Consider the following 56,873-nt stretch of genomic DNA (forward strand, 5'->3'; position numbering starts at 1 on the left):
ATCCAGCCGACTTCGGGTGATGCGGCCGGTCGTCTGCTCGGTGCGCCACTGCGACTGATCGAAGGGGGCCCAGTACGTCAGATAGAGCCGTTCGACATCGGCGCCGGCATGTTCGGCTTCACGGAAGAGCAGGTTCTTCACCAGGTCCGCGTGCTCCAGCGGAGTACCACGGCTGTTGAGCGTTTCGAACACGACCTGAGCATCGTCGTGCTCCTCCAGATCGATGATGACCAGCCGCAACTGCTCCCTGAGCGTCTGCACCAACGCGTCGAGACGGTCCTCTGGGACGGGCACCTCCGCCAGCCAGCCGTCGAGCTCCTGCCGGAAGTACGCGACCGCTTCGCCGAGTCGGCCTGTACCCTCCTGGCCGAGCATCACGGACCGGAACTCCTCACGGTCGGCGTTGGTCGGCCACACTTTGTAGAGATGGTCGGGAGACTTGTCCGCATCGAACAGGTCCCTGTCGTTCTCCAGGAACTTGCTGAGCAGTCGCACCGATTTCTTGTGGTTCAGCGCGGTCGCCGACAGCCGTGCGGCGTACAGGAACAGCTGCAGTGTCGTCAGCCGCTGCTGCCCGTCGATGACCTGCCGTGTCTCCAGGTTCGATGACAAATACGGTGTCTGGTCGAAGACCACCGCGCCGAGGAAGTGCGGGGGCACTGTCTCGTCGTTTTCCTGTGCACGCTCGAAGTGTTCGACCGTCCGTCGGATGTCCTCCCACAGTGCGGCCCAGTTCTCGCCCATCGTCCATACGTAGGGTCGCTGGAACAGAGGCACTGTGTACCGGACGTCTTTTCCGAAGATCCGTCGCAGGTCGACGGTGTCCGCTCTCATCCCGACCCCTCCCTCGTGTCTTAACCCCGTCACCGTAGCGATCACGGGGCAGCCGCTCAGGACGAACGTGGGAATCGCTCGGGAAGGAGGGGCATGTACAAGCCGACTCGACAGGGGACGCCCCCCGCCGGTACCGCCAGGAGCAGCAGTCCGACCCCGGCCGCCACCACCGGCCGCCACGATCCCCCGACAGCGCTACGCCGCCCGATCCACGCCCCGTGCACGGCGGCCGCCACCACCACGAGCACATACGCGACGACCAGCCCCCCGGCCACGCCGTCGGGGTCGGCGGGCAGCGCGACCAGCAGCAGCACACCGGTGGCCGGCCAGCACAGAACGGCCCAGCCCCAGCGCCCCACCAGGGCATAACCGATCCCGAGACCCGAGAGATTGAGCAGCCCCACCGCCGTGGCGCGCAGCGCGGCACCGGGAGGCGGCGGTCCCACGGTCGGCGGACGGGACGGCGGCGGCGGTACCGGGGGAGAGCCTTCCGGCCCGAAAGATGGATCGCCCCAACTCATACCGGCCCCCCGACCGTTGGGCGCGGCACCCCTGACCGCGCCCGGCGTTACCACCATCCTCGCCGCCATGAAGGGTGTCAATCGGGCGGAACATCCACGAACGGCCCATCGAACAGCTCCCCGGGCCGCCCCCATCAGTAGACTGAGAGGCGCCGCGACTGGCGCGCATCCCGGCAGGGGTGCTCCGTGGAACCGACCACGAGGAAGCGGCACACTCCGGGCCTGCCCGGAGGCGTCACCGCCGGAGAGCCGTCCGCCTGGGCATCCGGGTCCACGCCGCAGCCATGCGCCAGACCCGGGAGGATCCCGTGACGACACCCGAGAACCGCCGCCCCGCGCTCACCGCCACCGACCCGGAGCTCGCCGCCCTGGTCACCGCGGAGGAGCAGCTCCAGGCCGACACCCTGCGCCTGATCCCCAGTGAGAACTACGTCTCCGCAGCCGTGCTGGAGGCCTCCGGCACGGTGCTCCAGAACAAGTACTCCGAGGGCTACCCCGGCAAGCGGTACTACGAGGGCCAGCAGATCATCGACCAGGTGGAGACGGTGGCCGTCGAACGGGCCACATCCCTCTTCGGCATGGACCACGCCAACGTGCAGCCGTACTCCGGCTCGCCCGCCAACCTCGCGGTGTACCTGGCCTTCCTGCAGCCCGGCGACACCGTGCTCGGCATGTCGCTGCCGATGGGCGGCCACCTCACACACGGCTGGGGCGTCTCCGCGACCGGCACCTGGTTCCGCGGTGTGCAGTACGGCGTCCGCCGCGACACCGGCCGTATCGACCTGGACGAGGTCCGCGACCTGGCCCTCGCCGAGCGCCCCGGGGTGATCTTCTGCGGCGGTACGGCAGTGCCCCGGGAGATCGACTTCGCCGGTTTCGCCGAGATCGCCAAGGAGGCCGGCGCGGTCCTGGTCGCTGATATCGCCCACATCGCGGGCCTGATCGCGGGCGGCGCCCACCCCTCGCCGGCCCCGTACGCCGACGTGGTCTCCACCACCACCCACAAGACACTGCGCGGTCCGCGCGGCGCGATGCTGCTGAGCCGGGCGGAGCACGCCCGCGCCATCGACCGCGCCGTCTTCCCCGGCCTCCAGGGCGGCCCGCACAACCAGACGACGGCAGCGATCGCGGTGGCCCTCAAGGAAGCCGCGACCCCCGACTTCAGCGCTTACGCCCACCAGGTCGTGACCAACGCCCGTGCCCTGGGGGAGGCGTTGGCTTCCCGCGGTTTCGACCTGGTCTCCGGCGGCACGGACAACCACCTCCTGCTGATCGACCTCACCGGCAAGGACGTACCCGGCAAGATCGCGGCGAAGGCCCTGGACCGGGCCGGCATCGTCGTCAACTACAACACCGTCCCGTACGACACCCGCAAGCCGTTCGACCCGTCCGGCATCCGCATCGGCACCCCGGCCCTGACCTCCCGCGGGATCCCCGCATCCGCGATGGGCACGGTCGCGGAGTGGATCGACCGGGTGGTCGAGGCGGCGCGCACCGGCGACGAGTCCGCCGTCGAGAAGGTACGCGGCGAGGTGAAGAGCCTGATGGACGCGTACCCGGCGCCGGGGCTGCCGGTGGGCTGATCCCGCTCGGCCGACGCGGGCCGGGTGGCTGTGCGGGGTGACCGCGCACCTGCCCGGCCTGTCAGGGCGGCGGAGCAGGGACGCTTGGCGCATCTGGACGGGACGCCCTTCGCCTTGGCTCGGCCGGAGGGACGAGGCCGAATGAGCCGGACGGGGCCATGCCTGGTGAGGCGCGAACCTGACGGGTTCGCGAAGCGCTGCTGCCGCAGCGTCGAGGTCCGCCGGGCGGGCAGCGAGGATCGTCTCGGCCGGCGCGAGGGAAGAGCCGCGCTGAACTCGAGTCCGTTGAGTGCGCGGGGATCCGCGGCCGGCAGACCGACAGCGCCGGTCGTACAGGCGGGCGGTGTCACCGAACGCCGCCCCACGCCTCCAGCAGCTCCGCAGGTCCGTATGCCGCGTCCAGTGCTCCGCAGTCGATCCCACCGCGCGAGACCGCGACCACCGGCACCGGATCGGGTGTCAGTGCGGCCCGGTGGCGGTGCAGCGCGGCCAGGTCGTGGCGGTCGAAGGGGGAGTTCTCCAGCCACTTCACCGAGCCGACGAACAGCAGCTCCTTGGCGATCGGGGCCCTGTCCGCGCCCACGACGTCGATCTCCACGTCGTTCGTACGCGTCCAGTAGCCACCGATGGCCGGGGCCGCCGGAAGGTTCCCGTCGGGCAGCAGGCGTGCCAGGGCCTCCCGGACCAGGGGCTCGACGGCCCGGCCGCGCCAGCTCGTCCAGTTCTCCCTGATGCGGGACAGTGTCAGATCGCCCCGGCCGCGCTCGATCTCCGGGAGGGCCGGGCCGAGCAGTTTGAGCCAGAAACGCAGGTACGGGTCGGCGACCCGGTAGCGGCGGTCCTTCGACGGTCGGGTGGACAGGGGCAGTTCGGCGGCGACCATCCGTTTGTCCGTGAGGGCGGTGAGGGATCGTTGCAGGGATGCGCCGGACAGGCCGCCGGCCGCGCGGGCGATGTTGGAGAACGTCCGCTCGCCGCTCCCGATTGCGGACAGCACGGTACGGGCCTGCAACTCCTTGGGGAACTCCGCCGCCAGTGATCGCTCGGCCGAGACCAGCAGGGCGGAGACCGGGTCGCTGAGGGCCTCCGCGAGGAAGTCCCACAGACCCGCTCCGTGCCTCCACTCCGTGCAGATGAGCGGCAGGCCGCCCGTGACCAGCGTGGCGTCGAAGGCCGACGCGGCGTCCAAGCCGAGCATCCGGCCCACCTCCGCGGGGTTGAGCGGTCCGAGCACCATCTCGCGGCCGCGCTGGTGGAACGGGCGCCCATAGCTGTTCAGCGCCTCCATCATCGACAGGTCGGACCCGATGAGGACGAGGAGTACCGGCTTGGTCTCCAGCACTCGGTCCCAGGCGCGCTGCAGCACACCCTCGAAGGCGCCGTCCGGGTCCATCAGATACGGCAGTTCGTCCAGGACGACCACGCTCGCCCGATCGTGGGGCAGGGCCGCCGCCAGCACGTCGAACGCGGCGTCCCAGCTCGCAGGCCGGGCTCCGGCCAGGAGGCCCGCCAGCGGCAGGGTCGACGCGTCGGCGTCCCGGGCCAGCCTCTGGAGGTCGGCCTCGGGTGATGCCCCGGTGGCGGCGTAGAAGAGGAACGGTGCCCCGGAACGCTCGGCGAAGCGCTCGACCAGCCTGGACTTGCCCACGCGGCGGCGCCCCCGCAGCATCACGCACCTGCCGGGCCGCTCCCCGCCGGCACCGGCCACGACCTTGCCCAGGTCGCGCTCAAGCGTGGCCAGCTCGGCCTGCCGCCCCACGAAATCCGCCATGCGCAGCCTCCAGTGACACCAGACACGAACATTCAGGTTACTAACATCAATGATAGTAACTCCTTGGCTCTCTTCTCAGGGCTCAGGTTGATCCGGGGCCTTCTGTCCTTGTGGGGCTTCCGGATCCGTGACCACGCGTCCGTGCCGCAGATCCGGCTCGACCTGACGAATGCCGGACTGAGCACAGTGCCGGACTTCGCGGTCGGTTCGCTGGACGACGAGGTCGCGGTCGTCCCGATCGCCCACGAGCGCGACGCGGGCGTCGGCGGGCCGACAACGGCGAGGGCGGTACCGAGCAGGAGCCGACCGACGCCCCTGAGGAAGCCGTCGGCATGTTCTCGCAGACGGCGATGCGGGTGCACGACCGGCCGTGCGCCCACAGGGTCACATCGATCACACCTGATGAGCTTCTGTCCGTCGCGATGGGCAGGATGGAAGTTTGAGCCATTTCGGCGTACTGAATGGCTGTCGCCCAACTGTCGTCGCAGTGGAATGGACGGAAGCGTTTGAGGCTCCGGCCCCGGCGTAGCTGAGGCGGAGCGACGAGGATCTGGTCAGACCTTGATCACGGTGACGCGTCCGCCGCACAGGGCGGTGAGGTCCTCGGGGTCCGAGGTCAGGATCGTGACCGGGCCCGGAGCGGCCAGGGCGGTGGCGACGAGCATGGCGTCGATGGCGTACGTGTGGCCGTGCAGGCCGGCTTCGGCGAGGAGAACGGCGGCGTGACGGGCGATCGGCTTGGTCATCGGTTCGATGACCAGACGGGCGAGCGTCCACTCCAGGGCCGGGCGATTGATTCGGGGGTGGACCACTTCGACGAGGGTGGCCGCGGAGGTGATCACGCGTAGGTCGTCGGCGCGGGCCAGGGCGAGCCAGCCCGTGACGGTGCGGTCGCGCAGGACGGCTTTGGCCAGCCCTTCGCTGTCGAGGACGAGGGTGCCGCCCGGGACTGCGGGGGTGCGGGTCGACTCGTAGCGCTCCGCTAGAAGAAGCCTCGCCGACGCGGTGACCGCTCGGTCGGTCAGGCCGCCTCGGACCATCGGCTCGCATGCGCGGAATGCCAAGCGTCAAGGCGGAAAGGGATGTTGCTCGCGTCGGCGTGTGTCCCACAGTGCAGGGTGACGCGGGACGGCCGGCCGGCGGCGCTCCGTTTCGCCTCGGGAAAACCGCAGAGCAGGGATGGTCGCGCGGTTCCGGAGCGTCAAGCGCAACGGCCACCGGTCCGGCAGCGTCCAACGGCATGAAAAAGACCCTCTGCTCAGCGTTTCCGCTGATCAGAGGGTCTATCCGGAAGTGCCCCCGGCGGGGCGCTCGGAGCATGGGGGCGGGCGGAACCGCTGGTCGGCGCCGGACAGTTGGTGATCGAGGCGGTTGTCCGGCTGAATCGGTAGGTCGGCGGCGATTGACCGCAGGTTCGGGTCTCGGCAGGAGCCGCAAGACGTGGCTGGCCGTGCGCACAGGGCTGACCTGTACATGCCGGGTGATCACGGGTGGTGTGGGGTCGCTCTGGAACTCAGCCGCGCGGTGGTCTCGGGGCGGAAGCCTGCAGACGGGGGAGTGGCGTTGTTACCGGAGGCCGTGGTGGTCGAGGCGGTGGATGAGGCCGGGGCGGCGCTGGTAGCCCTCGCGCAGGTTGGTGAGGCGCTCTCGGAAGTCCGTGCTCCGTCCAGTGTGCACGCACGCGTCCCGTAGTTCCGCGAGGAGGGTGACGGCCTGGTCGTAGGCGTTGGTCTTCTTGGTGGCGATGTGTGCTTCGACCTGCTGCCAGATGTGGTCGGCCTCGCCTGCGAGGGCGGTCAGGTGCTGGTTGCGGGCTGCGGCTCGTTCGCGTTCGGCGCGCTGTCCATGTTCGGTGCGCCGTGTGTGGGCGGCGTCCAGGAGGTCGGCCGCTGATCGGTCTCCGGGGACCGTGGTCGGGGCTGTGGTGCCGCGCAGGCGGTGCAGGAGTTCGGTGCGCAACCCGGTTTCCGGGCCGATGGCGAGCCGCAGCAGCAGAGCGTCTTTTTCCTTCTGCGGGAGGGCGGCGATCAGCGGGGCGAGTTCCTTCTTCGTGGGTTCGACCGGCTCCTTGGGCCCGGTGGGACTGGCCTGGGCCGCTACTGCCAGCAGGTCGTCATTCACGCGCAGGAAGTCCGCGAGCGCGCGCTGCGGGGCGGTCAGTTCGCCGAGCCCGGGCGGGACGGGCGGTTCGGGGCAGGTCTGGTACTCCTCTTCCTCGTCGTCTTCGAGTTCCCAGGCGGTAAGCGCGGAGAGCCAGGCGAGGTAGAGGGGGCGCAGGTCGCCATTGGCGAGTTCGTCGCGTACGCCGATGAGGGCGGCCAGGGAGTCGTCGGCGTCCTCGACCCAGTCGCCGCCCTCGTCCTCGCTGGTGAGATCGAGCAGGAGGTGGGTGCGGGTGGTCCAGGCGTCGACATGGTGGTCGAGGCAGTACGGCTTCACTGTGGGCAGGTCCAGGGCTTTCGTGGGCAGGCGGAGCATCAGCCGGTGGGTGCCCCAGTTGGTGACGTACAGGTGGGCGTCGAAGTAGTGCTCGACCATGCGGCGTGGACTGCCGCTCAAGTCGCCCCAGTTGTAGGTGTTGGTGAAGCTGGTGGCTGTGATCCGGGCACGCGTGGAGATGGCCCGCAGCTGCTCCTGCTCCTCGCGGCTCAGCGGTCGATCGAGGGTCTGGAACTCGTAGTACTGGTACTCGCTCACAGGGCGGACCCTATCGACGCCGCGGGTGGGTGCGGACGCGAAGCCAGCCGGATGCCATACCCAGACGCTGCAGGGTGAGCGAGGCGAGCGGTTCTGGAGGAGGTGCTGTGGCGGCGGTGTGCACCGAGCGGGGATGGAAAAGCCGCAGCAGAGGTTGCGTACGCCGCCAACGACGGGGCACGCAGCGGGTACCGAGGCTTGGAGAGGTGCGTCCAGATCCGGTCGGTCACCGATGTACAGCCCCGCGGTCACCTGCGCGAGCTCGGGATAACTGCTCCAGAGCGCGCCTGGAGTCGTCGGTGAGGGTGTACGTCGTCGTAGATTCTGCGAGAGACTGCCTCGCAGTTGCGCGGCGGCCAGAGTGCGTTTCGCGACGTTCCCCTCGTCGATGGGTCCCCCGAGACGCCCGCGCGCGGGTGTCGGTTCGAGTGATGCGGATCAACCGCATGGCGCAGGTCAGCATGCGAGGAGCCACGCACCGCGGCGCATCCGGACACCGGCGTGCCGGGCCCTGACACCACCTCCCCCATTCTGACGTATACACGCCACAGTGGCCGATCGGCCCTCTTTCCGGACGCAGCTCCTTATTTCACTCTGAGGGCGGGCGACACGGACCGTGCTGAGGGGGGCCGCCATGTCCGGAGCGCTGTACGTTCCTGTCCTGTCAGCCAGTAAGCACGCGGCGGATGCCTATCGTGCCCTGGAACCACAGATACGTACTCGGGTGACACCGCTGTGGACGCTGCACCCGCATCCCGGCATGCAGCCCAAGCATCTGGCCGATCGGCTGGACCGTGAGACGAAACACGTCACCGCGGCGCAGGGGTACGGCTCGGCTTGGCTGGACGCGCCCCACGCCGACGCCGACGAAGCCGCGGTCCTGACCGAGGTCCTGGCTCCTGAGTGGTGGGACCACCGCAACCTGCGCCCGGTCACGGGCCCAGGAAGGCCCGGGGCTCAGCAGGCGCTCGCCCTCGCCGTGGCCCGTCGGCTCAACTCAGGCATGGGTGTGCGGGTGCCGCTCCCCGGCGAGTGGCACGACCGGATGGCCCTGGATGTCCGGGCACTGCTGGACCACCTCCCCGCCGGGACGTTTGCCGACCTGTTGCTGGACCTCGGCACCGTCCTGCCCTTCCGCCCGGATGCGGCGAAGGAGGCGCTGCGTGCCCTGGATTCACTCATCCCGCTCACCCGGTGGCGCGCCCTCGTGGTCCTCGCAGGGGGCTTCCCGGAGCCGCCCGACGACCTCTGGCAAGGAAGTGTCCACGAGGAGCTTCGGTCGGACTGGGAAGCCTGGCACGAGATCCACCACAGCGGACGCTCATACCTTCCGCACCTGCGCTACGGCGACTACGGCATACATCCCGCCTCCTACCTGTCCCAGCCCGTGGGCGTGGGCGGCGGCCGGTGGGGACTGCTGCGGTACACGACGGCCCGCTCGTTCCACCTGGTCAAGATTCCCTTCGGCAAGAGGTACGACATGCCCAACCGGGCTGCGGCCCGACTGCTCACCAGCCTTTCGGACTTCCGGGGACGGACAGCGAGCGTCGGCGAGCAGTGGCTCTGGCGCAGGGCCGAGGGGGATGAGACTGTCGGCAACCATGCCATCTGGGCCGAGAAGGGGAATGTGCAGCACATGGCGTTCGTCGTCAGCTGCCTCGGGCCCGGGTGCTGAACGAGTCGGGCGGGTCAGGGGGCCGCCGGCCGACAGTCCACCGCTCGGTCCATCCCCGTTTGCCTGGTGCAGCATGGGCCTTGCATAGACTGATTCCGGTCCGGGGCGGCTCATGTCCAGGGCGGCGCGCACAGGCCACAAGGGGGAGGCGTAGCACCGCGGAGCCACTGAGGGACGAGGACCCGAAGGAGATCGGGGGCTTGCCCTTGTCTGCCGGATCGAGGCCGGTGGCATGGGGCAGGTGTTTCTCGGCGAGTCCGCGGCCGGTCATCAGGCTGCCGTGAAGGTCATCAAGCCCTCCGTCCTCGACGAGGACACCCGCGCGCTTCCTGTCCGAAGTGGACAGCCTGCGCACTGTTTACGGGCCGTTCGTCGCGGCCTTCGTGGGGGCCGACGCAGACGCTGATCAGCCTTGGCTCGCGGCGGAGTAGGAGATGCGCGCAGCACACGCACACTTTTCCGCGCGGCTTCAGGAGGCCGTTGCCAAGGGCAAGTGGACGCCGCCTGCCCGATGAACGGTGAAATGGCAACGCCCCGCGCCGGAAGCGTCCAGCGCGGGGGGTGCGGGGGTCAGCCCTGGGCGGCGTAGCTGACGAAGTCGTTCCACGCGGTGGGGGAGAGGGCGAGTTCGGGGCTCTGCCGGTCCTTGGAATCCCGCACGTGGATCGCTTGCGTGCCCTGTGCCACCTCGATGCAGGCGTCACCCTGCGAGCCGCTGTAGCTGCTCTTGAACCAGGTCTTTCGGGCTGGAGATCAGCCGTCCGTTCTGCTGCCCCTCCGAGTAGCCGAACCACCGATTCTCAGGTGTCTCGGCCAGCATGATCGGCCCGTCCACCCCCGCATGCGACGGCTGCCGCAGCGGCATTACCTGAAACTCCACGTTCCAGTTCCGCTCGATCAACTCCAGTAAGTGGTCGAAGAGTTCCCGCGTCACCTCCTCCCCGCCCGTCCCCCGCTCCAGCACCGCCTGCTCGACGATGAAGCTGAACGCAGTCGGCGGTTTCCGTGTCACCGCCAACAGTTCCTGCCGTGCCAGTCGCGCAGTGATCCGCTGCTCCAGTTCCTCCGGGCCGGGCAGCGGCGGCACAGCCAACGACACCGCCCGCGTGTACGCCTCCGTCTGCAACAGACCAGGCACCACCCGGCATTCGTACGTGTACAGGCTGATCGCCGTCGCCTCCAGTCGAGCCCACTGCCGGAACCAACTCGCCAGCCCCGCCTGCCGCGACAGGTGCGGCGCAGCCCTCCTCAGCGCGCCGGTGTTTCCGGTCGCCTCCTCCGCACGCTCCAGGAAGTCCCGGTCCGGCATGCGGCGGCCCTGCTCGACCGAGGCGACTGTGTGCTTCGAGAAGCGGACCAGGTCGGCGAACTCCTCGCGGCTGAGGCCCGCGTGTTCCCGTAAGGCCTGGACGACCGCGCCGAAGGTGCGCAGGCTTTCCGAGGCCCCGGGCTCGCCACAACTCCCCGCCCCCGCCCCGCCATCCGTGTTCTCGTAGGCCACCATCGGCCACCTCCCGCGCACCCGCCACGCCCTACCGCTTCCGACCGGGCTCCATCGTCACGCTTAGTGACACGCACTGTCTACCGAAAGTGCGCGTACGCCGACCCAGCGTACGTAGTAGCCCGCTGGCGATGTCTCTGAATCCCCGCGACATTGGGCATATGGCACCACCGCCCACCCTGCGGCCCGTCAAGAGTCCGTCACCGTACGTGCGTTCACCTGGCGTGCGGGAAAGGCGTGTCGCCGAGGCAGGGCAGCCAAAGGCCGTCGGCTCAGATGCTTTCCCACAGGCCGGCGAGCCACCGGGCCACCCCGGGCGCGCCCGCCAGCAGAACCGGCGAGTCGAAGGAGAACCGTGCCGTCGGCACCGAGGACCGCCCGCCCTCGTTCGCGGCACAACGCCACCCCGGCCGCGACATCCCACGGCTTGGGGGCGATGCACACGCAGGCGTCCAGCCAGCCCTCCGCCACGCCCACCAGGTCCAGCGCCATCGAGCCCTGCATGCGGAATCGGTAGGCCTCGTCCTGGACGCGGTCGAGGACGCGTCGTGCGCCGCTGCGCCCCGATCCGGTGCCGGAGACACCCACGACCGCGCGGCGCACGTCCTCGGCCACAGGACGTGCACTCTCCGGGCGGCCCGGCGTCGTCCACCGCCGACCGAGAACAGGTGCGTCCACCACGCCCACCAGCGGGACGTCGTCCCGCACGTAGGCGAGCGACACGGCATACATCGGCGCGCCCCGGGCGAAGTACATCGTCCCGTCGATCGGGTCGAGCACCCAGCAGAGCGCGGGCAGCGGAGCTCCGGGCGGTCAGCGCGAGGATGCGTTGCATGACGCGGGCTATGACACCTCCGGGTGTGCGCCCTCGGTGCCGTTCGAGGTCAAGCTGTCCCTTGAAGGTCTCGTTGATCGATTCGATGACCTGCCGCAGCGGCTTGAACAGGGCTGCGCCAGGCCGTTCCCGTTCACCTTTACGGGCAGGCCGCAGCAACTGGACTCCATGCTCGGACAGTTCGCGTTCGAAACTACGGCCGAAGTAGTTCTTGTCGCCGATGAGAGTCTGTCGGGGGCGCTCTCGCAGAAGCTCGCATTCGGCTGCCAGGAGGTCGAGGAGGGTCTCGCGTTCGTCGGCCTTGGCCCCGGTCAGGGCGAAGGCGATGGGCAGGCCCTGAAGGGTGCAGACCAGGTGCAGGCGCAGGCCCCAGAAGAAGCGGCTGTGGCTGGCGCAGTAGCCGTATTCGGCCCAACCTGCCAGGTCGGAGCGTTTGACGGTCTCGCGGGAGCGGCCGCATTCCACCGGGGTGGAGTCCACGACCCATACGTCGTCGCTCCACACCGAGGTGGTGGTGGCCAGGATCCGGTTGACGCTTCGCATCAGACCGGCGGCCTTGCGCAGCCGCTTGTTGTAGCCGGGCTGCTGGGGCAGGTAGGGGAAGAGATGGCGCAGGTGGGCACGGGCATGGCGGAGCCATTTGGCCTCGGAGGTGTAGCCGAGTATGGCCTGCATCGTGGCGAGGGTGACCAGTTCGGCATCGCTCAGGCGGGGCGTAATGCCGACCGGCGGGCGCCACGGCGCCAGGTCGGGATGCTCCTTCAGCATGTCGTCGGTCGTCGCATAGAGTGCTGTCGCGAGGGTGTCCACGTCGTTCGTCACAAAACGATCTTGGACACCCTCGTTCTCGTCTCCGCAGGCACCCCTTGGACCACACCACCAGGAGGAACCAGTGTCATACCCGCAACTGCTCACCCCCGAGGAGAAGCTCGCCGACGCGAAGAAGCTGTTGAGCCTCCCGCGTATCGTCGTGATCTGCGGCTCCACCCGCTTCATGACCGAGATGACCGAGGCCGATCTGCGGGAGACCAAAGCCGGAAAGATTGTTGTCAAACCGGGCTGTGACATGAAGTCGCCGCACGAACTTTGGTCCGATCCTGTCGAGGCCGAGGCGCTGAAGGTTCGACTCGACGATCTGCACCGGGCGAAGATCCGGCTCGCTGATGAGGTCCTCGTAGTCGGCGACTACATCGGAGACAGCACCCGAGCCGAAATCGCCTACGCCCGGTCGCTGGGCAAGCCCGTGCGGTTCACGCACCCCGAAGTCGACCCTGAAGCCTGACCGCCCGCTGCCACTTCGACAACCAGGGCCGGCAGCCCGCCGCCTGACCGTCTCGCGGTGGCTTCGGCCGCCGCCCACCCCACACCCTCCGCAGGCATTTCTTGGAATTGAGTCGGTGCCCGACCTGCGGCCCGGGTACGTCTGCTTCGACCGTGACAACGTCCGGACGGCGCTGCACCGGGGCAACGGCGTGGAGATCTGCGACCTGCTGAGCCCGGAAGACGTCCTGGTCATGGTGAAGCGGGCCAAGGGGTCCGACGCGCTGAGCCATCTGTTCGGTCAGGCCGTGGTCGCCGTGCAGACCCTGCTGCACTCGCCGGAGGCCGCGGACGGGTTTGCCCGGAAGGTGGCCGCGGCCCGGCCCGGCCGAGCCCTGCCGGAGGGTTTCCGGCCGTCGAAGGTCGTCTTCGCGATCCTTCTGAAGAGCGGAACCGACCTCACCGCCGACACGCTGTTCCCGTTCTCCCAGGTCACCCTCGTGCAGACGACCAAGATGCTTGAGGCGTGGGGTATCGCCGTCGAGGTCGTCGGGATTCAGGCCACAGTGGTGCCTCCGAGCCGGGCGGGAATCCGCCATCTGGCCGCGTAGCGGGGGCCTCAACACACATCTAATCCGCCCATGGATACAGCTTCGCCACAAGGATCTTCGGCCCCGATCGGCGCAGCCACCTCACAGCCGCAATCGAAGCCGCTCGGTCCGCGGATGATGCCGGCGACCGCATTGCCAAGGAGCGGGCTGCGCTGGAGCGCGCCATCAGTGCCATCGGCCAGCGCCAGGCCCGCCTCATCCGCACCCTCGCCGACGGCTTCGGCGGCGACGAGGCTGACGATCTCGGTCCGGATCAGCAGAAGCGGTTCCGTGATGCGATCCGCCGGGAGCACGCCACGCTGGGCGCACAGCGCGAACAGCTCGCCGAGCAGCTGGCTCACCTGCGATCGCCGAATCAGGCGGCAGATCCCGCCGACACCACGGCTCTGCTGGATGCGCTCCCGCACCTCGATGTGGACCTTGCATTGGTCCCGGAAGAGATCCAGCGGCGGCTCTACAACGCCTTCGGGCTGGAGGTCATCTACAGCCGGCCCCGCGAAGAACTGACCCTGCGGGTGACGGTCCCGGGCTGCCTGGTTGACGGACTGGTGTCCGTCACTCGTGAGCTGGAGCCATGGAACAAAAAATCGGGCGCCCGCACCGAAGTGCTGGCGCCCGATCATGGCACTCGGGGTAGACAAGCCTGTCAAAACTGACGTGTCCGTTCCCATTCCTCAAGTGCCCCCGGCAGGATTCGAACCTGCGCACCCGGCTCCGGAGGCCGATGCTCTATCCCCTGAGCTACGGGGGCGTGTCGCCGTACTGCTTGGTGACGGGTGAAACACTACCAGCTTCAGGCGGGTGCCCGTGAACAGGTATTTCCGTGCGGTCACCGTCGCGCGTCGCCCCCGTTCCCCGGCGCCCCCGCGGCGCCGTGCCCCCGTGGCGCCGTGCCCCCGTGGCGCCGTGCCCCCGTGGCGCCGTGCCCCCGTGGCGCCGTGCCCCGCGCCGTCGGCCCGGTCGCGCGACCGTCCGCCGGGCCGCCGTGTCGGCCATGTGCCGTCCGCCCGCCACCCGTCAGGGGCCGGAAATGGGCAAATCCCGGACGCAGCCCCTGCGCCCGACCTACCCTCGGAGTGTGTCAGGGGCGTGTGGCCGCGTACTTGTTGTCGACGACAACAAGGTCATCCGGCAGTTGATCAGGGTCAATCTTGAGCTTGAGGGCTTCGAGGTCGTGACCGCGGCCGACGGTGTCGAGTGTCTGGATCTGGTGCATCAGGTCTGCCCGGATGTGATCACCCTTGATGTGGTCATGCCCCGGCTCGACGGTCTGCAGACCGCCACCCGGCTCCGTTCCGACCCCCGGACCAGTCACCTGCCTGTCGCGATCATCAGTGCCTGCACGCAGTACGACGTGGACAACGGCGCCGCCGCCCGGGTCGACGCGTTCCTGGCGAAGCCCTTCGAGCCGAGCGAGCTGGTGCGGCTCGTACGGCAGTTGGCGAACAGGGAGGCCCCGCCGTCGATCGACGGCAGACATAGTGCCGGGAGGGCGGAGAGCGCAGCGGGCTGACCGCATGGCGAAACCGGTTCGCGAAACGCCCCCCTCCCTCCCCTACGCTTGTCCCGTGACCCCCGCCGATCTCTCCCGAACCGTGCTGCACGCCGTGCGCCGCGCGGTCGACGAGGACGTCCTGCACGCGCCCGTGCCCGCGCGCGTGCGGGTGGAGAGGACCAGGCCCGGCGGGACCGGGGACTACGCGTGCGCCGTGGCGCTGCAGCTGGCCGGGCCTGCCGCGCGTCCGGCCAGGGAAGTGGCCGAGATCCTGCGGGACCGGGTCGCCGGTGTGTCCGGGATCGGGCGGGTCGACGTCACCGGGCCCGGGTTCCTGAGCTTCACCCTCGACGCGTCGGCCGACGCCCGGGCGCGCGAGGCACTCGTACGCGATGTGCTGGCGCGAGGGGCCCGGTACGGGCACGGGGACGCGCTCGCCGGAGACATCCTGCAGTTCAGTCACGCCCGCGAGGTCCGGGCGGCAGTCACCACCGACACGCTGCGCGCGATCGCGGGGACGCAGGGCGCGCTGGTGCGTACCAGCTGCGACGAGACGCCCGACCCGGACTGGGCACGGCTGGGTGTCCACGTCGACGCACAGGGGAAGCCGCCGACTCCGCTCACCGCCGTCCGGCCCGTTCCCGCCGGTGCCGGCGCGGGGGAACTGCTGCGGCGGCTCGGTCCCGACGCGACCCGGTGGGGACTGCTGCGGCCGGCCGGGCACGACCACGCCCCGCTCGGCGCGGAGCTGCTCGTCCAGGACGCCGGCAACCCGCTCTTCCTGGTCCGTTACGCCCACTCCCGGGTCTGCGCACTCACCCGTGGTGCCGCCCTCCTCGGATTCACCGGTGCGTACGACGAAGACGTCGACGCCCCCGCACTGCTGCGTACGCTGGCCGACTACCCCCAGGCTCTCGCCGCCGCCGCCCGTCATCGCGCGCCCGACCGGCTCGCCCGGCAGCTCGAAGAGGTCGCGCGCGCCTTCTTCGACTTCCACGACGCCTGCCCGCCGCTGCCCAAGGGCGACGAGAAACCCTCGGCCGCCCACCGCTCCCGGCTGGCCGTTGCCGAAGCTGCCGGGACGGTGCTCGCGGGCGGCCTGTCCCTGCTCGGCATCAGCGCACCCGAAGTCCTCTGAGAGACCTGAGAGAGCAGAGCAACACGATGAGCCGATCCGCACACCCCGCCGGTCCCCGTCACGCCGACGTCCTGACCGAGGGCCACTACGCAGCCCCGCCCGCCGACCTCAACGTCCTCGACGAGAAGGTCTGGGCCCGCACCGTCTCCCGCAACGACGACGGTGTCGTCGCCGTCGGCGGGATCGAAGTGTCCCGGCTGGCCGAGGAATTCGGCACGCCCGCCTACTTCCTCGACGAGAGCGACTTCCGCGCCCGCTGCCGCGCCTGGGCCGACGCCTTCGGGCGGGACGCCGATGTCTTCTACGCCGGAAAGGCGTTCCTGTCACGTGCCGTCGTGCGCTGGATCCGGGAGGAGGGGCTCAACCTCGACGTCTGTTCCGGTGGCGAGCTGACCGTCGCGCTCGACGCAGGGATGCCCGCCGAGCGCATCGCCTTCCACGGCAACAACAAGACCACCGCCGAGATCGAGCGCGCCATAGAGGTCGGCGTCGGGCGGATCGTGCTCGACTCGTTCCAGGAGATCGTCCGGGTCTCGCACATCGCGCAGCGGCTCGGCAAGCGGCAGCGCGTACAGATCCGGGTGACCGTCGGCGTCGAGGCGCACACCCACGAGTTCATCGCCACCGCGCACGAGGACCAGAAGTTCGGCATCGCGCTGGCCGGGGGAGAGGCTGCCGAGGCGGTCCGCCGGGCGCTCACCCTCGACGGGCTCGAACTCGTCGGCATCCACTCGCACATCGGCTCGCAGATCTTCGACATGGCCGGCTTCGAGGTCTCCGCCCGACGTGTGGTCCAGCTCCTCGCCCAGGTGCGTGACGAGCACGGTGTCGAGCTGCCGGAGATCGACCTCGGCGGTGGTCTCGGCATCGCGTACACCTCCGACGACGACCCGCGCGAGCCGCACGAGATCGCCAAGGCGCTCGGCGACATCGTGACCCGCGAGTGCGAGGCGGCCGGGCTCGCCACCCCGCGGATCTCCGTCGAGCCGGGACGTGCCATCGTCGGACCCACCGCGTTCACGCTGTACGAGGTCGGCACCGTCAAGCACCTCGAAGGGCTCCGTACGTACATCAGTGTCGACGGCGGCATGTCGGACAACATCCGCACCGCGCTGTACGACGCCGAGTACTCCGTCGCGCTGGTCTCCCGCCGCTCCGACGCCGAGCCGATGCTCGTCCGCGTCGTCGGCAAGCACTGCGAGAGCGGCGACATCGTGGTCAAGGACGCGTTCCTGCCGTCCGACCTCGCGCCCGGCGACCTGATCGCCGTGCCCGCCACCGGCGCCTACTGCCGCTCCATGGCGAGCAACTACAACCACGCGCTGCGCCCGCCCGTCGTCGCCGTGCGCGACGGAGAGGCGCGCGTGATCGTCCGGCGCGAGACGGAGGAAGATCTCCTGCGTCTCGATGTCGGCTGATGAAATAGATGTCTCAGGATCCGGACGGGTGGCAGAAACGCCCGTCCGGTGAGTGAGACTGGTCCACACATGAGCATGTATGAGAAACGAGGTCGGATGATGCGTACGCGTCCGCTGAAGGTGGCGCTGCTGGGCTGTGGAGTGGTCGGCTCAGAGGTGGCTCGCATCATGACGACGCACGCCGACGACCTCGCCGCGCGCATCGGCGCGCCCGTGGAGCTCGCCGGCGTCGCCGTCCGCCGTCCTGCCAAGGTGCGCGAGGGCATCGACCCCGCACTCATCACCATCGATGCGACCGCCCTGGTCAAACGGGGCGACATCGACGTCGTCATCGAGGTCATCGGCGGCGTCGAGCCCGCCCGCACGCTCATCACCACCGCCTTCGAGCACGGCGCGAGCGTCGTCTCCGCCAACAAGGCGCTGCTCGCCGAGGACGGCGCCGCGCTGCACGCCGTCGCCGAGCAGTACGGCCGGGACCTCTACTACGAGGCGGCCGTCGCCGGTGCCATTCCGCTCGTCCGGCCGCTGCGCGAGTCCCTCGCCGGCGACAAGGTCAACCGGGTGCTCGGCATCGTCAACGGCACGACCAACTTCATCCTCGACAAGATGGACACCAGCGGCGCCGGCTATTCCGAGGCGCTCGACGAGGCCACCGCCCTCGGGTACGCCGAGGCCGACCCGACCGCCGACGTCGAAGGCTTCGACGCCGCCGCCAAGGCCGCGATCCTCGCCGGGATCGCCTTCCACACCCGGGTGAGGATCGGTGAGGTGCACCGCGAGGGCATCACCGAGGTCACCGCCGCCGACATCGCCTCGGCCCGCCGCATGGGCTGCACCGTCAAGCTCCTCGCCATCTGCGAGCGGGCCGCCGACGGGCAGTCCGTCACCGCGCGCGTGCACCCCGCGATGATCCCGCTCAGCCACCCGCTGGCCTCCGTCCGCGAGGCGTACAACGCGGTCTTCGTCGAGGCGGAGGCCGCCGGGCAGCTGATGTTCTACGGGCCTGGCGCCGGTGGCTCGCCGACCGCCTCCGCGGTCCTCGGCGACCTGGTCGCGGTCTGCCGCAACAAGCTCGGCGAGGCCACCGGCCCCGGTGAGTCCGCGTACACGCGTCTGCCCGTCAGCCCCATGGGCGAGGTCGTCACGCGGTACCACATCAGCCTCGACGTGGCCGACAAGCCTGGCGTACTCGCCCAGGTCGCGACGGTCTTCGCCGAACAGGGCGTATCCATCGATACGGTCCGCCAGCAAGGCCGAAATTCAGGCAGCGGTGACGAAGTCGCCATCGAGCAGGGTGGCGGCGGGCGACGGACGGGCGGAGGCGGCGAGGCATCCCTCGTCGTCGTCACCCACCGGGCGCCCGACGCCGCCCTCTCGGCGACCGTCGAGGCGCTGCGCAAGCTCGACACCGTGCACGGTGTCGCCAGCATCATGCGTGTTGAAGGGGAGTAGGACCCATGACCACCAAGGGCACCCATCAGTGGCGCGGCATCATCGAGGAGTACCGGGACCGTCTTCCGGTCACGAGCACGACGCCGGTCGTCACGCTTCGTGAGGGTGGTACGCCGCTCGTTCCCGCTCAGGTCCTCTCCGAGCGCACGGGCTGCGAGGTGCACCTCAAGGTGGAGGGCGCCAACCCCACCGGGTCCTTCAAGGACCGCGGGATGACGATGGCGATCACCCGGGCCAAGGAGGAGGGCGCGCAGGCCGTCATCTGCGCCTCCACCGGCAACACCTCCGCCTCCGCCGCCGCGTACGCGGTGCGGGCCGGCATGGTCTGCGCCGTCCTCGTGCCGCAGGGCAAGATCGCGCTCGGCAAGATGGGCCAGGCGCTCGTCCACGGCGCCAAGATCCTGCAGGTCGACGGCAACTTCGACGACTGCCTGACGCTGGCCCGCTCGCTCTCGGACAACTACCCGGTGGCGCTGGTCAATTCGGTCAACCCGGTCCGTATCGAGGGCCAGAAGACCGCGGCGTTCGAGATTGTCGACGCGCTCGGCGACGCCCCGGACATCCACGTCCTGCCGGTCGGCAACGCGGGTAACATCACCGCGTACTGGAAGGGTTACACGGAGTACGCGACGGACGCGATGTCCACGCACAGGCCGCGCATGTGGGGCTTCCAGGCCTCCGGCTCCGCGCCCATCGTCCGCGGCGAGATCGTCAAGGACCCGTCGACCATCGCCACCGCGATCCGGATCGGCAACCCGGCCTCCTGGCAGTACGCGCTGGCCGCGCGGGACGAGTCGGGCGGCTTCATCGATGAGGTCACGGACCGTCAGATCCTGGCCGCCTACCGGCTGTTGGCCTCCCGGGAGGGCGTCTTTGTCGAGCCCGCCTCGGCCGCGTCGGTCGCCGGTCTGCTCAAGGCCGCCGAGGAGGGCAAGGTCGATCCGGGCCAGAAGATCGTCTGTACGGTCACCGGCAACGGCCTGAAGGACCCCGACTGGGCCGTCGCAGGCGCCCCGCAGCCGGTCACCGTACCGGTCGACGCGGCCACCGCCGCGGAGAAGCTGGGCCTCGTGTAACCGGAACAACAGCAGCTCAACCACCCTTTTCGGGGCGGAGAGCGCATGGGAGGCGGGCGACACGCATCGTGCGCCTCCTGTGCGCCCTATGTCGCCACAGAACCTTCCTTCGATAAGCTGTACCCAACCCGCCACGCCGCACCTGCCGCGGTGTCGCCGTCGTGGCCATCGGGTTCTCCACAGGCTTACGAAAGATCCACCGCCACAATCCCCGCCGCAACACATCCCCGCTGCCTCACAAGGAGAGTCGTCGAAGCGATGGCCGGTCCCGCCTTCCGAGCCGCCGCCGTCCGGGTGCGCGTCCCCGCTACCAGCGCCAACCTGGGCCCGGGTTTTGACGCCCTCGGCCTGTCGCTGGGGCTCTACGACGACGTCGTCGTCCGTGTCGCCGACTCCGGCCTGCACATCGACATCGCCGGCGAGGGTGCCGACACCCTGCCCCGCGACGAGAGTCACCTCCTCGTACGCTCCCTGCGCACCGCATTCGACCTGCTCGGCGGACAGCCCCGCGGTCTGGAGATCGTCTGCGCCAACCGCATCCCGCACGGGCGCGGCCTCGGCTCCTCCTCCGCCGCCATCTGCGCCGGCATCGTCGCGGCCCGCGCCGTGACCACCGGAGGCGACGCCCGGCTCGACGACGCGGCCCTGCTGGAGCTCGCCACCGAGATCGAGGGCCACCCCGACAACGTCGCCGCGTGCCTGCTCGGCGGCTTCACGCTGGCCTGGATGGACGGCGGATCCGCCCGGGCGATCAGGATGGATCCCTCCGATTCCATCGTTCCGGTGGTTTTCGTCCCCGGCAAGCCGGTGCTCACCGCGACCGCCCGCGGACTGCTGCCGCGCACCGTCCCGCACGTCGACGCCGCCTTCAACGCAGGCCGTGCCGCCCTCCTCGTCGAGGCCGTGACCCGGCGCCCGGAGCTGCTGCTCGCCGCGACCGAGGACCGACTGCACCAGGAATACCGTGCCCCGGCGATGCCGGAAAGCGTGGAACTTGTGAACCGACTGCGCGCCGACGGCGTCCCGGCAGTCATCTCCGGTGCCGGGCCGACCGTGCTCGCGCTGGCCGAGGACGGTGCGGCCGACAAGGTCGCACGGCTGGCGGGCGAGGGATGGGCGGCCAACCGGCTCACTCTCGACGCCTCGGGTGCGAGTGTGCTGCCGCTCGCCCCGTAGCGAGAAGTGATTGCCGGTGAGTGAGAGGGGGAATGTTTGTTGGAGCCGGTAGTGTTAACCTCAAGTCTGCAACCGACGTCTATGTGGCGCGTTGCTTCGTGTCCCTTTCCGGGGCCACCATTTCTTCCGAGAGCCTCCCCAACTGCCTGAGCAGCCTGCCTGAGCAGTTTCGAGCACGCTCCGGAACCGGCACGACACCCCTCGCTTGTCCAGGAGTGGGCCGAGCAGGGGGATGCTCGCGCCGGACCCTTGCACATTCATCTCTCCGCCGTACCCGGCGGACCACCGCCCCGGCACGGTCCGCAAGATCAAAAGACCGCAGTCGGACAGCACAACCGGTCGCCGAGCCAGAAGGCCGACGTCCGCTCCAGGGAAGGACCCTTCGTGAGCGACACCACCGATCTGATGGGCGTGACTGCCGACAAGACCGTCGACAGCGCCACGCCCGCCGAAGGTGCTGCCACTGGCACCACCGCACGGCGCCGCCGCTCCGGCACCGGCCTCGATGGCATGGTCCTGGCCGAGCTGCAGCAGGTCGCGTCCGGCCTCGGCATCAAGGGCACTGCGCGGATGCGCAAGAGCCAGCTGATCGAGGTCATCAAGGAGGCGCAGGCCGGCAGTGCTGCGCCCAAGACCGCCGCCGCGGACGCCGAGACCAAGCCCAAGCGGCGCGCCACGTCCAAGTCGCGCACCGCGGACGAGTCCGCCGCCGCGCCGGCCGAGAAGGCCACTGCTCAGCAGCAGATCGACATCCCCGGCCAGCCGGCCAGTGACGACCAGCCCGCGGGCGAGCGTCGTCGGCGCCGTGCGACCGCACAGGCGGGCAGCCCGGAAGCCAAGGCGGAGCCCAAGGCCGAGGCCAAGGTCGAGACGCCGGCCGAGCCGAAGAGCGAGGACCGCTCCGAGGCGAAGGCCGAAGCCGCCGCGGACACCGCCGAGGGCCGCCGGGGCGACCGCGGTCAGCGCGGCGACCGCGGTGAGCGTGGTGACCGCGGCGACCGCCGTGACCGTCAGCGCGACCGCCGTGGCAAGGGCGACGAGCAGGGCGGTGGCCAGGGTCAGCAGGGTGGCCAGCGCCAGCAGCGCCAGGGCCAGGGTCAGCAGGGCGGCGGCCCGCAGGACGACGGTTACGACGACGAGGCAGGTGGCCGCCGTGGCCGCCGTGGCCGCTACCGTGACCGCCGTGGCCGTCGTGGCCGCGACGACTTCGCGAGCGACGCACCGCCGGTCACCGACGACGACGTCCTGATCCCCGTCGCGGGCATCCTGGACATCCTCGACAACTACGCGTTCATCCGGACCTCCGGTTACCTGCCGGGCCCGAACGACGTGTACGTCTCGCTCGCCCAGGTCCGCAAGAACGGCCTGCGCAAGGGTGACCACGTCACCGGTGCGGTGCGCCAGCCCAAGGACGGCGAGCGCCGCGAGAAGTTCAACGCGCTGGTCCGCCTCGACTCCGTCAACGGAATGGCGCCCGAATCCGGACGCGGCCGTCCGGAGTTCCAGAAGCTGACCCCGCTCTACCCGCAGGACCGGCTCCGTCTGGAGACCGATTCCAACGTCCTGACGACGCGGATCATCGACCTGGTCGCTCCCATCGGCAAGGGCCAGCGAGGCCTGATCGTGGCCCCGCCGAAGACCGGCAAGACCATGATCCTGCAGGCGATCGCCAACGCGATCACCGTCAACAGCCCCGAGTGCCACCTGATGGTCGTCCTGGTCGACGAGCGTCCGGAAGAGGTCACCGACATGCAGCGGTCGGTGAAGGGCGAGGTCATCTCCTCGACCTTCGACCGTCCCGCCGAGGATCACACCACCGTCGCCGAGCTGGCCATCGAGCGCGCCAAGCGTCTCGTCGAGCTGGGTCACGACGTGGTCGTCCTGCTGGACTCGATCACCCGCCTCGGCCGCGCGTACAACCTCGCGGCCCCGGCATCCGGCCGCATCCTGTCCGGCGGTGTCGACTCGACCGCGCTGTACCCGCCGAAGCGATTCTTCGGTGCCGCGCGCAACATCGAGGACGGCGGCTCGCTGACCATCCTGGCCACCGCGCTCGTCGAGACGGGCTCGCGCATGGACGAGGTGATCTTCGAGGAGTTCAAGGGCACCGGCAACATGGAGCTCAAGCTCGACCGGAAGCTCTCGGACAAGCGCATCTTCCCGGCGGTGGACGTCGATGCGTCCAGCACCCGTAAGGAAGAAATCCTGCTCGGCAGTGACGAGTTGGCGATTGTCTGGAAGCTGCGCCGGGTGCTCCACGCGCTCGACCAGCAGCAGGCGATCGAGCTGCTCCTGGACCGGATGAAGAAGACCCAGTCCAACGCGGAGTTCCTGCTCCAGATCCAGAAGACGACGCCCGCCCCGGGCAACGGCAACGACTGACCTCGTACCGTCCCGGCAGTCCTGGACCGCCGGTCGTCAAAAGGGCCGACCCCGCCACCTCGGTGACGGGGTCGGCCCTTTTTCCGGTGTTTCGCTCGAACCGCCCGATCCGAGACCTTCGCCACACGGCGACCGTTCCGCCCCCGCGCCCGAATTGGCTGTAGCAGGCAGGAAACCGCAGGTGGGCGCGGGATCACGGGCCGTTCACAGGCGCTGCGCGCGGGGTCCGTCCTCGCGCGGGCATCACAGGTCGCTGTGCAACCCTTCTCCGAGTCACGCCGTCGTACGAAGTAGCGACAAAGCGACACAACCAGTGCCCGAACACCACAGCAAGGGGTAGCCGGGAGCAAGCGAGGATCGAGGGAGACGGATGACCGGGCAGAGCGGGAGCAGCACCCGAATGCGCGCCACCGGCAAGCGCCGGAGGAAGCCGTCCCGCCGCCGCAGGGCCACGGTCATAGCTGCCTGGGCCGCGGCCGGTGTGGTCGTCGTCGGCGGTGCGGGGCTGGGATACGCGTACGTGAAGCTCAACAGCAATCTCAAGGCCGTCGACATCAACGCCGCGCTCGGCAAGAACCGCCCCGCCGACGTCGGCAACGGCTCGCAGGACATCCTCGTCCTCGGCTCCGACTCCCGCTCCGGCGCGAACTCCGCGTACGGCGTGGACGAAGGCACCGCCCGCTCGGACACCGCGATGGTCGTGCACGTCAACAAGGGCCACAAGACGGCAAGTGTCGTCTCCATCCCGCGCGACACCCTCGTCACCCGCCCCGACTGCACGAGCGACACCACCGGTGAGACGGTCGCGGGCCGGCAGCGCGCGATGTTCAACACGGCGTACGAGGTCGGCGGACCGGCCTGCGCGGTCAAGACCGTCGAGTCGATGTCCGGTATCCGCATGGACCACTACGTCGAGGTCGATTTCACCGGCTTCAAGAAGCTCGTCGACCAGCTCGGCGGCGTCAGGATCACCACCACCCAGGCGATCGACGACTCCAAGAGCCATCTGCATCTGCAGCCCGGCACCCACACCCTCGACGGGGAGCAGTCGCTCGGCCTGGTCCGCACCCGTAAGAGCGTCGGCGACGGCAGCGACCTCGGCCGCATCCAGCTCCAGCAGGCGTTCGTCAAGGCGTTGATGGAACAGGTGAAGAGCGTCGGGGTGTTCTCGAACCCGAAGACCCTGTTCGACCTCGCGGACACGGCGACGAAGGCCGTCACCACCGACTCCGATCTGGGTTCGGTCCAGAAGCTCACCGGCTTCGTCACCGGTCTCAAGGGGCTCGGCTCGAAGAACGTCACCATGGTGACGATGCCCGTGCGGTACGACCCGGCCGACCCGAACCGCGTCGTACCGCTGGAGGAGTCCGCGCAGCAGGTGTGGACCGCCCTCAAGCACGACAGGCCGATCCCGGCCTCGGCCACCGAGAAGTCGGCGGGCGACAAGGGCGAGGCCGGCAAGGTCGTCCGGTAGACCTCCGTCACATCGGTAACAGGGCGGTCATGATGTGATCCCGAACGGTCGGGAATAGTTGCGGCCCGACCCCGGTTTTGGGAGATACGGCCGGTCCCTGGCAGACTGGTACGTCGGCCCCGGTTCACGGATGCGCAAATCCGCGCGTACGACCCGGCGCCCTCCCGAACCTAGGAGACACCCTTGAAGCGCGACATCCACCCCGAGTACGTCGAGACGCAGGTCAGCTGCACCTGTGGCGCGTCGTTCACCACCCGGAGCACCATCGACGGCGGCAACATCCGCGCCGACGTCTGCTCCGAGTGCCACCCGTTCTACACGGGCAAGCAGAAGATCCTCGACACCGGTGGCCGTGTGGCCCGCTTCGAGGCCCGCTTCGGCAAGGCTGCAGGCTCCGCCAGCAAGTAGCGAGCTCTTGCGCCGGTCCTTGGCGCCCTCTTCCCGGGGGCGCCGGGGCCGGCGTTTTTTTCCGGCCGGGTGTACGGACCTCCCCGTACCCCGCCCGGACCAACACGCCGTTCAGCAGGCATATCGAGCAACCTCCCCAAGCTCTTCATGAGCAGGGGATACCCCACCACAGGAGCCCCCGATGTTCGAGGCGGTCGAGGAACTGATCGGCGAACAGGCCGATCTCGAGAAGAAGCTCGCGGATCCCGCGGTCCACGCCGACCAGGCCAACGCGCGCAAGCTCAACAAGCGCTACGCCGAGCTGACCCCGATCGTCGGTACGTACCGCTCCTGGAAGCAGACCGGTGACGACATCGAGACCGCCCGCGAGCTCGCCGCGGACGACCCCGAGTTCGCCGCCGAGGTCAAGGACCTGGAGAGGCAGCGCGAGGAGCTCACCGAGAGGCTCCGCCTCCTCCTGGTCCCGCGTGACCCCAGTGACGACAAGGACGTGCTCCTGGAGATCAAGGCAGGCGCGGGCGGCGACGAGTCGGCCCTCTTCGCCGGCGATCTGCTGCGCATGTATCTGCGCTACGCCGAGCGCGTCGGCTGGAAGACCGAGATCATCGACTCCACCGAGTCCGAGCTCGGCGGCTACAAGGACGTCCAGGTCGCCGTGAAGACCAAGGGTGGCAACGGCGCCACCGAGCCCGGCCAGGGCGTGTGGGCCCGGCTGAAGTACGAGGGCGGGGTGCACCGCGTGCAGCGCGTCCCGTCCACCGAGTCGCAGGGGCGCATCCACACCTCCGCCGCCGGTGTGCTCGTCACCCCCGAGGCGGAGGAGGTCGACGTCGAGATCCACGCCAACGATCTCCGTATCGACGTCTACCGCTCCTCGGGCCCCGGCGGGCAGTCCGTCAACACCACGGACTCCGCCGTCCGCATCACCCACCTGCCGACGGGTGTCGTCGCCTCCTGCCAGAACGAGAAGAGTCAGCTCCAGAACAAGGAGCAGGCGATGCGTATCCTGCGTTCGCGACTGCTTGCCGCAGCCCAGGAAGCGGCCGAGCAGGAAGCCTCGGACGTCCGGCGCAGCCAGGTGCGTACCGTCGACCGTTCCGAGAAGATCCGTACGTACAACTTCCCGGAAAACCGGATCTCGGACCACCGCGTCGGCTTCAAGGCGTACAACTTGGACCAGGTGCTCGACGGGGAGCTGGACGCCGTGATCCAGGCCTGTGTCGACGCCGACTCCGCCGCCAAGCTCGCCGCCGCATAAGCAACGCCCGCCCCGCCCGTGAACCCGTACGGAGAACCGCGATGAACCTGCTGCTCGCCGAGGTGGCCCAGGCCACCCAGCGGCTGGCCGACGCCGGTGTACCCTCGCCGCGATTCGATGCGGAGGAACTCGCCGCGTTCGTGCACGGCGTCAAGCGGGGCGAGCTGCACCAGGTGCCGGACGAGGACTTCGACGCCCGGTACTGGGAGACCGTCGCCCGCCGCGAGGCCCGCGAACCGCTCCAGCACATCACCGGCCGCGCCTTCTTCCGCTACCTGGAACTCCAGGTCGGTCCCGGCGTCTTCGTGCCCCGCCCGGAGACCGAGTCGGTCGTCGGCTGGGCGATAGACGCCGTCCGCGCGATGGATGTCGTCGAGCCGCTGATCGTCGACCTCTGTACGGGATCGGGCGCCATCGCCCTCGCCATGGCCCAGGAGGTGCCGCGCTCGCGCGTACACGCCGTGGAGCTCTCCGAGGACGCCCTCAGATGGACGCGGAAGAACGCCGAGGGGTCTCGGGTCACCGTGCACCGCGGAGACGCTCTGACGGCCCTTCCCGAGCTCGACGGCCAGGTCGACCTGGTCATCTCCAACCCGCCGTACATCCCGCTCACCGAGTGGGAGTACGTGGCACCCGAGGCCCGTGACCACGATCCGGAGATGGCGCTCTTCTCCGGCGAGGACGGACTCGACACCATCCGCGGCATAGAACGCACAGCGCACCGCCTGCTGCGCCCAGGGGGCCTCGTCGTCATCGAGCACGCCGACACCCAGGGCGGCCAGGTGCCGTGGATCTTCACCGAGGAGCGGGGCTGGGCCGACGCGGCCGACCACCCCGATCTGAACCGACGGCCCCGGTTCGCGACGGCCCGCAAGGCCATGCCGTGACCGGCGCCCCGCACCCGCACGACCCGTACCCGTCATACCCGTACATGCTTGAGGAGGCCGGCTGATGGCACGGCGATACGACTGCAACGACGCGACCGACCGCACGACGGGTCTGCGTGAAGCCGCGTCCGCCGTCCGCCGCGGAGAACTGGTCGTGCTGCCCACCGACACCGTGTACGGGATCGGTGCGGACGCCTTCAGTTCCGAGGGCGTCGCCGACCTGCTCGACGCCAAGGGCCGCGGCCGCAACATGCCGACCCCTGTCCTGATCGGCTCCCCGAACACCCTGCACGGCCTTGTCACGGACTTCTCCGAGCAGGCCTGGGAGCTCGTCGACGCCTTCTGGCCGGGAGCCCTCACGCTCGTCGCCAAGCACCAGCCCTCGCTCCAGTGGGACCTCGGCGACACCCGCGGCACCGTCGCCATCCGGATGCCGCTGCACCCGGTCGCCATCGAACTGCTCACCGAGGTCGGCCCGATGGCCGTCTCCAGCGCCAACCTCACCGGACATCCGGCTCCCGAGGACTGCGACGCCGCCCAGGAGATGCTCGGCGACTCCGTCTCCGTCTACCTCGACGGCGGTCCGACGCCCGGCATCGTGCCGTCCTCGATCGTCGACGTCACCGGCAAGGTCCCGGTCCTGCTCCGGGCCGGAGCCCTCTCCGTCGAGGAGCTCCGCAAGGTGGTACCCGACCTCGAGGTGGCCAATTGACCGCCCCTGAGGGGCGTGGCATAGCGGGGCGGACCGACACCTTCCGCATCCTCCACGTCAGCACCGGCAACGTCTGCCGCTCGCCGATCACCGAGCGGCTGACCCGCCATGCCCTGGTGGACCGGCTCGGCGACTCGCTCAGCGGCGGCCTGATCGTGGAGAGCGCGGGCACCTGGGGGCACGAAGGCGCCCCGATGGAGGCCAACGCCGAGATCGTCCTCGCCGACTTCGGCGCCGATGCCACCGGCTTCGTCGGCCGCGAGCTCCTCGACGAGCACGTGATCCGCGCCGACCTCGTCCTGACCGCCACCCGGGATCACCGCGCCCAGGTGATCTCGATGGGTCACTCGGCCGGCCTGAGGACGTTCACGCTCAAGGAATTCACCCGGCTGGTCCGGGCCATAGACCCCGCGACGCTGCCCGACCCGCGCGACGAGGGCGTCGTCGAACGCGCCCGTGCGCTGGTCCGTGCGGCCGCCGCGCTGCGCGGATGGCTGCTGGCCCCCACTGCCGAGGCGGACGAGGTCTACGACCCGTACGGCGCCCCGATCACGTTCTTCCGTTCCATCGGCGACGAGATCAACCAGGCGCTCGACCCGGTGGTCACCGCACTGACGGGCGTACCCGCCCCGCACTGACGCGTCCGGCGCGTCCAGCACAGCGGGCGGGCGCACGCGTACCGGCCTACATTGGATCCGACGCCAACGCACCCCTCCCCAGGCACGGAGCCGTCAGATGTCGGTCACCACTTCCGCCGCACCCTCCTCCGCCACCGTCACCGCCCTGCCGCAGGACTTCGGCGCCCTGCTCCGGGAGGACCCGGAAATCGCCGACGTGCTGCTGGGGGAGCTGCACCGGCAGTCGAGCACGCTGCAGCTGATCGCCGCCGAGAACTTCACCTCGCCCGCGGTCCTCGCCGCCCTGGGCTCGCCGCTCGCCAACAAGTACGCCGAGGGCTACCCCGGCGCCCGCTACCACGGCGGCTGCGAGCTGGCCGACGCGGCCGAACTCATCGCCGTCCAGCGGGCCACCACGCTCTTCGGCGCCGAGCACGCGAACGTCCAGCCGCACTCCGGCTCCTCGGCCGTCCTGGCGGCGTACGCGGCCCTGCTGCGCCCCGGTGACACGGTGCTCGCGATGGGACTCCCGTACGGCGGACATCTGACCCATGGCTCGCCCGCCAACTTCTCCGGCCGATGGTTCGAGTTCGTCGGGTACGGGGTCGACCCGGAGAGCGGCCTGATCGACTACGAGCAGGTGCGCGCCCTGGCCAGGGCGCACCGGCCCAAGGCGATCGTCAGCGGCTCGATCTCGTACCCCCGTCATCCCGAATACGAGACGTTCCGCGAGATCGCCGACGAGGTCGGCGCGTATCTGATCGCCGATGCCGCGCACCCGATGGGGCTGATCGCGGGGGGAGCGGCGCCCAGCCCCGTCCCGTACGCCGACGTGGTGTGCGCCACCACGCACAAGGTGCTGCGCGGGCCGCGCGGCGGCATGGTCCTGTGCGGATCGGAGCTGGCCGAGCGGATCGACCGGGCGGTCTTCCCGTTCACCCAGGGCGGCGCGCAGATGCACACGATCGCGGCGAAGGCGGTCGCGTTCGGCGAGGCGGCGACACCGGCGTTCACCGCGTACGCCCATCAGGTGGTGGCACACGCACGGGTGCTGGCGGCCGGTCTGGAGGCGGAAGGGTTCGAGGTGACCACCGGCGGCACGGACACCCATCTGATCGTCGCGGACCCGGCGCCCCTGGGCGTCGACGGCCGCACCGCCCGCGAACGGCTCGCGGCGGCGGGCATGGTGCTGGACACCTGCGCGCTGCCGTACGGGGACGCCCGGGGCATCAGGCTCGGCACTGCCGCGGTCACCACCCAGGGCATGAACGACGCCGACATGGCACGGATCGCGGTGCTCTTCGGGGCCGCGGTACGTGAGGAAGGCGACGTCCGGGCCGAGGTGACGGAACTGGCCGGGAAATATCCTCCCTATCCGGGGTAGACCCGGTCCATGCAACCATCAACCGTACCTCCGTGTCCTCAAACATGAGGCCGACGTAGTTAAGGTGTGGGCTGAGATGGCCGGCGAAATCTGTGGGGCAGCCCGTGCGTGATTACCTGCTGACACTCTGTGTCACGGCCGCGGTGACCTATCTGCTCACCGGACCGGTGCGGAAGTTCGCCATCGCGGTCGGGGCGATGCCCGCGATCCGTGCGCGTGACGTCCACCGAGAACCGACACCGAGGCTCGGTGGCATCGCCATGTTCGGTGGGCTGTGCGCCGGACTGATCGTCGCGGCCCATCTGTACAACCTCGACGGTGTGTTCCAGCTCTCCAACGAGCCGCGTGCGCTGCTCTCCGGCGCCGCGCTGATCTGGCTGATCGGCGTCCTCGACGACAAGTTCGAGATCGATGCGCTGATCAAGCTCGGCGGGCAGATGATCGCCGCCGCGGTCATGGTCATCCAGGGCCTGACGATCCTGTGGCTGCCGATCCCAGGCATCGGCACGGTCGCGCTCACCCAGTGGCAGGGCACGCTGCTCACCGTCGCGCTGGTCGTCATCACCATCAACGCCGTCAATTTCGTCGACGGTCTGGACGGTCTGGCGGCCGGCATGGTGTGCATCGCCTCCGCCGCGTTCTTCCTCTACACGTACCGGCTCTGGTACGGGCACATGATCGAGGCGGCCGCCCCCGCGACGCTCTTCACGGCGATCCTGATGGGCATGTGTCTCGGCTTCCTGCCGCACAACATGCACCCCGCCCGGATCTTCATGGGTGACTCCGGCTCGATGCTGATCGGTCTCGTGCTGGCCGCCGGTGCGATTTCTGTCACGGGGCAGGTCGACCCGGACGCGATGAAGCTCTTCGCGGGCAGTGAGCGCGAGGCCACGCACGCGATGCTGCCGGTCTTCATTCCGCTGCTGCTGCCGCTGACGATCATCGCGATCCCGGCCGCGGACCTGGCTCTGGCGATCGTCCGGCGCACCTGGAACGGCCAGTCGCCGTTCGCCGCGGACCGCGGCCATCTGCACCACCGGCTGCTGGAGATCGGCCATTCGCACAGCAGGGCCGTGCTGATCATGTACTTCTGGTCGGCCCTGATCGCCTTCGGGGCGGTCGGCTACTCCGTGCACTCGGCGTCGCTGTGGATCGTGCTCGTGGTCATGGGGCTGAGCGCGGTGGGCCTGGTCCTGCTGCTGATGCCCCGCTTCACACCGCGCGCCCCGCGCTGGGCGGAGCGCTTCGTGCCGCCCCGCTACCGCCGCTGGGACCGGCGGGGCAACAGCTCCGGAGCCGTGTCCTCAGCCGCGCACGAGGTACAACAGGAGTACCGGGAACCGCAGATGGGGCAGGAAGACGAGCCCGAGCCGCGGGAGCGGGCACGCGTCGTTGTCGGTGTCTCCGGCGTCAACGGAGCGACTGCGATCGGACCCCGTTCGCGTTCTTCGGAAAGTCGTAAGGCTGATTCCGCCCGCTGACGATTCGGGTATATGGGGCAATATCATGCAAGATATCGAGTTGCCTTGCTCACACGTGCGGATTAACTCTCACGTGTGACAGCCAGCACACTTTCTTGGTAAAGACCTCATCAAATAGTTTGTGATACCGTTCACGAAGCCCGGTGACGGAGCCGAAGGACCTGAGTAACGCGGTCCATCGGCCCGAGGCGTCGACTCGGACCGGGCCTACGCTCGTCCATGACGACACACTGCCCACCCCCTGCAAGCGGAGCTGCCGCCATGCCGTCCAACGACGTCCGGACTCTCCTCCAGACCGCCGTACCCACCGCCGTCGCCGGTGCTGTTGCCGCCGCGATCAGTGGTGTCGTAGCCGGCGGCAAGGGAGCCCTGGGTGCGGTCGTCGGCACGGTCGTGGTGATTCTCTTCATGGGGGTCGGACTCGTGGTCCTGCAACGGACCGCCAAGTCCTTCCCGCAGCTGTTCCAGGCAATGGGGCTGATGCTCTACACGGCACAGCTCCTGCTGCTGTTCATCTTCGTCGCGGCCTTCAAGAACACCACGATGTTCAATCCGAAGGCCTTTGCGATCACGCTGGTCGCGACCACGCTCGTGTGGATCGCCGCACAGGCGCGCGCACACATGAAGGCCAAGATCCTTTACGTCGAACCCGAGTCCGACAAGGGTGAAAAGCCCAAGGACACGGGGTCGAAGCCGTGAAGGGTAGGGGCGGGATAAGTGCGGGTTCACGACCCTGCTATCGTCCGGTTCCAACTGCGGCACTGCGGGCGCGGGCATGTGAGCTGACGCCTGCTCGATCGCGAGGCTCAATGCCTGACCGCCGCCCACACATCCGTTACACCAGTCCAGTGCCGAACCGCGGCTGCGCGCCGCGCCGACACAACGAGGTTGCCGTACCTATGCGCCACGCTGAAGGAGCCCGCGGTGAGTGCTGACCCGACACAGGTGCTCGCCTTCGAGACCGATTGCCACATCTTCCAGAACAACGGTTGTGGTTTCCCGGCTCCCGGCCTGCACTCGTTCCTGTTCGAGCCCCTCTGGGGCAACGGGGACAGCAACGTGTACTTCAACAAGACGATGCTGCTGGCGCTGCTCGGCTCGATCATCATCGTCGGCTTCTTCTGGGCTGCTTTCGCCAGGCCGAAGATCGTCCCGGGCAAGCTGCAGATGGTGGCCGAGGCCGGCTACGACTTCGTCCGCCGAGGCGTCGTCTACGAGACGATCGGCAAGCGCGAGGGCGAGAAGTACGTCCCGCTCGTGGTCTCCCTGTTCTTCTTCGTCTGGATGATGAACCTCTGGTCCATCATTCCGGTCGCCCAGTTCCCCGTGACGGCGATCATCGCGTACCCGGCCGCGCTCGCCGCGATCGTGTACGTCCTGTGGGTCGGCCTGACCTTCAAGAAGCACGGTTTCGTCGGAGCCTTCAAGAACTTCACGGGCTACGACAAGACGCTCGGCGCGGTCCTGCCGCTCTCGATGACCATCGAGCTCTTCTCGAACCTGCTCGTCAGGCCGTTCACGCACGCCGTGCGGCTCTTTGCCAACATGTTCGCGGGCCACACTCTGCTGCTGCTCTTCACGATCGCCAGCTGGTACATGCTCAACGGCATCGGCATCGCCTACGCAGGTGTCTCGTTCGTGATGGTCATCGTGATGACCGCCTTCGAGCTCTTCATCCAGGCTGTCCAGGCGTATGTGTTCGTTCTGCTGACCTGCAGCTACATCCAGGGCGCTCTCGCCAAGGGCCACTGAGCACCCCCTCCTGAAGCACCCGGTGGCCAACCCCCACCGGACCAAGAAAGAGAAGGAAGAACCGGCATGTCTGCTCTCCAGACCCTCGCCGCCACCAGCGTCGAAATCAAGGGCAACCTCGGCTCCATCGGTTACGGCCTCGCCGCGATCGGCCCCGGCGTCGGCGTCGGCATCATCTTCGGTAACGGCACCCAGGCGCTCGCCCGTCAGCCCGAGGCTGCCGGTCTCATCCGCGCCAACCAGATTCTCGGCTTCGCCTTCTGTGAGGCGCTCGCCCTGATCGGCCTGGTCATGCCGTTCGTCTACCCGACCTCCTGACCGGTCGCGAACAGACCATTCGACGGAAGGCACTGACGTGAACCCACTGGTTCAGCTCGCGGCGGAGAAACCGGAAAACCCGCTCATCCCGCCGATCCCTGAGCTCGTCATTGGCTTCATCGCCTTTGTCATCGTCTTCGGCTTCCTCGCCAAGAAGCTCCTCCCGAACATCAACAAGGTTCTGGACGAGCGCCGCGAGGCCATCGAAGGCGGCATGGAGAAGGCCGATGCGGCCCAGACCGAGGCCCAGAGCGTGCTTGAGCAGTACAAGGCTCAGCTCGCCGAGGCCCGCCACGAGGCCGCGCGCCTGCGCCAGGAGGCGCAGGAGCAGGGCGCCGTGATCCTGCAGGAGATGCGGGCGGAAGGCCAGCGGCAGCGCGAGGAGATCATCGCTGCCGGGCACGCCCAGATCGAGGCCGACCGCAAGGCTGCGGCTTCCGCGCTGCGTCAGGACGTGGGCAAGCTCGCCACCGACCTGGCCGGCAAGCTGGTCGGTGAGTCCCTCGAGGACCACGCCCGGCAGAGCGGCACCGTCGACCGTTTCCTCGACGAGCTCGAGGCGAAGGCCGAGGCTGTCCGATGAACGGCGCGAGCCGCGAGGCACTGGCTGCCGCACGTGAGCGTCTCGACGCGCTGACCGACAACACGTCGGTCGACGCGGCGAAGCTCGCCGAGGAGCTGGCCGCCGTCACGGCGCTGCTCCAGCGCGAGGTGTCGCTGCGGCGGGTCCTGACCGACCCGTCGCAGGCCGGTGAGGCCAAGGCCGAGCTGGCCGGACGACTGCTGCGCGGTCAGGTGGGCGGCGAGACCGTCGACCTGATCTCCGGCATGGTCCGCTCGCGCTGGTCGCAGTCGCGCGACCTGGTCGACTCGGTCGAGGAACTGGCGAGCACCGCAGACCTCACCGCCGCCCAGCGCAGCGGAGACCTCGACGACGTCGAGGACGAGCTGTTCCGGTTCGGCCGGATCGTCGCCTCCGACAAGGAGCTGCGCGCCGCGCTCACCAGCCGGTCCGCGTCCGTCGCCGCCAAGAGCGAGCTGCTGCGCAGCCTGCTGGGCGGCAAGGCACGGCCCGCCACCGAGCGCCTCGTCGTGCGGCTTGTCACCCAGCCGCGTGGACGTAGCCTGGAAGCGGGACTCGAGTCCCTCTCCAAGCTTGCCGCGGAGCGCCGGGACCGCATGGTCGCCGTGGTCACCTCGGCAGTGCCGCTGAGCGATCAGCAGAAGCAGCGCCTCGGCGCCGCACTGGCGAAGATCTACGGCCGTCCGATGCACCTGAATCTCGATGTGGACCCCACGGTCCTCGGTGGGATCGCGGTGCGGGTCGGTGACGAGGTCATCAACGGCACCATCGCGGAGCGCCTCGAAGAGGCGACCCGTCGCATGGCCGGCTGACAAAGCGCAGCAACAGAACAGAGCAAGACCAGCGGCCCGGTTGGGCCGTGCAGAAATTGCAGAAGATTCCTGGGGGTCGGCCCCCAGACCCCCTTAAGAAACTTCGGGCCCAACAAGGAGAGCAGGGAACCCAGATGGCGGAGCTCACGATCCGGCCGGAGGAGATCCGGGACGCGCTGGAGAACTTTGTCCAGTCGTACAAGCCGGACGCGGCCTCGCGCGAGGAGGTCGGTACGGTCAGCGTTGCCGGCGACGGCATCGCAAAGGTCGAGGGTCTTCCCTCGGCCATGGCGAACGAGCTGCTGAAGTTCGAGGACGGCACCCTCGGTCTCGCCCTCAACCTCGAGGAGCGCGAGATCGGTGCGATCGTCCTCGGCGAGTTCAGCGGCATCGAAGAGGGCCAGCCGGTGCAGCGCACCGGTGAGGTGCTCTCCGTCGGCGTCGGCGAGGGTTACCTCGGTCGCGTCGTCGACCCGCTCGGCAACCCGATCGACGGTCTCGGCGAGATCGCGACCGACAGCCGCCGCGCCCTCGAGCTGCAGGCCCCTGGCGTCATGGTCCGTAAGTCGGTGCACGAGCCGATGCAGACCGGCTACAAGGCCGTCGACGCCATGGTGCCGATCGGCCGCGGCCAGCGTCAGCTGATCATTGGTGACCGTCAGACGGGTAAGACCGCTCTGGCCGTCGACACGATCATCAACCAGCGCGACAACTGGCGCTCGGGCGACGTGAACAAGCAGGTGCGCTGCATCTACGTCGCCATCGGTCAGAAGGGCTCCACCATCGCCTCCGTGCGCGGTGCCCTGGAAGAGGCCGGCGCGCTCGAGTACACGACCATCGTCGCCGCCCCGGCGTCCGACCCGGCCGGCTTCAAGTACCTGGCGCCGTACACCGGTTCGGCCATCGGCCAGCACTGGATGTACCAGGGCAAGCACGTCCTGATCATCTTCGACGACCTGTCGAAGCAGGCCGACGCCTACCGCGCCGTGTCGCTTCTGCTGCGCCGTCCGCCGGGCCGCGAGGCCTACCCGGGCGACGTCTTCTACCTCCACTCGCGTCTGCTGGAGCGCTGCGCGAAGCTCTCCGACGAGATGGGCGCCGGTTCGATGACGGGCCTCCCGATCGTCGAGACCAAGGCGAACGACGTGTCGGCGTTCATCCCGACCAACGTCATCTCCATCACCGACGGTCAGTGCTTCCTGGAGTCCGACCTCTTCAACGCCGGTCAGCGTCCGGCCCTGAACGTCGGTATCTCGGTCTCCCGTGTCGGTGGCTCCGCCCAGCACAAGGCGATGCGCCAGGTCTCCGGCCGTCTCCGTGTCGACCTCGCCCAGTACCGCGAGCTGGAGGCGTTCGCCGCCTTCGGTTCCGACCTGGACGCGGCCTCGAAGGCGTCGCTGGAGCGCGGTAAGCGCATGGTCGAGCTGCTGAAGCAGCCGCAGTACTCCCCGTACCCGGTCGAGGAGCAGGTCGTCTCGATCTGGGCCGGCACCACCGGCAAGATGGACGACGTCCCGGTCGAGGACATCCGTCGCTTCGAGAGCGAGCTGCTGGAGTACCTGCGCCGTGAGCGCAAGGACCTCCTGACCAGCATCGCCGAGGGCGCCAAGATGTCCGACGACACGCTGCAGTCGGTCGCCGACGCGGTGGCCGCCTTCAAGCAGCAGTTCGAGACCTCGGACGGCAAGCTTCTGGGCGAGGGCTGATCGATGGGCGCTCAGCTTCGCGTTTACAAGCGCCGCATTCGCTCCGTCACCGCCACGAAGAAGATCACCAAGGCGATGGAGATGATCGCCGCTTCGCGCATCGTCAAGGCGCAGCGTCAGGTGGCGGCGTCGACGCCGTACGCGACCGAGCTCACCCGTGCGGTGACCGCGGTGGCGACCGGCTCCACCACCAAGCACCCGCTGACCACCGAGGCCGATGCACCGGCACGGGCCGCGATCCTGCTCGTCACGAGCGACCGCGGTCTGGCCGGCGGTTACTCCTCCAACGCCATCAAGGCGGCGGAGCAGCTGACCAAGCGCCTGCGCGGTGAGGGCAAGGAGGTCGTCACGTATGTGATCGGCCGCAAGGGTGTCGCCTACTACGGCTTCCGTGAGCGCAAGATCGCGGACTCGTGGACCGGCTTCACCGACAGCCCGACGTACGCGGATGCGAAGCGGGCTGCGGCCCCGCTGATCGAAGCGGTCACCCAGGAGACCGCCGAGGGCGGCGTGGACGAGCTGCACATCGTCTTCACGGAGTTCGTGTCGATGATGACGCAGAACCCGGTGGACAACCGGATGCTGCCGCTCAGCCTCGACACGACGAAGGAGGAAGCGGGCAAGGGCGAGATCCTGCCGCTCTTCGACTTCGAGCCGTCGGCGGAGGACGTCCTCGACGCCCTGCTTCCGCGGTACGTCGAGAGCCGTATCTACAACGCACTGCTGCAGGCCGCTGCTTCCGAGCACGCTGCCCGCCGTCGCGCGATGAAGTCGGCCACCGACAACGCCGGAGACCTCATCAAGAGCCTCTCCCGGCTTGCCAACGCGGCCCGCCAGGCCGAAATCACCCAGGAAATCAGCGAGATCGTCGGTGGTGCCAGTGCGCTGGCCGACGCGACCGCGGGGAGTGACAAGTAATGACGACCACAGTTGAGACGGCCGTTGCCACGGGCCGCGTCGCCCGGGTCATCGGCCCGGTCGTCGACGTGGAGTTCCCCGTCGACGCAATGCCGGAGATCTACAACGCGCTGACCGTCCAGGTGGCCGACCCGGCCGAGGACGGCAAGCTCAAGAAGCTGACCCTCGAGGTCGCCCAGCACCTCGGCGACGGCGTGGTCCGCGCCATCTCGATGCAGCCCACCGACGGCCTGGTCCGCCAGGCCCCGGTGACCGACACGGGCACCGGCATCACGGTCCCGGTCGGCGAGATCACCAAGGGCAAGGTGTTCAACACCCTCGGTGAGATCCTGAACAAGCCCGAGGCCGAGGCCGAGGTCACCGAGCGCTGGCCGATCCACCGCAAGGCGCCCAGCTTCGACCAGCTCGAGTCGAAGACCGAGATGTTCGAGACCGGCGTCAAGGTCATCGACCTTCTCACCCCGTACGTCAAGGGTGGAAAGATCGGTCTGTTCGGTGGTGCCGGTGTCGGCAAGACCGTTCTGATCCAGGAAATGATCTACCGCGTCGCCAACAACCACGACGGTGTGTCGGTGTTCGCGGGCGTCGGTGAGCGTACCCGTGAGGGCAACGACCTCATCGAGGAGATGCAGGACTCGGGCGTCATCGACAAGACCGCCCTTGTCTTCGGCCAGATGGACGAGCCCCCGGGCACCCGTCTGCGTGTCGCGCTGGCCGGTCTGACCATGGCGGAGTACTTCCGCGATGTGCAGAAGCAGGACGTGCTCTTCTTCATCGACAACATCTTCCGCTACACCCAGGCCGGCTCCGAGGTCTCCACGCTGCTCGGGCGCATGCCGTCCGCAGTGGGTTACCAGCCGAACCTGGCCGACGAGATGGGTCTGCTGCAGGAGCGCATCACGTCGACCCGCGGTCACTCGATCACCTCGATGCAGGCGATCTACGTCCCCGCGGACGACCTGACCGACCCGGCCCCGGCGACCACCTTCGCCCACCTGGACGCGACGACCGTTCTGTCGCGTCCGATCTCGGAGAAGGGCATCTACCCGGCGGTCGACCCGCTGGACTCCACGTCCCGCATCCTGGACCCGCGCTACATCGCGGCGGACCACTACGAGGCCGCCATGCGTGTCAAGGGGATCCTCCAGAAGTACAAGGACCTCCAGGACATCATCGCGATCCTCGGTATCGACGAGCTGGGCGAGGAGGACAAGCTCGTTGTCCACCGTGCCCGTCGTGTCGAGCGCTTCCTGTCGCAGAACACCCACGTCGCCAAGCAGTTCACCGGCGTGGACGGTTCGGACGTGCCGCTCGAGGAGTCGATCGCCGCGTTCAACGCGATCTGCGACGGTGAGTATGACCACTTCCCGGAGCAGGCGTTCTTCATGTGCGGTGGCATCGAGGACCTCAAGGCCAACGCCAAGGAGCTCGGCGTCTCCTGAGCCCATGGCTCACCGAGGGGGGCGGGTGCGTCCCGTCCCCCTCACCACGCCCCGTAGAATTGACCCAACACCCGGCTCCAACGGCCGGGTGGTGACCCGAGGAGCCACTCTTGGCTGCTGAGCTGCACGTCGAGCTGGTCGCCGCGGACCGCAGTGTCTGGTCCGGCGAGGCCACCCTGGTCGTCGCGCGTACCACGTCCGGCGACATCGGCGTCATGCCCGGTCACCAGCCGCTTCTCGGTGTGCTGGAATCGGGCCCGGTGACGATCCGTACGAGCGAGGGCGCAACCGTAGTCGCGGCTGTGCACGGCGGTTTCCTCTCGTTCGCCGACAACAAGCTTTCGCTGCTGGCGGAGATCGCCGAGCTGGCGGACGAGATCGATGTCGAGCGCGCCGAGCGTGCGCTGGAGCGTGCGAAGTCGGATGCGGACGATGCCGCCGAGCGTCGCGCCGATGTGCGAATCCGCGCGGTGGCGGTGCGTTAGGCACCCCGCCGAATGTCTTTACCCTCAGCCGCGGCCCGAGCTGGAACTCTCCAGACCGTGCCGCGGCTGAGGCGATGCAGGTGCAGTTGCAGGTGCAGTCCGGGTGGTATCCGTTACTCGACGATGCGAGGAGGTCGGTGGAGATGGTCCTCGCTTTGTGGGTGTGCGGCCTGGTCGTCGTACTGGTTGCGGTGGGTCTCTTCGTCTTCGGTCTGCGCCGGCGGCTGATCCAGCGCTCCGGTGGGACCTTCGACTGCAGCGTGCGGTGGAACATGTCGGCCGAGCCCGACATCTCGGGCAAGGGCTGGGTGTACGGCGTTGCGCGCTACAGCGGTGACCGTATCGACTGGTTCCGTGTCTTCTCGTACGCTCCCCGGCCCCGCCGGGTCCTTGAGCGTTCCGCGATCGAGGTGATCGACCGACGGCTGCCCGAGGGCGAGGAGGAGCTCGCGCTGCTCTCCGACGCCGTCGTGCTCGGCTGTCTCCACCGGGAGACACGCCTGGAGCTGGCGATGAGCGAGGACGCCCTGACCGGTTTCCTCGCCTGGCTGGAGGCGGCTCCGCCCGGCCAGCGGGTCAACGTTGCTTGAGGCACCACAACACAGCGCGGAAACCGGGGAGACAGGGGGCGGACCTGTCTCCCCGGCGGCTTTCCGGGGTCGTGCCTGATCCCGAAGGGGATCCGCGGGGTTACTTCAGACCGTTGTTGATCGCGCTGACGAGCTCACCGTTGCTGGTGTCGCCGCTGAACTCCCAGAAGAACGCGCCTCCCAGGCCCTGGCCCTTCGCCCAGGTCATCTTGGACGCGATGGTGGCCGGGGTGTCATAGCTCCACCAGTTGGTGCCGCAGTGCGCGTACGCCGTACCGGCGATCGTCCCGGTGGCCGGGCAGCTGGTCTTGAGGACCTTGTAGTCCTCGATGCCCGCCTCGTACGTACCGGTGGCCGCACCGGTGGCGGTGCCGCCGGGTGCGTCCTGGGTGACGCCGGTCCAGCCGCGACCGTAGAAGCCGATGCCGAGCAGCAGCTTCGAGGCGGGGACGCCCTTGGCCTTCAGCTTGGTGATCGCGTCGGACGCGTTGAAGCCGGCCTGCGGGATGCCGCTGTACGAGGTGAGCGGCGAGTGCGGAGCCGTCGGGCCCTTGTCCGCCCACGCACCGAAGAAGTCGTACGTCATCACGTTGTACCAGTTCAGGGACTGGGCGGCGCCGGCGTAGTCGGCGGCGTCGATCTTGCCGCCGTCCGAGCCGTCGGCGGTGATGGCGGCCGTCACCAGATTGTTGCTGCCGAACTTCGAGCGCAGCGCCGTGGTGATGTTCTTGAGCGCGGCCGGGCCGCTGGTGTCACAGGTCAGACCGCAGGCGTTGGGGTACTCCCAGTCGATGTCGATGCCGTCGAAGACATCGGCCCAACGGGGGTCCTCCACCAGGTCGTAGCAGGACTGGGCGAACGCGGTCGGGTTCTTCGCCGCCTCGCCGAAGCCGCCGGACCAGGTCCAGCCGCCGAAGGACCACAGGACCTTGATGTTCGGGTACTTCGCCTTGAGCTTGCGCAGCTGGTTGAAGCTGCCGCGCAGCGGCTGGTCCCAGGTGTCGGCGACGCCGTCGACGGATTTGTCGGCGGTGTACGCCATGTCGTAGTCGGCGTAGGCGTCACCGATCGCGCACCTGCCACCGGTCACATTGCCGAAGGCGTAGTTGATGTGCGTGATCTTCGCGGCGGAACCGGATGTGTCCAGGTTCTTGACGTGGTAGTTCCGGCCGTAGACACCCCAGTCGGTGAAGTAACCGAGGTTGACCTTGCCGCCGGGACCGGGGTCGCCACCGCCACCGGTGGTGTGGACCTTGACCGCGCCGCTGACCGGACCGGTCTGGTCGGCCGTGTCACGGGCCTGGACGGTGTACGAGTAGTCGGTGCCCGCGCTGAGGCCGGTGTTGGTGTACGTCGTACCGGTGACCGTGGCGACCACGGCGCCGTCGCGCAGCACGTCGTAGTTCTTGATGCCCTTGTCATCGGTGGCTGCCGTCCAGCTCAGCTTCACCGAGGTGTCGGTGATGGAGCTCGCCGTGGGGGTGCCGGGGGCCGAGGGGGCGTTGTCGCCGGGGACGGTGCCGCCGTCGCAGGAGGCGCCGTTCAGCTTGCAGCCGGTGGGGGCGCCGGGACCGGCGCCGTTGAAGCCGAAGCTGACGCTGGCGCCGGGGGCGACCGAACCGTTCCAGCCGGCGTTCCTGGCGGTCCAGTGGGTTCCGGAGCTGGTGACGGTGGCGTCCCAGGCGGACGTGACCGACGTGCCGGAGGGGAAGTCCCACTCGATGGTCCAGGAACTGAGCGCGGTGGTGCCGGTGTTCTTCACCGTCCACTGGCCCTCGAAGCCGGTGCCCCAGTCGGACTTCTTGAGGTACGTGGCAGTCGCGGAGGTGGCCGCCTGGGCCGGGGTGGCCAGTCCGACCATCGCGGCGAGGGGGAGCAGCAGCGCGGTGAGGCCTGCCATCGCTCTCGTACGGGTGGTGGCCAGGCCGATTCCGAATCTCGTTCGGCGTAGGGGGGTTTGGGTGCTCAACGGTGCTCCTCGGGTGAGGTCCGGACAAACGGGGGTGGTCCGTGGACTGCGGACCCTGCGCCGCCCTGAGCCCGCCTTGTCATGGCGTGCTCACCGCAGTGTGCTCGGTGAGACTAGGAAGGTCTGGACCAATCGTCAAGAGGTCTGGACCAGGCGTCGGTTCTCCACCTCAGATGCCCAACTCCCTCGCCAGCACTGCGGCCTGGACCCGGCTCCGCAGATCCAGCTTCCCCAGCAGCCGGCTGACGTGCGTCTTCACCGTCGCTTCCGCCATCGAGAGCCGCACCGCGATCTCGGCGTTCGACAGCCCCTGGCCCAGGCAGCCCAGCACCTCGCGCTCGCGTCGCGTCAGCGAGTCGAGGACCGCGGGACCGGGTGCGTCGGCCGCTTGCACCGGAGCGGCGCCGGCGAACTCCGCGATCAGGCGGCGCGTCACGGCAGGGGCGATCATGCCCTCGCCGCGCGCCACCGCCCGTACCGCGTCGAGCAGTTCATGCGCCTCGGTGTTCTTCAGCAGAAAACCCGCGGCGCCCGCCCGCAGAGCCCCGAAAACGTACTCGTCCAGATCGAACGTCGTCAGCACCAGTACATCGGCCAGCCCCTCCGTCACCACCTGCCGCGTCGCCGACACCCCGTCCAGCCGGGGCATCGACACGTCCATCAGCACCAGATCCGGGCGCAGTTCACGGGCCAGCCGCACCGCGGCCTCGCCGTCCGGCGCCTCCCCGACCACCTCGACATCGGGCGCGCTGCCCAGAATCAGCACCAGCCCCGCGCGCACGGCCGACTGGTCCTCCGCGACCAGTACCCGGATCGTCACCCCTTCACCGCCCCTTCCTCGACGGGCAGTTCGGCCCGTACCCGCCAGATCGTCGGCCCGTCCCCGGCGGCGACAGGCCCCGCCGCGATCTCTCCGCCCAGCAGCGCGACCCGCTCCTGCATCCCGACGAGGCCCGCCCCCGAACCGGGCGCGCGCGGCCTCGGACGGTCTCCGAGCACGCTCGTGACCTCCACCGTCAGCATGTGTCCCGCCCGCCCGAGCCGCACCCCCACCGGGCCCGGCGCGGCATGCTTGAGCGCGTTCGTCAGCGACTCCTGGACGATCCGGTACGCGGCCAGCTCGACCGGCGTCGGCAGCGCGTCCGGCTTGCTGCGGGTGTCATCGAGGGTGCAGGTCAGCCCGCTCGACGCGGCGACCGTACGGGTGTGCTCGATCAGTGTGTCCAGGGCGGCCAGGGTCGGCGCGACGCTCGGCTCCGCCCCTTCGCTCCCGGTACGGAGCAGCCCGATCAACCGTCGCATCTCGGCCAGCCCCTCGACGCTGTTCTGCCGGATGACGCCGAGCGCGTCCCGGGAGGTCGAGGGGTCGTCGATGGAGAGCGCCGCGGTGGAGTGGATGGCGATCGCGGAGAGATGGTTGGCGACCATGTCGTGCAGTTCACGGGCCATCCGGGCGCGTTCGGCGGTCACCGCCTGCGCCCGGTCCATCTCGGCCAGCAGCGCCGTCTGTTCGGCGCGCAGCCGGGCGGTCTCCGCGGCGTCCCGGTGGTTGCGCACGCTGACCCCGGTGATCGCGGGCCCGAACGAGACCAGGCCGGTGACGATGCCGATGAGCAGCGCCTCGGGGCTGCGGAACCAGGCCAGGAACCCGATCGTGACGGCGACCGTGATGAGGAACGTGGTCACCGGGATACGCCGGGCGGCGGCCGGGGAGCCGTACACCACCGCCGCGTAGACAAGGTCCGTGAACATCAGCGCGGTCGCCAGATTTCCCGGCGTGAACTGATCGGCCATCAGCGTGAGGGTGCCGATGACCAGCGCCGTCCGGGGCGCCGATCTGCGCAGCAGCTCCAGCGCCGACATCACCGCGAGCGGCGGCAGCGTGGCCCACGGGGAGTCGAAGAGCCGGCCGGTCTGCATGGCCAGACCGACGGCCGCCAGGGACACACCGCTGAACAGCCCGATGACCGCGATGAGTACGTCGTGGCGGTGCGGGCGGGCAGGAAGGAGCACCTCCCCATCCAACACGGCCGTCGCGCCTCGGTCCTCCGTACCCGGGGCGATACGCGACTACATCGAAGGATGCAGTCGCGGCTCGTCACCGGCGACGACGAAGCGCGCAGGTGGAGCAAGCAGGATGAAGGGGACCGGGAGGAGGAGTGCCGTGATCGTCACGCTGATCGTGCTCTGCGAGATCGCCTTCTGGGTGCTGCTGGCCGCGGGACTCGCGCTGCGGTACCCGGCGAAGAAGCCGAGGCTCGGGGCCGCACTGCTGCTGTGCGAGCCGCTGCTGGAGCTCGTGCTGCTGGTGGTGACGGCCATCGACCTGAAGAACGGCGCCGAGCCGGACTGGAAGCACGGACTGGCCGCGGTGTACATCGGCTTCACCGTCGGACTCGGGCACTCGACCATCACGTGGGTCGACGTCCGCGTCGCCCACCGGTTCGCAGGTGGCCCGCCGCCGGTGAAACCGCCGAAGTACGGGATGCCGAGGGCGGTCCACGAGTGGCGGGTCGCGGCGCGGTGGGTGGTCGCGGCGGTGACCGCGCTGGCGCTGCTGGAGGGGGCGATCCGGTACGTGGGCGGGGACGGGGACGTGGAGTCGCTGCGGTCGTGGCAGCAGATGATGCTCTTCGTGATCGGGATCAACTTGATCATCGCCGTGAGCTACACGTTGTTCCCGAAGCGGGCGAAGACGGAGCGGTAGGGGGCCGGTCCCGTCCGGCCGACGTTGTCCTCGAACGCCGGACGGGCCGAAGGGACCCCGTCCTACCGCTCCCCGCCCGGTACCCACAGCACGTCGCCGACTTCCTTGTTCGCCGTCCTCGCGAGGATGAAGAGGAGGTCGGAGAGGCGGTTGAGGTACGTCGCGGTCAGCGCGTTCATCACCTCGCCGTGCACCTCCAGCGCCGCCCAGGTGGACCGCTCGGCCCGCCGGACCACCGTGCACGCCTGGTGCAGCAGCGCCGCCCCCGGCGTACCGCCCGGCAGGATGAAGGACCGCAGTTTCTCCAGTTGCTCCAGGAAGTGGTCGCAGTCCGCCTCCAGCCGGTCGACGTAGTGCTGCTCGACCCGCAGCGGGGGGTACTTCGGTTCCTCGACGACCGGCGTCGACAGATCCGCACCCACGTCGAACAGGTCGTTCTGCACACGGACGAGGACCTTCACGACCTCCTCCGGCAGCTGCCCGAGCGCGATCGCCGTGCCGATGACGGCATTGGCCTCATTGGTGTCGGCGTACGCCGAGATCCGCAGATCGGTCTTGGCGGTGCGGCTCATGTCACCGAGGGCGGTCGTGCCCTGGTCGCCGGTACGGGTGTAGATGCGCGTCAGATTGACCATGCGGCCGAGCCTAGTGCCCCTCCCGGCAAGCTCTGCCTCGACCGCAGCAGCGATGTCGTCGGCCGCCTCTCGCGGTACGTGCGCGGCCGCGACCGGGGCGAGTCCGCGGCCGACGCCGGCCTGCGTGAATTGCGCATCCAGGTCGACAGCGTCTCGCCGACGGTCGGCCTGATCGAGGGGTGCGCGCGCTTCATGCGGGTCGTCCACGACACCGACAGCCTCAAGGCCCGCCTCCGGTACATCCAGCAGGACGCGCTCGTCCACCTGGAGACGACCCCGCGCGAGAAGGCAGGTTCCGGCTCCGGCTCCGGCGACCCGCTGCCCCTGCTGGTGGCCGGCCAGCTCTCCTGGGTCCACTCCACCCTGCTCGGCCATATCGGCCGCGAGACGGTCGCCGGCCGCAAGCCCGACGAGGTGTCCCGCGAAGCCCTCGTCCTCCTCGACGAGATGGAGGACGTGCTCGGGGACAAGGCGCTCAACTACGGGCGACGCGCCGCCGGATGATGCGTTCCGGTGTGATGTCCGTCATGTGAGACGTGACGCGCATCTCTTCGCCGCCCCAGCGCGCCTCACGGGTACTAATCTCCGCCGGAGAGCATGTGAACAACCGTTAAGAATCCGTCCGGACCGTCGTCGCGGACGACGGCCGTCGGGGCCGAACGCAAAGGGGTGCGAACGTGGCCAGGAAGCTCGCCGTCATCGGGGCCGGTCTCATGGGGTCCGGTATCGCGCAGGTCTCCGCCCAGGCGGGCTGGGACGTCGTGCTGCGCGATGTCACCGACGCGGCCCTGACCCGTGGGCGCGACGGCATCAAGGCCTCGTACGACAAGTTCGTCTCCAAGGGGAAGCTGGAGGCGGCCGACGCGGAAGCCGCGCTGGCCCGCATCACCACGACCACCGATCTCGACGCGGTCGCCGACGCGGACGTCGTCGTCGAGGCCGTCTTCGAGAAGCTCGAGGTCAAGCACGAGATCTTCCGGGCCCTCGACAAGATCGTGCGGGACGACGCCGTTCTCGCCTCCAACACCTCCGCCATCCCGATCACCAAGATCGCGGCTGTCACGGAGCGCCCGGAGCGCGTCGTCGGTGTGCACTTCTTCTCGCCGGTCCCGATGATGCAGCTCTGCGAGCTCGTACGCGGCTACAAGACCAGCGACGAAGCCCTCGCCACCGCGCGGGAGTTCGCCGAGTCCGTCGGCAAGACCTGCATCGTCGTCAACCGTGACGTCGCCGGCTTCGTCACCACCCGGCTGATCTCGGCGCTCGTCGTCGAGGCCGCCAAGCTGTACGAGTCGGGTGTCGCCTCGGCCGAGGACATCGACATCGCCTGCAAGCTGGGCTTCGGCCACGCCATGGGCCCTCTCGCGACAGCCGACCTGACCGGTGTCGACATCCTGCTGCACGCCACGTCCAACATCTACACCGAGTCGCAGGACGAGAAGTTCGCGGCACCGGAGCTGATGCGCCGGATGGTCGACGCAGGTGACATCGGACGCAAGAGCGGGCAGGGCTTCTACACCTACTGATCGTTTTCGGCCCCCGGGCGCCTGATCTGCCGTCGATCAGGCGCCCGGGGGAGCCGGGGGGAGGCTCCCGGCTGCAGTGGACTTTCCGCGGGCCATTGTCACTCCACGGAGTGAATTCGGTATCGGTTCGCTTACAGACGGCAACTTCCCTGTGGCCGGCACAGTCAGTTGTGGCAGAGACGGAGCAGGGGCAGGAACAGGCAGCGGACCGTCCATGGAGTATTTCCGGGGAGCGCATATGCACATCAGGGGCGACCACACCGAGCTGGTCGTCGGGGGCCGCCTCGACGTCCGGAGCGCGGCGGACGCCCGTACGGTCCTGCACTCCGCCCTCGACGACGGAGTCGGCGACCTGGTGCTCGACCTGACCGAACTCGACTCCTGGGACGCCACCGGACTGGGCGTCATCATGGGCGCACACCGGAGGGCCGGGCGGGCCGGGCGGCGGCTGGTGCTCCGCGGCGTACCGCCGCAGATGCAGCGCCTGCTGGTGGCGACCCGACTGCACCGCATTCTGGCCATCGAGGGCGGGATCGCGGCAGACTCCCTGCCGCGGGTGTGAAGGGCGTCCACCCGAACACGCACAATCCTCACGAGACCGTGACGTCCTGGGCGGCGTGGCACCCCGATGGTTTGTAGATACTGTGCGAAGGTCTAGGGTTCGGCCGTCCCCCGAATGACGGAACCCATGGGGTGGACACCGGACCAGAAGCGACAGCGGTGCGTGCGAGGCCGGGAGGGGCAACCGCGCGACGCGTCTGGGGGACTTTGGCGATGGACCCGATACACCGGGGGCCGGAAGATTTCGGCCATGACAGTGACGGCTACGGCGAGGAAAGCGGACGGCGAACGCAGCCCCGCGCGCAGCTGACCAACGATTTCGGCCAGCAACCGACGCAGCAGGCGCGTGTCGTGCAGGTCTTCTCCGGCGACTTCCTGCTCACCGTCAACCCGGTCGACGGCAGCGAGGTCGAGCTCCGCCCGCCGGGGGAGCATCCCCCCGTGCCGGTCCGCCGCAGCGCCGCCGAGCGCACCGACCGCGAGCGTGCCGCCGCACCGCCCGTACCGCCGGGTCCGCCCGCCCCCCAACTGCCGCTCCTGGAGCGCCAGGAGGAGCGCGAGCGGCTGGTGCGTCTGCTGGCGCGCGGCCGCTCGGTACGGCTCACCGGACCGGCCGGATCCGGCCGCACGGCGCTGCTGAGCGCCGTCGCCGCCGACTGTGCGGACCTCGCACCGGACGGAGTCGTCCGGCTCTCCGGCCTCAAGCGCACCGTCATGGACGTGCTGTACGGGCTCTTCGAGGCGGTCCACGACGCACCGCTGTTCCGCCCCGACCGCGCCGTACTTCTCGAAGAGCTCCGGTCCATCGGCGCCGTCGTCGTCCTCGACGACCTGGAGTTCGGCGGGGCCGCGCTGGACGAGCTGCTCGACGCGACGCCCGAGTGCGCCTTTTTGCTCGCCACGACCCCCGACGTTCCGGCGCCCACCGCCGACGCGCACCTCGAAGAGGTCTTTCTCGCCGGACTGGGCCGCAGCGCCTCCGTCGCGCTGCTGGAACAGGTCGTCGAGCGGCCGCTCACCGACGACGAGGCGAACTGGGCGGGTGACCTCTGGTTCGAGTCCGAGGGGCTGCCGCTGCGCTTCGTCCAGGCCGGCGCCCTGCTGCGCCAGCGCGACATGGGGCGCACCGACCCCACTGCCTACGACGAGCAGGGCTACGTCGCGGGTTGGCCGGTCGACGACGTCTTCGCGAAGGGCGCCGACGCGGAAGGGCAGGACGTTCCGCTGCCCAGTCCCGGGGAGGGCGCGGCGCCCGCCGCACTGCTCGCCTCCCGGCTGAGCGGTCCGGCACGCGACACCCTGCACTTCGCGGTCGCGCTCGGCGGCGAGGTGCCGCACCAGGCGCATCTGCCGGCACTCGTGGGGGACACCCACGCCGATGCCGCGCTCGGTGAGCTGGCCGGCTGCGGACTGCTCTCCCCGGCCGGTTCCCGCTACCGGCTGGCCCCCGGAGTCGTCGCCCAGCTGGAGGCCGCCGGATACGGCGAGGACGCGGACGACCGGGCCCGTACCGCCGCTCGGCACTACGCCTGGTGGGCCGGGCACCCGTCGGTCACCGCCGCCCGCGCGGTCGCCGAGGCCGACGCGATCGTCGCGGCCATGGCCCGGCTGGTCCCCGGCGACGGGGCCGGACAGGCCAGCGCCGCCGTGCTGCTGGCCCGCAGCGCCGCTCCCGCCTTCGCGGCCGGACTGTACTGGAGCGGCTGGGAGAAGACCCTGCGGCTGGGCCAGGAGGCCGCCAGGATCGCCGGCGAGGTCGCCGAAGAGGCGTACTTCCACCACGAGTTGGGCGTCCTCGCGCTCTGCAACGGGAAGCCGGACCGGGCCAGGGCCGAGCTGGAGACCTCGATCGGCATGCGCGGCGCGCTCGCCGACAAGTCCGGGGCGGTGGCCGGACGCCGGGCACTCGCCCTGGTCGCGGACCGCTCCGGCGCGCTGCCCGGCGGCCGCACACCGGCGGGCGAGGCGCTGCCGGCCGCGCGGTACGACGAATCGGCGTCGCCGCCCGGCGGCATACCCGCGGCCGGGCCGATGGTGCTGCCGCGGATGTCCGAGGACGACACCGCGCTGATATCCCGGGTCGCCCCGGCAACCGGCACCGATGGGTTCGGCGGACGCAAGGCGGCGCTGGGCGGTGCCCGGCGCAATCTGGTCGCGGCGGGCGCGGGCGTTCTGCTCGCCGCGGTGCTCGGCACCGTCGTGGCGCTCTCCATGCCGTCCAGCAGTGACGCCCAGGACGGCGGGAGCGTCTCGACCGAGCAGTCTGCGGGCGAGGACGACGGCGAGAACGGGCTCCCGGCCGACGAGCCGGCGGACGACTCGACACCGGGGGGCGGGGCCTCGTCGAGCGGCTCGCCCTCGACGCCGGGACCGTCCGGCAGCCGGATCACCCCGAGCGGCACCGGTGCACCGTCCTCGGAGTCGAGCGGGCCGAGCGACAGTCCGAGGACGGACCGGCCGACGAGCGGGAGGCCCAGTTCCCCGGGCACGCCGACCAAGTCGCCGTCGAGGACACCCACGAAGACGCCGACCAGGACGGCCACTGCGACCCCGACGGAGACGGGGCCGACCGACACCTCCACCCCGACCGGGACCCCGACGGATACGACGCCTCCGGGCACCTCCGACTCGGCGAGCGGCCCGTCCACGACGGCGAGCGCGTCCGGTACCTCTCCGGAGCCGGTCGTGGCCTGAGAGCCTGTCGGGTGACCTCTGATCGGGCGGCCACGCCCTGGCACGCACGCTTCCGGCGTTGCCGAAATGCCCTGGTGGCTCCTTCCCCGAGCTCTCAGCTTCGTTCGAGCAGGGGAGACCCCGTCCGAGGCCATTCCGGCGCCTTGGAATCGCACGCACCATGCCGCGTCCGCTCACCGATCGAAGGTCACCCGACAGGCTCTGAGCGCACGTCCGCGAAAACGCGCAAGGCCCCGGACCGCAGAGTGCGGGTCCGGGGCCCCTGCGGTGCGCAGGGCGTGGTCAGAACAGACGGAGCTTGTCGTCCTCGATGCCGCGCATGGCGTCGTAGTCGAGCACCACGCAGCCGATGCCGCGGTCCGTCGCCAGCACCCGGGCCTGCGGCTTGATCTCCTGCGCCGCAAAGATGCCCTTCACCGGGGCGAGATGCGGATCACGATTGAGCAGCTCCAGATAGCGGGTCAGCTGCTCCACGCCGTCGATGTCACCGCGGCGCTTCAGCTCCACGGCCACGGTCTTCCCGTCCGCGTCCCGGCACAGGATGTCGACCGGGCCGATGGCGGTGGGGTATTCCCGGCGGATCAGGGTGTAGCCCTCGCCGAGGATCTCGATCCGGTCGGCGAGGAGTTCCTGCAGGTGCGCTTCCACGCCGTCCTTGATGAGGCCCGGATCGACGCCCAGTTCGTGCGAGGAGTCGTGGAGGATCTCCTCCATCGTGATGATCAGTTTTTCGCCCGCTTTGTTCACCACGGTCCAGACGCCTTCGGTGTCGTCGGCGCCCTCCTTCAGCGTGCAGGGCGGTGACATCCAGTTGAGGGGTTTGTACGCCCTGTCGTCGGCATGGATGGAGACGCTCCCGTCCGCCTTCACCAGGATGAGGCGGGGAGCGGAGGGCAGGTGGGCCGTGAGCCGGCCCGCGTAGTCCACGGAGCAGCGGGCGATGACGAGACGCATGGTCGGCAACGCTACTCGACGAGGGGTGCCCCACGCGATTCTCCCTCCATCGCCCCATCGTCACCGCGCACCACAGCGCTTCAGCGCCTCGGGCTTGCCCCTCTTTGCGCACCTTCGTTATTGGCCGGTTGTGTTCCCAATCTCCTGGTGCGGCCCGGACTGCGCCCTTACGGTGGAAGCAGGAGGTCGCCGTGCGTGTACGCTGCGTCGCCTTCCTCCTTCCCTGCCCGTAAGGCCTCGGCCGTCCGCCGGGGTCGCGAGAGGAGAACCCATGTCGCTCGACGTCTCACCGGCGCTGTTGGAACAGGCCGAGCGAGGCGAGGTCGACGAAGCCGACTTCGTCGACTGCGTCCGGACCTCCCTGCCCTACGCATGGGAGATGATCAGCTCGCTGGTGGCCCAGCTGAAGGTCGACGGCGGAGAGTTCGCCGACAACCAGACGCCCCCGCCGGACGAGCAGGCACGTGGTCAGCTGCTGCGTGCGCTCGCGAGTGATGCGATACGCGGTGCGCTGCAGCGGCACTTCGGGGTGCGCCTGGCATTCCAGAACTGCCACCGCGTCGCGGTGTTCCCGCTGGACGCCTCGGTCGACGAGCGGTTGGCCCGATTCACTTCGGTGAGGGGCCAGTTGCTCAACCAGTCGCCCGAACTACGGGACTGCTGAACGCTTCTGCTGCCGCTCCGGGCCGCGGGAGGTGCAACTGGCTTCGGGGCGGCAGCTCCCCGTACTCCAACGGGTGTTCATGTCAGTAGTGGCAGTACCTCGGTGCCCAGCCTCGCTACGTTCTCCTCCGTGGCCGCCAGATCTCCCGAACCCTCCACCAGGAGCGCGAACCGCGTGATGCCTGTCCGCTCGGCGGTCGCGGCGAGCCGGTCGGCGGCGAGCCGGGGTGGGCCCACCGGATGAAGGCCGCAGAGCAACTCCGTATAGGCGACCGGGTCGCGCATCACGCGATGCCGGCCGTCGACCGTCACGTGGGCGTCCAGCCCCTGCCGCAGCCACCCCGGCATGGCCTTCACGAGTGTCTCCACGGCCTCCGCGGACCGGTCCGCGATCTGGGCGACGCCCGCGGAGACATGGCCCGCTTCCCGGACCTGCTCGGGCGACCGGCCCGCGGCGAGTGCGGTGGAGCGCCACAGGGCGACCATCTCGGCCTTCTCCTCGTCGCCGCAGTGCATGCCGAGGAGCATCGGCAGGCCGTTCTCGGCGGCGAGTTTCACGCTCTTCGCAGACGTGCACGCGATGATCACCTCGGGGCCGCTCGGCCCTTGCGTGTCGTTTCCGTCATTCTCGTCGAGCAGCTCGTCGGCCCGGGGGACCACGGCGACCTCACGGAAGCCGAATCGCTTCCCGCTGCCCGCCACGCGTGGTTTGCGCAGCCAGTCGAGCAGCAGGTCCAACGCCCCTGGGAAGCCCTTCTCGTACGCCTCCAGGCCCCCTCCGAACACCTCCAGGTCCACCCAGGGCCCGCCCCGTCCCACGCCGAGGGAGAACCGGCCGCCGCTGGTGAGATGCAGCAGCGCGGCCTGTTCGCCGAGGGCCACCGGATGCTGGTTCGGCAGCACGCTGACCGCCGTACCCACCCGGATCCTGCGGGTGCGGCCGAGCAGCAGCGCGGCCAGCGTGACGGCGGACGGGCAGACCCCGTACGGCACGAAATGATGTTCTGCCAGCCAGACCGAATCGAGCCCGGATTCCTCCGCGACCTCGGTGGACCGGATCGCGCGATGCAGCGCTTCCCCCGGCCCCTGGCCCGGAAACTGGGCTGCCAGTACGAACGTTCCCACGCGCATCGCCAATGACCTCCTTGCGGCCGACGCGGCTCTCCCCTACTGGCAACAACGTCGGACACGTGCCAAAGGCACGGTCCGCGGAGAAGTTGTTGCGATTTTCCGGTAACCCGTCCCGTCCCGGGCCGTACCGGACGCCTGCCCCGGCCGAATGGCCCTACGCTTGACGGGAACTGCCCAACCTGCCCCGTGAGGTGTCACGTGTCCCCGCGCCGTAACCGTCCCCGAGGCGGCGAGAGTCCCACCGACAGCGCGAGCGGGTCGGGGGAGCGCTACGGCGGGGGCGGGCGCGCCGAGGAGTGGCAGGGCGAGCAGTGGTCGGTGCGCCCGGTCAGCGGCGCGAGCGCGGCGGGCAAGCGGTACCGCTGCCCCGGCTGCGACCAGGAGATCCCGTCCGGCGTACCGCACCTCGTCGCCTGGTCCGAGTACGGCGGGATCGACGACCGAAGGCACTGGCACAAGGCGTGCTGGAACGCGAAGGACCGCCGCACCACGAGGGTGCAGCGGTCCAGGAACGCGCCGCGCTACTGAGCTCCGCCGGCCGGGGACCGGTCAGACGTCGCGGCTCTCCAGTGACGCGAAGGCACCGATCATGGCCACGGCCGTGACGCCGATCATGATCCACAGCGGCTCCCAGCCGGACGGCCCCGACGTGGAGACCGAGGCGTCGTACAGCCCGCCGAGCTGGCTGGGGATCGAGTACTCGAAGAGGGCCTTCTGCACGTCGGCGAGCGACTGCGAAAACATGAACATGGCCAGCACCAGCGGCAGCAGTACCACCGCGATCATGATCGTGATCGCGCCGGCGGAGTGCCGGATGAGGGCGCCGACCGCGAGCGACAGCAGTCCCAGGGTCGCGATGTAGAGACCGACGCCGACCGTGGCGCGCAGCCAGTCGTCACCGCTCGCGGTACCGCCGTCCAGGATGGCCGTCTGCAGCGCGGCGACGAGCGTGGTCATCACGGTCGTGATGGTGAAGGTGAGCAGGAAGAAGACGATCGCCTTCGCGCTCAGCACCCGGGCGCGGCTGGGGCAGGCCGTCAGCGTGGTACGGATCAGGCCGGTGCCGTACTCGGTGGCGATGGTCATCACGCCGAGTGTGATGACACAGATCGAACCGAGGAGCACGCCGAAGAAGCCGAAGCTGAGCACCTTGGTTGAGCCGATCTCGGAGCCGGACGTGTTGACGGCGACGGCCGACAGCAGTCCGATGCCGAGCAGCAGCACGATCATGACGCCGAGCGTCCACATCGTGGAGCGCACGGAGCGGATCTTGGTCCACTCGGAGGCGAGCGCGTCGGCGAAGGTGGCGCGGCGCTGCGAGATGGGCGAGGTGTACAGACCGGCGGGCGCCGGTGCCCAGTTCTGCTGCGGGTACTGCTGCGCCTGCTGCTGGTACGGCGCCTGCGGGGTCGGCGGCGTTGTCATCGGGCGTCCTCGCTGGTGTCGCGCTCGGTCAGGTCTGCGGGGCCGGCCGCGGGCGCGGCGGGTGCGGGCGCGGCCGGGGCGGCTACGGGTGGTGCCGCGTACGGGTTCTGTCCCGGCGGCGGCGGGGCGTACCAGCCCTGCTGCGGCACCTCCGGGACGGTCGGCAGCGGCGGTGCGTATCCGCCGCCCGGCACGGGCTGCTGCAGCCCGGCCTTCTGGTCCACCGTCGAGCGGTAGTCCACGGCGCCCTGCGTCATCCGCATGTACGCCTCCTCCAGCGAGGCCTGGTGCGGTGAGAGCTCCCACAGCCGCACATCCGCCCCGTGCGCCAGGTCACTGATCCGCGGCAGCTGCAGTCCGGTGACCCGCAGGGCCCCGTCCGGCTCCGACATGACCTGGCCGCCCGCCTCGGTGAGCGCGGCGGTCAGCTTCTCCCGCTGCTCGGGCTGCTCATCCGGCACCCGTACCCGAGCGAAATCGGCCGAGTTGGCGGAGATGAAGTCGTTGACGCTCATATCGGCGAGCAATTGCCCGCGCCCGATCACGATCAGATGATCGGCGGTGAGCGCCATCTCGCTCATCAGATGGCTGGAAACGAAGACCGTACGGCCCTCGGACGCCAGCAGGCGCATCAGATTGCGGACCCAGAGGATGCCCTCCGGGTCGAGACCGTTGACCGGCTCGTCGAAGAGCAGCACCTGCGGGTCGCCCAGCAGCGCCGCCGCGATCCCGAGCCGCTGCCCCATGCCGAGCGAGAAGCCCTTGGAGCGCTTCCTCGCGACATCCTGCAGGCCGACGACGCCGAGCACCTCGTCGACCCGGGCGGCCGGGATACCGGCGAGCTGCGCCAGAGAGAGCAGGTGGTTACGGGCGCTGCGGCCTCCGTGCACGGCCTTGGCATCCAGCAGCGCACCCACCTGGCGCGGCGCGTTCGGCAGGCTGCGGAAGGGATGCCCGCCGATCGTCACATGGCCGGACGTCGGTCGGTCCAGGCCGAGCATCATGCGCATCGTGGTGGACTTGCCCGACCCGTTGGGACCGAGGAATCCGGTGACGGCACCGGGCCGCACCTGGAAGGAAAGGTTGTGCACGGCCGTCTTCGCGCCGTAGCGCTTGGTCAGGCCGACTGCCTCGATCATGCTCCAGCCCCATCGACTTATCTGTCGTCGGGGCCCAGGCCGTCAGGCCGCACGCCCCCGTAAGAGTTAGGAGGATATCCAGGACTTGACGGTTCCGGCCAAGCCGTTACCAGGGCGCGCCGTCCTCGTGACGGACCGAACCGGATTTCGCGGGTGTTATGCGTCCCGCTTCCTGAGCACGAGGTACCCGCCGATCAGCGCGGCCACCACCCACGCGGCCAGAATGCCGAGCCCGCCCCACGGCCCGTACGGCGCCGGGTTGCTGTTCATGGCGGCCGGAACCACCTGCATGATCCTGGAGCCCGCCTGGTCGGGGAAGTAGCGGGCCACGTTCTTGGCGCCCGGGACCGCCGACAGGATCTGCGAGACGAGGAAGAAGAACGGCATCAGGATGCCGAGCGACAGCATGGAACTGCGCAGCATCGTCGCCACACCCATGGAGAAGATCGCGATCAGCCCCATGTAGACGCCGCCGCCGAAGACCGCACGCAGGACGTTGTCCGCACCGATGTCCGTGCGGTGGTCGCCGAGGAAGGCCTGGCCGAGGAAGAACGTGGCGAAGCTGGTGGCCAGCCCGACCACCAGCGACAGCACACCGGCGACCAGGATCTTGCTGAAGAGGAACGAACCGCGCTGCGGCACGGCCGCCAGCGAGGTACGGATCATGCCGGAGCTGTACTCCGTACCGACCACCAGGACACCGAAGACGACCATCGCGAGCTGACCGAGGATCATCCCGGAGAAGCTGAGGAGGGCCGGGTCGAAGGTGGCCTGCTCCGCCAAGGGGAGTTCGTCGAACTGTGAGTTCATCAGTGCGCAGAGTGCCGCGCTCATCGCCACGGTGACGGCGAACGCGGAGATCAGGGTCCAGGTGGTCGAGGAGACCGTACGGATCTTGGTCCACTCGGAGTTCAGCACCGCGGGTACCGATGCCATCGTCGTCACGCCCCCTTTCCGGGGCCGGAGGTGCCGGACGTGAGGTCGTCGGACCGCTGGTTCCACTGTTCGCCCCACCGCGGGCCCGCGGGCGGTGGCGGCCACCCGGCGTGGTCCGCATGGGCGTGGTACTCCACGGAGTCCGCCGTCATCTGCATGAACGCCTCCTCCAGCGAGGCCCGCTGGGAGCTCAGCTCATGCAGCACGATCTGGTGCTGCGCGGCCAGCTCCCCGAGCTGTTCGCCGGTGGCGCCGTCGATCTCCAGCACACCGCTCCCCGA

55 protein-coding genes, 1 tRNA gene and 1 pseudogene (2 of these 57 running past the window's edge) are annotated in these 56,873 nt (G+C 69.4%); 36 read left to right on the plus strand and 21 right to left on the minus strand.

Translation table 11 applies throughout. The annotated features are described in order from the left end of the window. A protein-coding gene (locus tag AB0I23_RS01065; RefSeq protein WP_359105601.1) for a DUF262 domain-containing protein crosses the window boundary here: on the minus strand, positions 1–834 show its start. Its footprint begins 1,026 nt before the window's first position; only the first 834 of its 1,860 coding nucleotides appear in the window; its start codon is at positions 832–834; its stop codon lies off the left edge, out of view. Positions 835–890: 56 nt separating this feature from the next. Continuing rightward, a complete protein-coding gene (locus AB0I23_RS01070) occupies positions 891–1,280 on the minus strand; it encodes a hypothetical protein (RefSeq protein WP_359105604.1) in 390 nt (129 codons plus the stop codon). A 359-nt stretch (positions 1,281–1,639) separates the two neighbouring features. Here AB0I23_RS01070 and glyA (AB0I23_RS01075) point away from each other — a divergent pair, with 359 nt between their 5' ends. After that, positions 1,640–2,938: a serine hydroxymethyltransferase gene (glyA, locus tag AB0I23_RS01075; RefSeq protein ID WP_436846857.1), complete on the plus strand. Its 1,299-nt coding sequence runs from the start codon at positions 1,640–1,642 to the stop codon at positions 2,936–2,938. A gap of 346 nt (positions 2,939–3,284) precedes the next feature. On the opposite strand, the gene AB0I23_RS01080 is transcribed toward glyA (AB0I23_RS01075), so the two are convergent. From AB0I23_RS01080 to AB0I23_RS01090, 3 genes are all read right to left on the minus strand, one after another. Next, the gene (locus AB0I23_RS01080) at positions 3,285–4,709 is read right to left on the minus strand and encodes an ATP-binding protein (RefSeq protein WP_359105610.1); all 1,425 of its coding nucleotides are present in this window, start codon (positions 4,707–4,709) and stop codon (positions 3,285–3,287) included. Between the two features lie 554 nt (positions 4,710–5,263). Beyond that, positions 5,264–5,773: a DNA-binding protein gene (locus tag AB0I23_RS01085; protein WP_359105612.1), complete on the minus strand. Its 510-nt coding sequence runs from the start codon at positions 5,771–5,773 to the stop codon at positions 5,264–5,266. 502 nt (positions 5,774–6,275) lie between these two features. Then, positions 6,276–7,406: a hypothetical protein gene (locus tag AB0I23_RS01090; RefSeq protein ID WP_359105614.1), complete on the minus strand. Its 1,131-nt coding sequence runs from the start codon at positions 7,404–7,406 to the stop codon at positions 6,276–6,278. 634 nt (positions 7,407–8,040) lie between these two features. On the opposite strand from AB0I23_RS01090, the gene AB0I23_RS01095 reads away from it, so the two are divergent. Continuing rightward, on the plus strand, positions 8,041–9,081 hold the full coding sequence (locus AB0I23_RS01095; RefSeq protein ID WP_359105616.1) for a beta family protein: 1,041 nt from the start codon (positions 8,041–8,043) through the stop codon (positions 9,079–9,081). 570 nt (positions 9,082–9,651) lie between these two features. Here AB0I23_RS01095 and AB0I23_RS01100 read toward each other — a convergent pair. The 4 genes and pseudogenes from AB0I23_RS01100 to AB0I23_RS01115 all read right to left on the minus strand — a co-directional run. Then, entirely contained in the window at positions 9,652–9,768 is a 117-nt protein-coding gene (locus AB0I23_RS01100; protein ID WP_359105619.1) for a DUF397 domain-containing protein, read from the minus strand. Positions 9,769–9,781: 13 nt separating this feature from the next. Beyond that, positions 9,782–10,582: a helix-turn-helix domain-containing protein gene (locus tag AB0I23_RS01105; RefSeq protein WP_436846862.1), complete on the minus strand. Its 801-nt coding sequence runs from the start codon at positions 10,580–10,582 to the stop codon at positions 9,782–9,784. Positions 10,583–10,771: 189 nt separating this feature from the next. Then, a complete protein-coding gene (locus AB0I23_RS01110; RefSeq protein WP_359105624.1) occupies positions 10,772–11,362 on the minus strand; it encodes an inositol monophosphatase family protein in 591 nt (196 codons plus the stop codon). A 28-nt stretch (positions 11,363–11,390) separates the two neighbouring features. Beyond that, positions 11,391–12,239 (minus strand): annotated as a pseudogene (locus AB0I23_RS01115) (IS982 family transposase); the annotation flags it as partial. Between the two features lie 70 nt (positions 12,240–12,309). Here AB0I23_RS01115 and AB0I23_RS01120 point away from each other — a divergent pair. Both AB0I23_RS01120 and AB0I23_RS01125 read left to right on the plus strand, forming a co-directional pair. Further along, complete coding sequence (locus AB0I23_RS01120; RefSeq protein WP_359105627.1) at positions 12,310–12,699, plus strand: hypothetical protein; 390 nt, start codon at positions 12,310–12,312, stop codon at positions 12,697–12,699. 115 nt (positions 12,700–12,814) lie between these two features. After that, positions 12,815–13,288 carry a TIGR04141 family sporadically distributed protein gene (locus tag AB0I23_RS01125; RefSeq protein WP_359105629.1) on the plus strand — a complete coding sequence of 158 codons (474 nt, stop codon included), beginning with the start codon at positions 12,815–12,817 and terminating at the stop codon, positions 13,286–13,288. A gap of 8 nt (positions 13,289–13,296) precedes the next feature. Here the strand turns inward: AB0I23_RS01125 and AB0I23_RS01130 are convergent, their stop codons facing one another. Together AB0I23_RS01130 and AB0I23_RS01135 are read right to left on the minus strand one after the other, a co-directional pair. After that, complete coding sequence (locus AB0I23_RS01130; RefSeq protein WP_359105631.1) at positions 13,297–13,911, minus strand: hypothetical protein; 615 nt, start codon at positions 13,909–13,911, stop codon at positions 13,297–13,299. A 56-nt stretch (positions 13,912–13,967) separates the two neighbouring features. Beyond that, positions 13,968–14,039 (minus strand) — tRNA-Arg (locus tag AB0I23_RS01135). 279 nt (positions 14,040–14,318) lie between these two features. On the opposite strand from AB0I23_RS01135, the gene AB0I23_RS01140 reads away from it, so the two are divergent. The 25 genes from AB0I23_RS01140 to AB0I23_RS01260 all read left to right on the plus strand — a co-directional run bounded on the left by AB0I23_RS01140 (position 14,319) and on the right by AB0I23_RS01260 (position 40,252). Continuing rightward, positions 14,319–14,801 (plus strand): response regulator, encoded by a 483-nt coding sequence (locus AB0I23_RS01140; protein ID WP_359105634.1) that lies wholly within the window; start codon positions 14,319–14,321, stop codon positions 14,799–14,801. Between the two features lie 55 nt (positions 14,802–14,856). Next, a complete protein-coding gene (gene nrtL, locus AB0I23_RS01145; protein ID WP_359105636.1) occupies positions 14,857–15,921 on the plus strand; it encodes an ArgS-related anticodon-binding protein NrtL in 1,065 nt (354 codons plus the stop codon). A 26-nt stretch (positions 15,922–15,947) separates the two neighbouring features. Then, the gene (gene lysA / locus AB0I23_RS01150) at positions 15,948–17,339 is read left to right on the plus strand and encodes a diaminopimelate decarboxylase (RefSeq protein WP_359105638.1); all 1,392 of its coding nucleotides are present in this window, start codon (positions 15,948–15,950) and stop codon (positions 17,337–17,339) included. Between the two features lie 96 nt (positions 17,340–17,435). Continuing rightward, the gene (locus AB0I23_RS01155; RefSeq protein ID WP_359105641.1) at positions 17,436–18,791 is read left to right on the plus strand and encodes a homoserine dehydrogenase; all 1,356 of its coding nucleotides are present in this window, start codon (positions 17,436–17,438) and stop codon (positions 18,789–18,791) included. A 5-nt stretch (positions 18,792–18,796) separates the two neighbouring features. Beyond that, positions 18,797–19,867: a threonine synthase gene (gene thrC / locus AB0I23_RS01160; protein ID WP_359105644.1), complete on the plus strand. Its 1,071-nt coding sequence runs from the start codon at positions 18,797–18,799 to the stop codon at positions 19,865–19,867. Between the two features lie 258 nt (positions 19,868–20,125). Next, positions 20,126–21,043, plus strand: coding sequence for a homoserine kinase (gene thrB / locus AB0I23_RS01165; RefSeq protein WP_359105646.1), 918 nt, complete (start codon positions 20,126–20,128; stop codon positions 21,041–21,043). 384 nt (positions 21,044–21,427) lie between these two features. Then, the gene (rho, locus tag AB0I23_RS01170; protein ID WP_359105649.1) at positions 21,428–23,425 is read left to right on the plus strand and encodes a transcription termination factor Rho; all 1,998 of its coding nucleotides are present in this window, start codon (positions 21,428–21,430) and stop codon (positions 23,423–23,425) included. 370 nt (positions 23,426–23,795) lie between these two features. Then, entirely contained in the window at positions 23,796–24,899 is a 1,104-nt protein-coding gene (locus tag AB0I23_RS01175; RefSeq protein WP_359105651.1) for an LCP family protein, read from the plus strand. 183 nt (positions 24,900–25,082) lie between these two features. Continuing rightward, the gene (gene rpmE, locus AB0I23_RS01180) at positions 25,083–25,307 is read left to right on the plus strand and encodes a 50S ribosomal protein L31 (protein WP_093693080.1); all 225 of its coding nucleotides are present in this window, start codon (positions 25,083–25,085) and stop codon (positions 25,305–25,307) included. A 181-nt stretch (positions 25,308–25,488) separates the two neighbouring features. Beyond that, positions 25,489–26,565, plus strand: coding sequence for a peptide chain release factor 1 (gene prfA / locus AB0I23_RS01185; protein WP_359105654.1), 1,077 nt, complete (start codon positions 25,489–25,491; stop codon positions 26,563–26,565). A gap of 41 nt (positions 26,566–26,606) precedes the next feature. Then, positions 26,607–27,452 (plus strand): peptide chain release factor N(5)-glutamine methyltransferase, encoded by an 846-nt coding sequence (prmC, locus tag AB0I23_RS01190; protein ID WP_359105657.1) that lies wholly within the window; start codon positions 26,607–26,609, stop codon positions 27,450–27,452. A 64-nt stretch (positions 27,453–27,516) separates the two neighbouring features. Then, the gene (locus AB0I23_RS01195) at positions 27,517–28,164 is read left to right on the plus strand and encodes an L-threonylcarbamoyladenylate synthase (protein WP_114246670.1); all 648 of its coding nucleotides are present in this window, start codon (positions 27,517–27,519) and stop codon (positions 28,162–28,164) included. Next, on the plus strand, positions 28,161–28,802 hold the full coding sequence (locus tag AB0I23_RS01200; protein ID WP_359105659.1) for a protein-tyrosine-phosphatase: 642 nt from the start codon (positions 28,161–28,163) through the stop codon (positions 28,800–28,802). The genes AB0I23_RS01195 and AB0I23_RS01200 overlap by 4 nt, the downstream gene beginning before the upstream one ends. 97 nt (positions 28,803–28,899) lie before the next feature. Next, on the plus strand, positions 28,900–30,165 hold the full coding sequence (glyA, locus tag AB0I23_RS01205; RefSeq protein ID WP_359105662.1) for a serine hydroxymethyltransferase: 1,266 nt from the start codon (positions 28,900–28,902) through the stop codon (positions 30,163–30,165). Positions 30,166–30,257: 92 nt separating this feature from the next. Continuing rightward, positions 30,258–31,646, plus strand: coding sequence for an MraY family glycosyltransferase (locus AB0I23_RS01210; protein WP_359105665.1), 1,389 nt, complete (start codon positions 30,258–30,260; stop codon positions 31,644–31,646). A 261-nt stretch (positions 31,647–31,907) separates the two neighbouring features. Then, entirely contained in the window at positions 31,908–32,345 is a 438-nt protein-coding gene (locus tag AB0I23_RS01215) for a hypothetical protein (protein WP_359105668.1), read from the plus strand. A gap of 225 nt (positions 32,346–32,570) precedes the next feature. Further along, complete coding sequence (gene atpB, locus AB0I23_RS01220) at positions 32,571–33,398, plus strand: F0F1 ATP synthase subunit A (protein WP_359105671.1); 828 nt, start codon at positions 32,571–32,573, stop codon at positions 33,396–33,398. 66 nt (positions 33,399–33,464) lie between these two features. After that, positions 33,465–33,716 carry an ATP synthase subunit C gene (locus AB0I23_RS01225; RefSeq protein ID WP_037689279.1) on the plus strand — a complete coding sequence of 84 codons (252 nt, stop codon included), beginning with the start codon at positions 33,465–33,467 and terminating at the stop codon, positions 33,714–33,716. Between the two features lie 37 nt (positions 33,717–33,753). After that, positions 33,754–34,299: a F0F1 ATP synthase subunit B gene (locus AB0I23_RS01230; protein WP_359105674.1), complete on the plus strand. Its 546-nt coding sequence runs from the start codon at positions 33,754–33,756 to the stop codon at positions 34,297–34,299. After that, on the plus strand, positions 34,296–35,111 hold the full coding sequence (locus AB0I23_RS01235) for a F0F1 ATP synthase subunit delta (protein ID WP_359105677.1): 816 nt from the start codon (positions 34,296–34,298) through the stop codon (positions 35,109–35,111). Before AB0I23_RS01230 ends, AB0I23_RS01235 begins: the two co-directional genes overlap by 4 nt. A gap of 134 nt (positions 35,112–35,245) precedes the next feature. Further along, positions 35,246–36,817: a F0F1 ATP synthase subunit alpha gene (gene atpA / locus AB0I23_RS01240; protein WP_124716362.1), complete on the plus strand. Its 1,572-nt coding sequence runs from the start codon at positions 35,246–35,248 to the stop codon at positions 36,815–36,817. A gap of 3 nt (positions 36,818–36,820) precedes the next feature. Continuing rightward, the gene (locus AB0I23_RS01245) at positions 36,821–37,735 is read left to right on the plus strand and encodes a F0F1 ATP synthase subunit gamma (protein WP_359105680.1); all 915 of its coding nucleotides are present in this window, start codon (positions 36,821–36,823) and stop codon (positions 37,733–37,735) included. Further along, positions 37,735–39,177 carry a F0F1 ATP synthase subunit beta gene (gene atpD / locus AB0I23_RS01250; RefSeq protein WP_359105682.1) on the plus strand — a complete coding sequence of 481 codons (1,443 nt, stop codon included), beginning with the start codon at positions 37,735–37,737 and terminating at the stop codon, positions 39,175–39,177. Before AB0I23_RS01245 ends, atpD begins: the two co-directional genes overlap by 1 nt. Positions 39,178–39,287: 110 nt before the next feature. Then, positions 39,288–39,662, plus strand: a complete 375-nt coding sequence (locus AB0I23_RS01255; protein WP_359105685.1) for a F0F1 ATP synthase subunit epsilon — start codon at positions 39,288–39,290, stop codon at positions 39,660–39,662. A gap of 143 nt (positions 39,663–39,805) precedes the next feature. Continuing rightward, complete coding sequence (locus AB0I23_RS01260) at positions 39,806–40,252, plus strand: DUF2550 domain-containing protein (RefSeq protein WP_359105688.1); 447 nt, start codon at positions 39,806–39,808, stop codon at positions 40,250–40,252. Between the two features lie 100 nt (positions 40,253–40,352). Here AB0I23_RS01260 and AB0I23_RS01265 read toward each other — a convergent pair whose 3' ends face one another. The 3 genes from AB0I23_RS01265 to AB0I23_RS01275 form a co-directional block, all read right to left on the minus strand. Next, on the minus strand, positions 40,353–42,221 hold the full coding sequence (locus AB0I23_RS01265) for a glycoside hydrolase family 18 chitinase (protein ID WP_359105690.1): 1,869 nt from the start codon (positions 42,219–42,221) through the stop codon (positions 40,353–40,355). Positions 42,222–42,390: 169 nt separating this feature from the next. Continuing rightward, complete coding sequence (locus tag AB0I23_RS01270; protein WP_359105693.1) at positions 42,391–43,041, minus strand: response regulator transcription factor; 651 nt, start codon at positions 43,039–43,041, stop codon at positions 42,391–42,393. Continuing rightward, complete coding sequence (locus AB0I23_RS01275) at positions 43,038–44,234, minus strand: sensor histidine kinase (RefSeq protein ID WP_359105696.1); 1,197 nt, start codon at positions 44,232–44,234, stop codon at positions 43,038–43,040. The genes AB0I23_RS01270 and AB0I23_RS01275 overlap by 4 nt, the downstream gene beginning before the upstream one ends. Before the next feature lie 151 nt (positions 44,235–44,385). Here AB0I23_RS01275 and AB0I23_RS01280 point away from each other — a divergent pair, with 151 nt between their 5' ends. Further along, complete coding sequence (locus AB0I23_RS01280; RefSeq protein WP_359105699.1) at positions 44,386–44,928, plus strand: hypothetical protein; 543 nt, start codon at positions 44,386–44,388, stop codon at positions 44,926–44,928. Between the two features lie 62 nt (positions 44,929–44,990). On the opposite strand, the gene AB0I23_RS01285 is transcribed toward AB0I23_RS01280, so the two are convergent. After that, positions 44,991–45,563 carry a cob(I)yrinic acid a,c-diamide adenosyltransferase gene (locus AB0I23_RS01285; RefSeq protein WP_266981430.1) on the minus strand — a complete coding sequence of 191 codons (573 nt, stop codon included), beginning with the start codon at positions 45,561–45,563 and terminating at the stop codon, positions 44,991–44,993. 78 nt (positions 45,564–45,641) lie between these two features. Here AB0I23_RS01285 and AB0I23_RS01290 point away from each other — a divergent pair, with 78 nt between their 5' ends. The 4 genes from AB0I23_RS01290 to AB0I23_RS01305 all read left to right on the plus strand — a co-directional run bounded on the left by AB0I23_RS01290 (position 45,642) and on the right by AB0I23_RS01305 (position 50,344). Further along, positions 45,642–46,067 (plus strand): hypothetical protein, encoded by a 426-nt coding sequence (locus tag AB0I23_RS01290; protein WP_359105702.1) that lies wholly within the window; start codon positions 45,642–45,644, stop codon positions 46,065–46,067. A 173-nt stretch (positions 46,068–46,240) separates the two neighbouring features. Continuing rightward, positions 46,241–47,089: a 3-hydroxyacyl-CoA dehydrogenase family protein gene (locus tag AB0I23_RS01295; RefSeq protein ID WP_359105705.1), complete on the plus strand. Its 849-nt coding sequence runs from the start codon at positions 46,241–46,243 to the stop codon at positions 47,087–47,089. Positions 47,090–47,327: 238 nt separating this feature from the next. Then, complete coding sequence (locus AB0I23_RS01300; RefSeq protein WP_266981423.1) at positions 47,328–47,651, plus strand: STAS domain-containing protein; 324 nt, start codon at positions 47,328–47,330, stop codon at positions 47,649–47,651. A 212-nt stretch (positions 47,652–47,863) separates the two neighbouring features. Beyond that, positions 47,864–50,344, plus strand: a complete 2,481-nt coding sequence (locus AB0I23_RS01305; protein ID WP_359105708.1) for an ATP-binding protein — start codon at positions 47,864–47,866, stop codon at positions 50,342–50,344. 282 nt (positions 50,345–50,626) lie between these two features. Here AB0I23_RS01305 and nucS read toward each other — a convergent pair whose 3' ends face one another. Continuing rightward, a complete protein-coding gene (nucS, locus tag AB0I23_RS01310; RefSeq protein WP_030971518.1) occupies positions 50,627–51,298 on the minus strand; it encodes an endonuclease NucS in 672 nt (223 codons plus the stop codon). 271 nt (positions 51,299–51,569) lie between these two features. Here nucS and AB0I23_RS01315 point away from each other — a divergent pair, with 271 nt between their 5' ends. Beyond that, positions 51,570–51,962, plus strand: coding sequence for an SCO5389 family protein (locus tag AB0I23_RS01315; protein ID WP_030971516.1), 393 nt, complete (start codon positions 51,570–51,572; stop codon positions 51,960–51,962). Positions 51,963–52,039: 77 nt separating this feature from the next. Here the strand turns inward: AB0I23_RS01315 and AB0I23_RS01320 are convergent, their stop codons facing one another. Further along, positions 52,040–53,092, minus strand: a complete 1,053-nt coding sequence (locus tag AB0I23_RS01320; RefSeq protein ID WP_359105711.1) for an LLM class flavin-dependent oxidoreductase — start codon at positions 53,090–53,092, stop codon at positions 52,040–52,042. 198 nt (positions 53,093–53,290) lie between these two features. Between AB0I23_RS01320 and AB0I23_RS01325 the strand changes: the two genes are divergently transcribed. Continuing rightward, positions 53,291–53,620, plus strand: coding sequence for a hypothetical protein (locus AB0I23_RS01325; RefSeq protein ID WP_037689321.1), 330 nt, complete (start codon positions 53,291–53,293; stop codon positions 53,618–53,620). A 21-nt stretch (positions 53,621–53,641) separates the two neighbouring features. Here the strand turns inward: AB0I23_RS01325 and AB0I23_RS01330 are convergent, their stop codons facing one another. The 4 genes from AB0I23_RS01330 to AB0I23_RS01345 form a co-directional block, all read right to left on the minus strand. After that, positions 53,642–54,517 (minus strand): ABC transporter permease subunit, encoded by an 876-nt coding sequence (locus AB0I23_RS01330; RefSeq protein ID WP_359105713.1) that lies wholly within the window; start codon positions 54,515–54,517, stop codon positions 53,642–53,644. Then, positions 54,514–55,656, minus strand: a complete 1,143-nt coding sequence (locus AB0I23_RS01335; protein WP_359105716.1) for an ABC transporter ATP-binding protein — start codon at positions 55,654–55,656, stop codon at positions 54,514–54,516. Before AB0I23_RS01335 ends, AB0I23_RS01330 begins: the two co-directional genes overlap by 4 nt. A 156-nt stretch (positions 55,657–55,812) precedes the next feature. Then, a complete protein-coding gene (locus AB0I23_RS01340) occupies positions 55,813–56,592 on the minus strand; it encodes an ABC transporter permease subunit (RefSeq protein WP_359105719.1) in 780 nt (259 codons plus the stop codon). 5 nt (positions 56,593–56,597) lie between these two features. Next, positions 56,598–56,873: the 3' portion of an ABC transporter ATP-binding protein gene (locus AB0I23_RS01345; RefSeq protein WP_359105722.1), read on the minus strand. The gene runs 738 nt beyond the window's last position; the window shows 276 of its 1,014 coding nt (coding positions 739–1,014); its start codon lies off the right edge, out of view; the stop codon is at positions 56,598–56,600.

Origin of the sequence: Streptomyces atratus (genome assembly GCF_040655115.1) — a bacterium.
Lineage (GTDB): Bacteria > Actinomycetota > Actinomycetes > Streptomycetales > Streptomycetaceae > Streptomyces > Streptomyces atratus_D.

What these genes read in the sequence shown, in the direction of transcription:
- glyA (WP_436846857.1), top strand. Translation starts at nt 1,640, where the DNA reads ATGCGCCAGACCCGGGAGGATCCCGTGACGACACCCGAGAACCGCCGC.
- AB0I23_RS01080 (WP_359105610.1), bottom strand. Translation starts at nt 4,709, where the DNA reads ATGGCGGATTTCGTGGGGCGGCAGGCCGAGCTGGCCACGCTTGAGCGC.
- AB0I23_RS01095 (WP_359105616.1), top strand. Translation starts at nt 8,041, where the DNA reads ATGTCCGGAGCGCTGTACGTTCCTGTCCTGTCAGCCAGTAAGCACGCG.
- AB0I23_RS01130 (WP_359105631.1), bottom strand. Translation starts at nt 13,911, where the DNA reads ATGATCGGGCGCCAGCACTTCGGTGCGGGCGCCCGATTTTTTGTTCCA.
- AB0I23_RS01140 (WP_359105634.1), top strand. Translation starts at nt 14,319, where the DNA reads ATGGGCAAATCCCGGACGCAGCCCCTGCGCCCGACCTACCCTCGGAGT.
- lysA (WP_359105638.1), top strand. Translation starts at nt 15,948, where the DNA reads ATGAGCCGATCCGCACACCCCGCCGGTCCCCGTCACGCCGACGTCCTG.
- AB0I23_RS01155 (WP_359105641.1), top strand. Translation starts at nt 17,436, where the DNA reads ATGATGCGTACGCGTCCGCTGAAGGTGGCGCTGCTGGGCTGTGGAGTG.
- thrC (WP_359105644.1), top strand. Translation starts at nt 18,797, where the DNA reads ATGACCACCAAGGGCACCCATCAGTGGCGCGGCATCATCGAGGAGTAC.
- thrB (WP_359105646.1), top strand. Translation starts at nt 20,126, where the DNA reads ATGGCCGGTCCCGCCTTCCGAGCCGCCGCCGTCCGGGTGCGCGTCCCC.
- AB0I23_RS01175 (WP_359105651.1), top strand. Translation starts at nt 23,796, where the DNA reads ATGACCGGGCAGAGCGGGAGCAGCACCCGAATGCGCGCCACCGGCAAG.
- prfA (WP_359105654.1), top strand. Translation starts at nt 25,489, where the DNA reads ATGTTCGAGGCGGTCGAGGAACTGATCGGCGAACAGGCCGATCTCGAG.
- prmC (WP_359105657.1), top strand. Translation starts at nt 26,607, where the DNA reads ATGAACCTGCTGCTCGCCGAGGTGGCCCAGGCCACCCAGCGGCTGGCC.
- AB0I23_RS01195 (WP_114246670.1), top strand. Translation starts at nt 27,517, where the DNA reads ATGGCACGGCGATACGACTGCAACGACGCGACCGACCGCACGACGGGT.
- glyA (WP_359105662.1), top strand. Translation starts at nt 28,900, where the DNA reads ATGTCGGTCACCACTTCCGCCGCACCCTCCTCCGCCACCGTCACCGCC.
- AB0I23_RS01215 (WP_359105668.1), top strand. Translation starts at nt 31,908, where the DNA reads ATGCCGTCCAACGACGTCCGGACTCTCCTCCAGACCGCCGTACCCACC.
- AB0I23_RS01225 (WP_037689279.1), top strand. Translation starts at nt 33,465, where the DNA reads ATGTCTGCTCTCCAGACCCTCGCCGCCACCAGCGTCGAAATCAAGGGC.
- AB0I23_RS01235 (WP_359105677.1), top strand. Translation starts at nt 34,296, where the DNA reads ATGAACGGCGCGAGCCGCGAGGCACTGGCTGCCGCACGTGAGCGTCTC.
- atpA (WP_124716362.1), top strand. Translation starts at nt 35,246, where the DNA reads ATGGCGGAGCTCACGATCCGGCCGGAGGAGATCCGGGACGCGCTGGAG.
- AB0I23_RS01245 (WP_359105680.1), top strand. Translation starts at nt 36,821, where the DNA reads ATGGGCGCTCAGCTTCGCGTTTACAAGCGCCGCATTCGCTCCGTCACC.
- atpD (WP_359105682.1), top strand. Translation starts at nt 37,735, where the DNA reads ATGACGACCACAGTTGAGACGGCCGTTGCCACGGGCCGCGTCGCCCGG.
- AB0I23_RS01260 (WP_359105688.1), top strand. Translation starts at nt 39,806, where the DNA reads ATGGTCCTCGCTTTGTGGGTGTGCGGCCTGGTCGTCGTACTGGTTGCG.
- AB0I23_RS01285 (WP_266981430.1), bottom strand. Translation starts at nt 45,563, where the DNA reads ATGGTCAATCTGACGCGCATCTACACCCGTACCGGCGACCAGGGCACG.
- AB0I23_RS01300 (WP_266981423.1), top strand. Translation starts at nt 47,328, where the DNA reads ATGCACATCAGGGGCGACCACACCGAGCTGGTCGTCGGGGGCCGCCTC.
- AB0I23_RS01305 (WP_359105708.1), top strand. Translation starts at nt 47,864, where the DNA reads ATGGACCCGATACACCGGGGGCCGGAAGATTTCGGCCATGACAGTGAC.
- nucS (WP_030971518.1), bottom strand. Translation starts at nt 51,298, where the DNA reads ATGCGTCTCGTCATCGCCCGCTGCTCCGTGGACTACGCGGGCCGGCTC.
- AB0I23_RS01315 (WP_030971516.1), top strand. Translation starts at nt 51,570, where the DNA reads ATGTCGCTCGACGTCTCACCGGCGCTGTTGGAACAGGCCGAGCGAGGC.
- AB0I23_RS01320 (WP_359105711.1), bottom strand. Translation starts at nt 53,092, where the DNA reads ATGCGCGTGGGAACGTTCGTACTGGCAGCCCAGTTTCCGGGCCAGGGG.
- AB0I23_RS01330 (WP_359105713.1), bottom strand. Translation starts at nt 54,517, where the DNA reads ATGACAACGCCGCCGACCCCGCAGGCGCCGTACCAGCAGCAGGCGCAG.
- AB0I23_RS01335 (WP_359105716.1), bottom strand. Translation starts at nt 55,656, where the DNA reads ATGATCGAGGCAGTCGGCCTGACCAAGCGCTACGGCGCGAAGACGGCC.
- AB0I23_RS01340 (WP_359105719.1), bottom strand. Translation starts at nt 56,592, where the DNA reads ATGGCATCGGTACCCGCGGTGCTGAACTCCGAGTGGACCAAGATCCGT.